Below are 49,974 nucleotides of genomic sequence, written 5' to 3' on the forward strand. Positions count from 1 at the left end.
ACGAACGCCATCACCGGCGTGACGCAGTGCAGCAGGAGGTTGCCCCAGTGCCGGGGGCCGCCGCCGAGGTCGGGCAGCGGCAGGGCGAAGAACGCCACGACCCCGGTGATCACGAGGTGGAGCGTCACCGCCCCCTTGACCGTGGCCGAGGTCTCCCGGCCGAGCAGGCGCCACAGGTAGTAGAGCGCGAGCACGATGTTGCTCTGCACGGTGAAGGTGACCCATGGATTCCTGAGCGCGATCACCGCGCAGACGATCCCACCGATCGCGGCCGACACCAGTAGAACCCGCCAGATCGCTCGCATGGCCGACATCCTAGAAGCTGGTCGATCAACGGCGGGCCGTGATCAGCTCCGCAGGGGGAAGTGGCAGGCCACCTGGTGCGCGCCGCCCGTCAGCAGCGGCTCGCTCTCGCAGATCTCCTCGGCCAGCGGGCACCGCGTCCTGAACCGGCAGCCCGTCGGCGGGTTGACCGCGCTGGGCAGCTCGCCGCGGATCGCGATGCTCTCGCGCGGCGCCAAGCCGGGGTCGGCGGAGGGGACGGCGTCGATGAGCGCCTGGGTATAGGGGTGCCGGGCGGCCCTGACCACGTCGTGTGCGGGACCGACCTCGACGAGCTTGCCCAGGTACATGACGCCGATCCGGTCCGACATGTAGTCTACGACCGACAGGTCGTGGCTGATGAACACGTACGACAGGCCCAGCTCGCGCTGCAGGTCGCGCATGAGGTTGAGCACCTGCGCCTGGATCGACACGTCGAGCGCGCTCACCGGCTCGTCACCGACGATCAGCCGCGGCCGCAGCGCCAGCGACCGGGCCAGTCCGATGCGCTGCAGCTGGCCGCCGGAGAACTCGTGCGGATAGCGCTCGAGGACCCGTCGCGACAGACCCACCTGGTCCAGCAGCGTCGCGACGCGCCTGCGGCGCGTGGCGGGATCGTCCACCCGCTGGATCTCCAGCGGCTCTGTGAGGATGGCGTCTATCCGCATCCGCGGGTTCATCGCCGCGTAGCTGTCCTGGAACATCAGCTGGACCTGCCGATGCATCCGGCGGCGCTCGCGCCGGTCGAGCGTGGCGATGTCGGCGCCGTCGACGACGATCCGCCCGCCGCTCGGCTCCTCCAGCCCGACGACCAGGCGGCCCACCGTGGACTTGCCGCACCCGGACTCGCCCACGAGCCCGAACGTCTCGCCGGGGTGGACGTCGAACGACACCCCGGCCACGGCGCTCACCCTGCCCGACGCCCTTCGCAGTCCACCGCCCGTGGCCTCGTAGTCCTTGACCAGCTCGCGGACCGACAGGATGGCCTCCGCCGCAGGCTCGGACGGCGGCTCCTCCGGCGGGACGATCGTCACCCTGGCCGAGGACGCCTGGACCGGCTCGACCGGATGCAGGCACGCGTGCCCGTGCTCGCCCGCCGACAGGGCCACGTCAGTGGTACGGCACGCCTCCATGGCGAACCGGCAGCGGGGCGCGAACCGGCACCCGGTCATGGGCCTGGACAGGTCGGGCGGCAGGCCGGGAATGCTGTAGAGCCGCCCGCGCGAGCCGTTCTCTCTCGACGCCGAACCCGGGAGCGCCTCCATGAGGGCCTCGGTGTAACGGTGCCGCGGCGAGCGGAACAGCTCCGCGGTCGTCGCGGACTCCACCACCCTGCCCGCGTACATGACCGCGACCCTGTCGGCCCGGCTGGCGATCACGCCCAGGTCGTGGGTGACGAGGACGACCGCCATGGCGAACTCTTCACGCAGGTCGTCGATCAGCTCGAGGATCTGGCGTTGCGTGGTCACGTCGAGCGCCGTCGTCGGCTCGTCGGCGATGAGCAGGCGGGGCGAGCAGACGAGTGCCATGGCGATGACGACCCGCTGGCGCATCCCGCCTGAGAGCTGGTGCGGGTAGGCGTCGACGATCTTGTCGGCGCGCGGCATCCCGACCCTGCGCAGGATCTCGACGGCCCGTTCCCGCGCCTCCGCCTTGCCGACCCCCTGGTGCACCCGCAGCGGCTCGGCGACCTGGGTACCGATGCGCATGGTCGGGTTGAGCGAGGTGAGCGGGTCCTGGAACACCATGCCCATCCGGACGCCGCGGATCCTGCGCACCTCCGCCGGCGGCAGGGACCGCAGGTCGCGGCCCTCGAAGAGGATCTCCCCTCCGACGACGTCGCCGCCGGGCGGCAGCAGGCCCATGACCGACAGCGCGGTCATGGTCTTGCCGCTGCCCGACTCGCCCACGACGCCGAGGGTCTCGCCTTGCCGTACCTCCAGGTTGACGTCGTCGAGGGCGTGGACGACGCCCCTGCGCAGCGCGATGTCGGTGCTGACGTGACGCAGCCGCAGCAGGGGTTCGGTCGGATCGGTCGGTGCGCTCATGTTCGTGCTCCTGCTAGCGCCGCCGGAGGCGGACCTCGAAGACGTCCCTCAGCCCGTCGCCCATGAAGTTGAAGGCGAGGACGATGAGGATGATGGCGATTCCCGGCGGGTAGAGCAGCCACCAGTGGCCGCTGTAGGTGTCGGCGAGGCCGTCGGAGAGCATCCCGCCCCAGTTGGCGGCGGGAGGCGGCACGCCGAGGCCGAGGAACGACAGGTAGGCGACGTAGAGGATGGCGTCGGCGACCTGGAAGGTGGCGTTGACGATCACCGTCCCGATGGCATTGGGGATGATGTGCCGCCGTACGGCCCGGCCGCCGGTTCCGCCCATCGACCGCATGGCCTGGACGTATTCGCGGGAGCGCAGGCTGAGGGCCTCGCCGCGCACGAGCCGGGCCGGGCCCAGCCACGCGAAGGCCCCGATGATGAGGATGAGCATCGGCACGCTGGGCGTGACGATGGTCGCCATGAGCATGAACAGGAACAGCGAGGGGATCGACATCATCGCGTCCACGACGCGCATCATGGCCGCGTCCACCCATCCGCCTGCGAACCCCGCGATGGCCCCCCAGACCGTGCCCATGAGGGTGGCGAGGACGCCCGCGGCGAGCCCGACGACGATGGAGGTCTGGCCGCCGAGCATGAGGCGGCCGAGCTGGTCGTAGCCGACGCCGTCGGTGCCCAGCGGGTGCCCGGCCGTACCGGGAGGCAGGTGTACCGCCGCGAGATCGGTGTGCACCTGGTCGGTGTGGTAGAAGAGCGGCCCGAGGAAGCAGACCGCGCCCAGCAGGACGAACAGCGCCAGGCCCACCAGGGCCAGGCGGTTCTCGCCGAACACCTCGACCCCCTGGCGCCACAGTCCGCGCACGGGCGCCTCGTCGTCGAGGGGTTCGCTCCGCTCGACGGTCGTCCCGGTCGAGGTGGTCATGCTCGGCCCGCCCTGAGCCGCACCCTGGGGTCGACGGCGGCGTACAGCAGGTCGGCCAGCAGCGCGCCGAGCACGGTCGCCACCGCGATGATCAGGGTGACGCCGAACAGGATGGGGAAGTCACGCTTCAGCGCCGCCTGCCAGAACAGCTGGCCCATGCCGGGGAAGTTGAACAGCGACTCCACGACGAGGGCGCCGCTGAAGAGCGCGGGCAGGTACATCCCGAGCAGCGTGATGACGGGGAACAGCCCGTTGCGCAGGGTGTGCCGGCCGACCACCCTGCCCTCCGGCAGCCCCTTGGCCCGGGCGGTGCGCACGTAGTTCTCGTTGAGGTTGTCGACCATCGAGGAGCGGACGTAGCGCGAGTACACCGCGATGGTCACGATGGCGAGCGTGACGGTGGGCAGGACGAGTCCCGCGGGGTCGGCGAGCACCTCGCCCAGGGTGAAGCCCTGGGGGGCCTCCGGTGGCAGGATCGGCCAGACCTGCGAGAAAACAATGATCATCATGAGACCCATGAAGAAGATGGGAGTGGCGTAGGCCAGCAGCGAGAGCGCGGTGATGGCGTAGTCGGGCCATCGGTTGCGGCGCACCGCCTGGACGACGCCGAGCGGGACGGCCACGACGACGGCCAGCAGGGTCGACAGCAGCGACAGCACCGTGGTCTTGGGCAGCCGCTGGCCGATGGCCTCGGTGACCGACTGGTTGAGCTGGAAGGAGTAGCCGAGGTCACCGCGCAGCAGGCGCTCGACGTACATGACGTACTGCTGGACCCAGGGCCGGTCGTAGCCCATGTCGCGGTTGAACGCCGCCAGTTGCTCCAGCGTCGCCTCCTTGCCCAGGGTGGCGCGTGCCACGCCTCCCGGCAGGAGGTGCAGGATGACGAATGTGATCATCGTGACGAGCACGACGATGACCAGGGCCTGGCCCAGGCGCGTGATCAGATACCGGGCCACGGAGGCCCCTCCTTGTTCCGGGGACTCCGGTGGCCCTGTCTCGGGCCACCGGAGTCGGGGACGGTCCTCGTCTCAGCTCGTCCAGGACCAGTCCTGGAAGAACATGCCGTTCATCGGGTCCTGGGGGTCGACACCCTGCAGATCGGACCTGAACGCCGAGATCTGGTAGACGGGGTTCGGCATCCACAGCACCGGCAGGTCCTTGGCCAGGTGGTCGTTGTAGGCCTTGAGCGTGGCCTCGTCGGCGGAGAACTGCGTCGCCTCGATGAGCCTGTCGGCCTCCGGGTCGCTGTAGCCGCCCAGGTTCACCGGCGCGCCGGTCGCGAAGAGCCGTTCGCCGCTGGCGAAGGCGGGGTAGTACCAGCTTCCCTGGGAGCCGAAGAAGGACATGTCCCAGGAGCAGCTCGCCTCGGACGGCTTGCAGGCCGGGGTGACCGCGACGGAGTCGGGCACCTCCTTGATGGTCAGCTCGACGCCCACCTTGGCCATCTGCGACTTGATCTCGGCGAACATCTTCGTCGTCGCGGCGAAGCCGGTCTGGCTGGTGACGGTGAAGGCCAGCGGCGTGCCGGAGGCGATGCCCTCGCCGCACTGGTCCGGTCCCGTGCCCGGCTTCTGGCAGGTCGTCTGCCCGTCCGGGGTCACCTGCCAGCCGTGGGCCTCGAGCAGCTGCCTGGCCTTGGCGGGGTCGAAGGAGTAGGCGCACCCGTCGCTCGAGCCGTTGGTGCCCGGCTTGAGCGGGACGGGGCCGCACGTCGGCGCGGCCATGCCGGACCAGATGACCTTGCTGATCGTGGGCTGGTCGATGAGCATCTGCATCGCCTGGCGCAGATACAGCTGCTTGAACAGGGGCCCCGACTTCGGGTTGTTGTAGTTCAGCTGCAGGTAGGTGATGGACCAGCCGTACCAGGGGGAGACCCTGTACCCCTTGGACTCGAGGTACTTCTGCTGGGAGAGGTTGGCGGGCGGGAGGTAGCCGTAGTCGATCTCCCCGGCGCGCAGCACGTTGAACTCCGCGTCGTCACCGGTGAACGGCCTCAGCACCACCTTCGACAGCTTCGGCTTGTCGGCGCCGGAGTAGTTCTCGCGCGCGGTGAGGACGACCTCGCCGTTCGGCACGTACTTCTCCAGCTTCCACGCGCCGCTGTTGACCTGCCACAGCTCGTTGGTCGCGTAGGTCTTGGGGTCCTTCGACGCGGCGAGGAGGAAGTCGAAGACCTTCTTGGCGCCGTCGGGAGTGGTGTCGAGGTCGCTCACCTTCGCCGTGGCCGCGTCCTTGTCCCAGGCGTGCTGGGGCAGGGGCACGATGCGGTTGAGCTGGTTCCCGACGAACCACGCGGTGTTGTAGACCTTCTTCGTCGTCAGGGAGAAGGTCTTCGCGTCCTTGACCGAGAAGTCGGCGATGTTGTCGGGGAAGCCCCCGGCCCGGTAGGACGCCCACTTGTCCTTGTTCGCCGAGACGAGGTTGTACCAGAACTGGACGTCGCGGGTGGTGACGGGCTTGCCGTCCGACCACGTGTTGTCCTTCAGCGTGATCGTCAGGGTCTTGCCGCCGTCGCTCACCTCCGGCGGCTCGGCCATCGAGCGCTCAGGGTCGATGTTGTACTTCGCCGAGCCGTCCAGACGGTATTCGTACAGGTGGCGGTACTGCGCGGCGCCGAAGATGGCGTTCTCGCCCTGAGTGAAGCCGGGCGCCGAGATGGGCAGGATCCAGTTCGGGGTCCTCAGGGCGACGGTCACGCTGTCCTTGCCCTGGCTCCCGCTCTGGGCGCCCTTCGGCGTACCGCCTCCGGAGCCGCTGCACGCGGCCAGGCCCAGCCCGATGGCCATCACGGACGCTAAGGCGGCGCTGCCGCGGAGTCCGCGCCTGTGGAATCTGCTCCCCATGGGATCTCCTCGATTGACGTGCACGTGCCCTGCGCTTTCGGGGCCTAGGTGCGCTCAATCCGGAGAATGTATAGACGGCAATGTATGAAGTCAACGGAACTAAATGACTTTGTTTCGCATACTTCTTTCGGGCTAGAGTCGAAGTGGCGCGTGGTCCATGATGGGGCTCTGTGCGACGGCGCCGGGCAACCGGCCACAGGGAGGAGCGGCATGTCGGACCCATCGAGTCCCGCCAACTTGCGCGAGCAGGCGCTGAGCCTGTTGGCGAGTGGCGAGGCCACGTCCCGTGCCGACCTCGTCGAGACGCTGCAGGTCGCGCCCTCGACCGTCTCCAGCGTGGTGCGCCGGCTGCTGGAGGAGGGCGCCATCCTGGAGGAGGGGGTGGGCAGGTCCACGGGCGGGCGACGGCCCCGCATCCTGCGCCTGCGCGACATGGGTGGCGTCTTCGCCGTGTCCGAACTGGGCGCCAGGCACGCCCGCATCGGCCTGTGCTCGCCCGACGGGCGGCTGCTCGCGGCCGAGGAAGAGGCCATCGACATCGCCTCAGGCCCCGCGGAGGTCTTCGACGCGGTCGCGCAGGCGTTCGGGCGGCTCAGGTCGGCGGCAGCACCGGGACAGGCGATGCTCGGGATCGGCATGGCGCTGCCCGGTCCCGTCGAGTTCCCGCTCGGACGGCTGATCGGCCCCGCCCGCATGCCCGGCTGGAGCGGCTTCGACGCTCACGCCCACCTCAGGGAACGCTTCGGCGTGCCCGTGGTCGTCGACAACGACGCCAAGGCGGCCGCGATGGGCGAGCACATCGTCCGCGGCAGGGACACCGGCGACATGATCTACGTCAAGGCCGGCACCGGCATCGGCGGCTGCCTCGTCAGCGGCGGCCAGATCTACCGCGGCGGCCGCGGGCTCAGCGGCGACGTCACCCACGTCCGCGTGGCCGACAGCGGCGAGCGCGAGTGCTCCTGCGGCAGCCGAGGGTGCCTGGAGACCGTGGCCAGCGGCGCCGCCCTGGCCCGCCAGCTCGAGGAGCGGGGCCTGCCGGTGACGACGACCAGGGACGTCATCGCCGCAAGCGTCAACGCCGAGCCGTCCGTGGTGACGATGGTGCGCCACGCCGGCGGCCTGCTCGGGGTCGCCCTGTCCGGCCTGGTCAACTTCCTCAATCCCGACGCCGTCGTCATCGGCGGAGCGCTGTCCAGCCTCGACGTCTACGTCGCCGCGGCCAGGAGCATGCTCTACGAGCGCTGCCTGCCCTCCATGACCCAGTCCCTGTCCATCGAGGCCAGCGTCGCGGGCCCGGATGCGGCCCTGGTCGGCCTCGGGCATCTGGTGCGCGCGTCGGCCGACGTCCGACCCTCCTGAGGAGCCCCGCCCGTGTCCCGTCCCCTCCGCGTCGCCATCGGCGGCGTGCACATCGAGTCCAGCACGTTCTCGCCGCACCTGAGCACCGCCGGTGACTTCGAGGTCACCCGCGGAGACGCGCTTCTGGCCAGGTACGGCTGGCTCTCGCCCGCCGAACCGTGGGCCGCCGACGTCGAATGGGTGCCTCTCGTGCACGCACGGGCCCTGCCCGGCGGCGCGGTCACCCCCGAGACGTACGACGCCTGGCACGCCGAGATCCTCGACGGACTGGCCGCCGCCGGCCCCTTGGACGGGATCCTGCTCGACATCCACGGCGCGATGAGCGTCGTCGGGCGCGACGACGCCGAGGGCGGGCTCGTCACCGCCATCCGGTCGCTCGTCGGTCCGGAGCCGTTCGTCTCCGCGGCCATGGACCTGCACGGCAACGTCTCTCACGCGCTGTTCGACGGGTGCGACCTGCTGACGTGCTACCGCACCGCGCCCCACGTCGACGTGTGGGAGACCCGCGAGCGCGCGGCGCGCAACCTGGTCGACGCGCTCCGCCGGGGGCGGCGCCCGCACAAGGCCCTCGTCCACGTGCCGATCCTGCTGCCCGGCGAGATGACCAGCACGCGGCTCGACCCGGCCAAGGCACTGTACGCCCGCGTCCCCGAGATCGAGGCCAGGGACGGAGTCATCGACGTCGCGATCTGGATCGGCTTCGCCTGGGCCGACGAGCCCCGCTGCAGCGGCGCGGTCGTCGCCACGGGCACCGACGCGGCCGCCACGGCCGCGGCGGCCCGCGAGCTGGGCCGGCACTTCTGGGAGGCGCGCGACGACTTCACGTTCGTCGCGCCCACCGGCACCATGGACGAGTGCCTCGACGAGGCCCTGGTGGCCGTCAAGGATCCCGCCCGGCGCCCGTTCTTCATCAGCGACTCAGGCGACAACCCGGGTGCCGGCGGCGCCGACGACGTGACCTTCGCCCTCGAGCGGATGCTGACCCGGCCCGAGATCGCCGACGGCTCGGTCAGGGCGGTGTACGCCTCGCTGGTCGACCCCGACGCCGTGGCGCGGGTCGCGGACCTGCCGCCGGGCTCACCGGTCAGCGTGCGCGTCGGCGGCCGCATCGACCCGCGCGAGCCCGGCCCCCTTCCGATCGAGGGCGTCCTGGAGGCCGTCGCCGACGACCCCGACGGCGGGCGGTGCGTGAGCCTGAGGGTCGGCGGGCTCAGCGTCTTCGTCACCTCGCGCCGGATGCAGTACCGCGAGCTGGCCTCCTACAGGCGTCTGGGCGTCGAGGCGGGCACGGTGGACCTCGTGGTCGTGAAGATCGGCTACCTCGAGCCCGAGCTGTTCGAGGCGGCGGGCGACTGGCTGCTGGCGCTGACGCCGGGCGGCGTCGACCAGGACCTGCGGCGGCTGCCGTACGAGCGGCTGCTGCGGCCGGTCTTCCCCCTCGACCGCGACTTCGCCGCGGACCTCACCGTGGTGGCGCGGTGACCGTGATCACCTGAAGGGGCCTCGGCGCAGGTTGCTCGGGGCGGTGCCGCGGACGCGCTTGAAGGCGGCGCTGAAGGTGAACGGGTCCCGGTAGCCGACCCGGCGGGCCACGGAGGCGATCGCGGTGTTCGGCTCCCGCAGCTGATCGGCGGCCGGCGTCATCCGCCAGTCGGTGAGGTATCCCAGCGGCGGCCTGCCGACGAGTTCGGTGAACCTGCGGGCGAAGGCGGCCCGGGACATGCCGGCCTCGCCGGCGATATGCGGCGCGTGGGCCTGACCGGGCGAGTCCGCCGCCCAGGCCTCACCGGTTCGTACGGCGTGCCGCGGGAGCCGCGGGTCCGTCGGCGCCGCCGATGACGGCCTCGCGGCGGTACCTGCCGGGCGCGATGCCGTACTCCCGCTTGAAGGCGTTGGCGAACGCGAACTCTGAGGTGTAGCCGACGCGCCCCGCCACCTCGCCGAGCGGGGCGTCGGAGGCTCGAAGAAGTCCTGCCGCGCTGGTCAGCCGCCACCACGTCAGATAGGTCAGCGGCGGCTGCCCCACCAGGGCGGTGAAGCGGCGCGAGAAGGCCGCCCTGGACAGCCCGGCCTCGGCGGCCAGCGTCTGGACGGTCCACGGGTGGGCCGGGTCGCGATGGACGGCGTGGAGGGCCGCGCTGACCGGAGGATCGGCGAGGGCCGCCGCCCAGCCCGTCGCCCTGGCCCGCTCGGGCGGCTCGTCGAACCATGCGCGCAGGATGTACAGCAGGAGCATGTCGAGCAGGGCGAGCACGATGATGTCCGCCCCGGGCCTGGGGTTGCCGATCTCGTTGCCGAGCAGGTCGACGGCGGCGCGGAGCTCGGGGTGGTGGCCGAACCTGGCGGGCAGGTGGATGGCCTCGGGCAGGTCGCGGAGCAGCGGGTGGGAGTGACGGGGGTCGAGCCGGTAGCCGCCGCACAGCGTCACCGTGACCGGGCCGTGGCCGCCCACGAAGTCGGAGACGAACAGCTCGGCGTCCTCCAGCGGGTCGCAGACGGGCTCGGCCGGAGTCGCGGAAGGGCTGTCGGCCAGGACGTACCCGTGGCCGTGGGGGAAGAACACCACGTCGCCGACGCCGAGCGCCACGGGATCGCCGGAGGGTGGGATGAGCCAGCACGAACCCCTCAGGATCACCTGGAAGCCCGCGGATCCCGGAACCGAGGGGAAGCGCTGCGCCCATGGGCCGTGCCAGGCGACCCGCGCCGAGCGGGGCCGCCCCGAACGCATGAGCGCGATCACATCACTGAGCACATCCACAGACTGACGCTAGCACGACACGATCGCGTATGAATCGCGCACTCTTGAGCATTGGTCGTCTCATTGCCGCCTCCTACGGTTGACCACCAGGAACAACCTTCACGGAGGGGATTCGGATGGGACGAAGCATTCTGGTCACCGGGGCGACGGGGACCGTCGGAGGCCGGGTGATGGCGCACCTGCTGAGAGCGGGCGCGGGCGTCCGCGCGCTCACCCGGACGCCGGCGGATCTCCCGCTCGGAGCCGAGCGCGCACTCGGTGATCTGTCGGAGCCCGGCTCGCTGCACGACGCCGTCGACGGGGTCGAGGCGGTGTTCCTGGTCTGGCCGTTCGCCTCGGCCGACGGGCTCGAGGCGGTGCTGAAGGTGATGGCCGCGCACGCCCGCAGGATCGTCTACCTGTCGTCGGCGGCGGTACGCGAGCACGAACGGCAGGCCGAGTCGCTGATCGAACGGTCGGGGATGGAGTGGACGATCCTGCGCCCGCACGCCTTCGCGGCCAACACGCTCCGCTGGGCCGGGCAGGTCCGCGCGGGCGACGTCGTGCGCGGGCCGTACGGCCAGGCCGCCATGTCGCTCGTCCACGAGGACGACATCGCCGCTGTCGCGGTGCGGGCCCTGACCGAGGACGGGCACGCGGGCGCCGTCCACGAGCTGACGGGCCCACGTTCGCTCACCCAGGCCGAGCAGGCGCGGATCATCGGGGAGGCCATCGGAAGGCCGGTGCGATGGGAGGAGACCGACCCGCGCGAGGCCAGGCGCGAGATGCTGGCCCGCGGCTGGCCGGCCGGGGTCGTGGACGGCATCCTGCGCGCCCAGGCCGAGATGACCGCCGATGCCGCGCCGGTCACCGCCGCCGTGGCGGAGGTCACCGCGGGCGCGCCGCGTACGTTCAGGTCCTGGGCCGACGAGCACGCGCACGCCTTCCGCGCCGGCGCGCGTGCCGCCCGCATCCACGAGTACGGCAGCGCCGAGGTCATCCGCCACGAGGAGGCGCCGCTTCCGGCGCCGGGCCCTGGCGAGGTGCTCGTCCGCGTGGCCGCGACGTCGTTCAACCCGTCGGAGACGGGCCTGCGGGCGGGCCTGCTTCAGGCCGTGCTGCCGGTGGCGCTGCCGTACACGCTGGGGTGGGACGTCTCGGGCACGGTCGTGGCCGTCGGCGCGGGAGTGACCAGGTGGAGCCGGGGAGATCGGGTCATCGGCCGGCTGGACGGGGGAGGGGCCGCGGCCGAGTACGTCGCCGCCCCCGCCGCGGCGCTGGCCGCCGCGCCACGCGCGATCCCGCCGGCCGACGCCGCCGCGATCCCGGTCGCCGCGCTCACCGCGTGGCAGGCCGTGTTCGAGCACGCGGAGGTGAGCGCGGGCACGCGCGTGCTCATCAACGGCGCGGGCGGCGGGGTCGGCGGCTTCGCCGTCCAGCTGGCCAAACGGGCGGGCGCGACGGTGATCGCCACGGCCGGCCCCCGCAGCGCCGGGGTGGTCCGCTCCCAGGGCGCCGACCGGATCGTCGACTACACGGCCGAGCCACTGCCCGGCGGGGTCGACGCGGTGATCAACCTGGTGGGCGTCGACGAGGGCAAGGCCGCCGAATTGGCCTCGCTCGTACGGCCGGGCGGGGTCGCGGTCTCCATCGCCACGCCCCTTCCCTCGCCCGCCGCCACGCATTTCGTGACCCGCAACGACCCCGCGCAGCTCGCGCAGATCGTGGCACTCGTCGACGCCGGAGACCTGACCGTCGACGTCGCCGAATCCCTTCCCCTGTCCGAGCTGGCCTCCGTCCATCGCAGAAGCGAGGCGGGGCTGACGCGGGGAAAGATCATCCTCATCCCCTGAAACGACGGCCCTGCCACCGACGCCGGCAGCACCGGTCAAGGACCCGACGGTGAGACACCGGCGGGTCCATGACCTGGTCAGGGGCGTTGCACGGCGGGTCGCGCCTAGGACCATGGGCGGAGACGAGTCCGGGACCATCGGCTGATCCGCCCGGCACCCGCGCGTGCCGATACTCGTCGTCATGCCGACCGCCCCCACCACCACGCGCGTCCCTGGCGCGCGGCCGTTCCTCGCCGGGATGTTCGTCGACGCGCTGGGCAACGGGCTCTACGTCCCGCTCACCCTGCTGTTCATCCGGGAGGTGACCGGCCTGCCCATGACCACCGTCGGCCTGGGGGTGACCATGGCGGCCCTGGTGGGACTGGCCGCCAACCCGGTGGCGGGCGCGCTGATCGACAGGTTCGACGCGCGCGGCGTGCTCATCGGCACCTACGTGCTCCGTGCTCTGGGCTTCGCCGCCTACCCGCTCGTGGACGGCTTCGCCGCGCTCGTCGCCGTCGCCGCCGTGGTCGCGGTCGGCGACCGCGCCTACTACCCCGCCTCCGGCAGCTACCTGTCGGTGCTGGCCCACGGCGCGGCTCGCGACCGGCTGTACGCGCTCATGGCCACCGCCAGGAACGTCGCCTTCGGGCTCGGCGGGCTGCTGTCGGCGGGGGCGATGTCGCTCGCGGGGGCGACAGGGTTCGTGCTCATCGCCCTGGTCAACGCGGCCAGCTTCGTGGTCGCCACCGGGTGCCTTGTCCTCTCGGGACGGCACGCGGGAGCCCCTCCCGCCGAGCCGCGGCGGGAGGGGTACCGGCGGGTCCTGGCCGACCGCCCGTTCGTCGGCCTGGTGGCGGCCGAGCAGGCGTTCACGCTCGCGCACATGATCCTTCCCGTCGCGTTGCCGGTGTACGCGGTCGCGGTCCTCGGCGCCCCCGCCTGGCTGCTGGGCGTGCTGTACACGCTCAACACCGTTCTGGTGGCGGCCGGTCAGCTCCCGGTGCGGCGGTGGCAGCGCGGTGCCCGCCGTACCCATGCCATGGCGCTGGGCGGGGCGGTGCTGATCGTCGCGTGCGGCCTGTACGGCGTGGCGGCGCTGCTGCCTCCGGGCCCGCCGCGCGTGTGGGGGCTGGTGGCCGCCACGCTCGTGTTCACCCTCGGCGAGCTCCTGCACACCACCCCCTCGTGGGCGATCGCCGCGGCGACGGCGCCCGCCGCGCTCAGAGGCCGCTACCTGGCGATCCATCAGCAGACCTGGGCGGTGGCGGCCGTCGTCGCGCCCGCGGGCTTCTCGGCACTGCTCGGCACGGCGCCGCCGCTGCTGTGGACGACGCTCGGAGTGTCGCTCGGATGCGCCTGCCTCGCCGTGCTGCGCCTGTCCCGCCGCCTCCCCGCCGAAGCCGTCGCCGCGCCAGGAGCCTGACGGCCCCCGAGATCGGGTGAAGTCGTTCGACCGGGTCCCGGTGAGGCCGTTCATCTGGTGAGACGGTCCGGTGGCTGACCACTTTCCGGCTGTCCCGAAGGTGAGCGACTCTTTACGTCCGGCCATCCGTCTGTAACACTGCCGATTCTGTAAGCGCTTACACCCGCAGGGGTGTAAGCGCTTACAGAAGGAGGAGCCGGGCAATGGAAGTGACCATCTACGAGGTCGCCCAGCGGGCGGGCGTGTCGATCGCCACCGTGTCGCGCACGCTGCGCGGGACGGGTCCCGTGGCGGACAAGACCCGCCAGAAGGTGCTGAAGGCGGTCGAGGAGCTGAGCTTCACCCCCAGCAGGCTGGGCGTGAGCCTGGCCGAGGGCAGGCACGCCGCCAACGGCATCGTCTTCCCCAACCTCGCGGGTCCGTACTACACCGAGGTGCTGCTGGGCTACGAGGAGGTCGCCTCCGAGCTGGGCCGGTCGGTCCTCATCCTGTCCACGAAAGGCCGCAGCCAGGTCCGTGACCTGGTGAAGGACCTGGCCGGCCGGGTGGACGGCATGGTCGTCTTCGGCCAGACCGTCCCCGAGGACCTGGTGGCCGAGCTGATCGCCGCCGAACTGCCGCTCGTCTTCCTGTCCCGCGACCCCGTCCCCGGCGCGGCCACGCTGCGCAGCGAGAACACGGCCGCCGCGACGCGCCTGGCCGAGCACCTGCGCGGCCACGGCTATGACTCCTACGCCTTCCTCGGCGCCCCCTACGCGGTCGGCGACGACGTCTCCGAGCGCTGGGCGGGCGTCTCTGCCGTGCTGGGCTCGGCGATCGAGCCGGTGCTGACGACCGAGTACACCGTCGAGAGCGGCTACGCGGCCGCGCTGGAGCTGCTGCGGTCCCGGCACAGGCCGCGCGCCCTCATCTGCTCGGACGACGAGGTGGCGCTCGGCGCGCTGCTGGCCGCCGAGGAACTGGGCCTGGCCGTACCCGATGACCTGGCGGTGACCGGCTGGGACGACATCATGGCCGCCCGCCACGCCCGCCCCGCGCTGACCACCATCCGCCAGCCCATGCGCGAGCTGGGCGCCAGGGCCGCCAGGACGCTGGACGAGCTGATCACCGGCGGCCGGGCCGCCGCCTCGACCCACCACGTTCTCTCCACCGAGCTGGTCGTGCGATCCAGCTGCGGCGTACACCCCCTGGAGGAATCCCCATGAACACCTACCCCCGGCGTTCCGCGGCCGGCCTGCTCGCCGTCGCGCTCGTGCTGGCCGGCTGCGGCCGCGAGGCGAGCAAGGCCCCCGAGCAGGCGAAGGACGTCACGACCGGCAAGATCGCCGGCGAGGTGACCGTCTGGGCGATCGGCGAGGAGGGCAAGGCCCTGGACGCCTTCGCCGACGACTTCGAGAAGGCCAACCCCGGGGTGAAGATCACTGTCACTCCCATGGGCTGGGACGTCGCGCACGACAAGATCACCTCCGCGATCGCCGGCGGCGCCACCCCGGACGTCACCATGATCGGCTCCACCTGGTCCGGCGAGCTGTCGAAGACCGGAGCCCTCGACCCCACCCCCGCCGACCTCTTCGACCAGGCGGCCTTCTTCCCCGGCGCGTGGGAGACCGTGAACGTCAACGGGACCGCGTACGGCGTGCCCTGGTACGTGGAGACCCGCGTCCTGTACTACCGCAAGGACGTGGCCGAGAAGGCGGCGGTGAAGGCCCCGGCCACCTGGGCCGACTTCACCGCCTTCGTCAAGGCCATGAAGGAGAAGGGCGGCGCGGACAAGGGCTTCAACCAGGGCTACCGCGCGGGCTCGTGGCAGGAACTGCTGCCGCTGATCTGGCAGGCGGGCGGCGACATCGTCAAGGACGGCGCCTACACCTTCGACACTCCCGAGGCGGTCACCGCGCTCAAGCACTACGCCTCGCTGTTCGAGCAGAAGCTCGCCCCCAACGACCTGCCCGTCGGCGCCTTCCCGCAGACCTTCATCAAGGGCGAGGTCGGCGCCTTCTACTCCGGGCCGTGGATGGCCGGCGTGCTCGCCAACGACGGCGGCGACGGATTCAAGGACAAGTTCGGCCTCGCCCTCTACCCCAAGGGCCCGGTCACGGGCACCAGCTTCGTCGGCGGCGCCGACATGGTGGTGTTCAAGAAGGCCAAGAACCGCGACGCGGCGTGGACGTTCCTGCGGTGGCTGACCGACCCCAAGGTCCAGGCGACCTGGTACACCAAGGTCAAGGCGCTGCCCAGCGTGCGGTCGGCCTGGCAGGAGCCTGCACTGACCGCCGACCCGCAACTGGCCGTCTTCGGCGAGCAGCTCAAGGACGCCAAGACCCCTCCGCCGTTCCCGACGTGGGAGCAGGTCGCCAGGGTGATCGAGACCGAGTTGGAGAAGCTGGCTCTCGGCAGGTCCACCGCCGAGGAGACCGCCAAGGCCATCCAGTCGCAGGCCGACACCATCGGCACCGGCCTGTAAGCCATGGCCATCCTCACCAGGGACCGGGAGGCGGCCGCGGCGCCCGCCCCCGTCAGGATCAGGAGCCCGCTCCGCCAGGCGGGCGTCGGCTGGATCTTCGCGGCGCCGTTCGTCGTGCTGTTCGCGGTCTTCTACCTGGGGCCGCTCCTGGTCGGCGTGGGCATGAGCTTCACCGACATGCGCAGCACGGACGTGACCGACCCGCTGGGCGTCGACGTCGTCGGCGTGGACAACTACCTGCGGCTGGCCGGCGACGAGGCGATGCGGAAGGCGGCGGTCAACACCGTGGTCTTCGTGGTCACCGCGCTGCCGCTGACCATCGGGCTCGGACTCGCGGCGGCGGTGGCGCTCAACTCCGGCATCGGGCGGCTGCCCGCGGTGTTCTTCAGGCTCGGTTACTACCTGCCCAACATCACCAGCATCATCGGGGTCGCCGTCGCGTGGAAGTTCCTCCTCGAACCCGACGCGGGGCTGGTCAACCGGCTGCTGGAGCTCGTCGGAGCGCACGGCCCCGCGTGGCTGGAGAACGAGTCCACGGCCCTGCCGTCGATCATCGTGATGACGGCGTGGCGCAGCTTCGGCTTCGACATGGTCGTCCTGCTGGCCGCGCTGCAGGCCATCCCCCGAGAGCTGTACGAGGCGGCGGAGACGGACGGCGCGGGCCGGTGGGCGAAGTTCCGCTCCGTGACGGTCCCGGCGCTGCGGCCCGTGCTGATCTTCTGCTCGGTCTACAGCTCCGTCGGCTTCATGCAGTTCATGGAAGAGCCGCTGATCATGACCCAGGGCGGGCCGCTCGACTCGACGCTGTCCGCGTCCCTCGCGATCTTCAAGCAGTTCGGCGTGGGCAACTACGGCTACGCGGGAGCGGCCTCGACCGCCCTGTTCACCGTCATCGTGGCGCTGGCCGTCCTGCAGTTGCGGTTGGGGAGGAGACGATGAAGCGCACCAGAGGCCGGCACGCGGTGATCCTGGCGGGGCTGGGCGCCGGCCTGCTCCTGGTGGCAGGGCCGTTCGTGTGGACCGCGCTCAGTTCGGTCAAGCCCGAGGCGGAGATCCGGCGCGACCCGCCGACGTTCTGGCCCGAGACGTTCACGCTCGGCAACTACGCCGAGCTGTTCGACCGGGTGGACATGGGCCGGGCCTTCTTCAACAGCATGCTGGTGGCCCTCGTACTGGTGGCGGCCAACCTGCTGTTCTGCTCGATGCTCGGCTACGCGCTGGCCAAGCTGCGCTTCCCCGGCAAGAACGTGGTGTTCGCGCTGGTGCTGGTGCAGCTCGCCATTCCAGGGATCGTGCTGATGATCCCGCAGTTCGTGCTCATCGCGAAGCTGGGCATGGTCAACACCTTCATCGGGATCATCCTGCCCACGATGGTCACCCCGCTGGGCGTGTTCATGATGCGACAGTTCATCGCCGACCTGCCCGACGAGCTGATCGACGCGGCCAGGGTGGACGGCGCGAAGGAGATCCGCATCTTCCTCAGGATGATCCTCCCGCTGTGCGGGCCGCCGCTGGCCACGCTCGGGCTGATCACCTTCCTCGGCGCGTGGAACAACTTCCTGTGGCCGGCCGTGGTGGCCCAGTCGCAGGAGATGTACACCCTGCCCGTGGCGCTGAACATCCTCAACGGCCACGAGGGAACCCACTACAACCTGCTGGTCGCCGGCTCGGTCGTGGTCATCGCGCCGATCCTGCTCCTGTTCGTCTTCCTGCAGCGCTTCTTCGTCCAAGGCATCGCCACCACCGGCATCAAGTAGCTACAAGGAGCCCCCATGCGCAAGGCGGTCCTCTCCTGCGTGCTCTCCACCGCTCTGGTCGCGACCCCGGCGGCCCACGCCCACGCCGACGCGCCGCAGCGGCACGACAGCCGGTTCTCGGCGGCCGACGTGGCCACCATGCGCCGGTACGCGGCCGACACATGGCGTTCGATGCGGGCGATGGTCGACCCCCGCACCGGCGTTCCCGCCGACAAGGTCACCGGCGACCTGCGGACCCGCGACCGCGTCACCTCGCCCACCAACATCGCCGCCTACGTCTGGAGCACGCTCGTCGCCCGCGACCTTCACCTCATCGGCGGGTCCGAGGCCGTCCTGCGGATCGGCAGGGTGCTCACGGCGCTGGAGAAGATGACGCGCGACACTCCCACAGGGCAGTACTACAACTGGTACGACCCTGCCACCCTGGAGCTGGTGCGCGTCTGGCCCGACAACGGCGACCAGGTCAAACCGTTCGCCTCCAGCGTCGACAACGCCTGGCTCGCCGCGGCGCTCATGATGCTCCGCGAGGCCACGCCCGCCCACGCGGCCAGGGCCGACCGGCTGGCGCGGAGCATGAACTTCGCCGCCTACTACGACGCCGCCGCCCGCCCCGACGCGGGGACCGGCCTGCTGCGCGGCGGCTTCTGGCCGGACAGGCCCGACGGCTGCTCGATCGAGACCGACTACGCGGGTACCGGCGTGAAGGTCTACTCCACCTGCCACACCTACGGCGCTCCCGCCGAGACCCGCATCGCCACCTACGTCGGCATCGCCCTGGGCCAGCTCCCGCGCGAGCACTACTTCGGGATCTACCGCACCTTCCCCGACAGCGGCTGCGACTGGGCATGGCAGGAGCAGAAGCCCGTCGGCTCGTGGAAGCGGTACCTGGGCGTCAACGTCTGGCAGGGAACCTACGGCTACCGCGGCATGCGCTATGTCCCGAACTGGGGCGGTTCGATGTTCGAGGAGCTGATGCCCGACCTGGTCGTGCCGGAGGCCGCATGGGCGCCGAAGAGCTGGGGCCGCAACCACCCGGTCTTCGTGCGCGCGCAGATCGAGCACGGCCTGGCCGAGGCGAAGTACGGGTACTGGGGCTTCTCGCCGTCCAACGACCCGCACGGCGGCTACCGGGAGTACGGCGTCGACCCGCTCGGCATGGACGCGGCGGGCTACACCTCCGACAAGGAACGGACCGGCACCGACCCAGGCTACGAGGGCTGCAGGCCCGCCCAGCCCGAGCCCGCCTCCTACGGCGACGGTGTGGTCACCCCGCACGCCGCCTTCCTGGCGCTGCCGTACGCGGGACGCAGGGCGCTGGACAACCTGGCCGCGCTGAAGAGGAACTTCGACTCCTACGGCAGGGGCGGCTTCTACGACGCCGTCGCCGTCCGCTCGGGAGTCGTGTCCACCTACCACCTCGCGTTGGACCAGGGCATGGTGATGGCCGCCCTGGGCAACGTCCTGGCCCGCGACAACCTGCGGCGCTACTTCGGCGGCGCCGAGGTCGAGGCCAGGCTCCGCCCCGTGATGGAGCTGGAGGAGTGGGACGTCGTCGACACCACCACAGATCGGGGATGACTGGATGAGCAAGGCTGAGGCCGCGCGCCGCGACTGGCGGGAGCGCGTCTACCAGGCCTCGGGCGAGGTCGCGCAGGGAGCGAGGATCGAGCTCGCGGTTCCCACGGCGCTGCGGGCGACCCCCGGCGCCGGGCACGTGACGCTGACCTGGGACCCGGTTCCCGGCGCGATCGGGTACCTGGTGCACAGGGACGGCGCTCCGGTGACGCAGCCCGACGTCGACGTCGCCGCGGTGCCCGCCTGCCGGTACGTGGACACCGGGCGGCCGGGCGCCGCGTACGCGGTGGCCGCCGTCTCCGCGATGGAGGCCACGGGGCCGCTGTCGGCCGCGGTCCACGCCAAGCCGCTGGAGACCGGCGAGGCCCGGGTGAGCGTGGACGTCGACACGGAGACGGTCACGCGGCCGCTGCCCAGGCCGTGGCGGCCGATGATCGGCTCCGAGCACCTGTCCCACCTGCTCAGCACCGAGCGCACGGGCGGCAGGCCCATCGGCGCCGAGCTCACGGAGGCACTGCGGATCTCCCGTGAGGAGCTCGGCGTGCGGGCGGTGCGCGCGCACGCGATCCTGTGCGACGACCTCGGCGTCTATCGTGAGGTCAACGGCGCGCCCGTGCACGACTTCACCAGGGTCGACGAGGTGTACGACACGATCACCGGCATGGGCCTGCGGCCGGTCGTCGAGCTGTCGTTCATGCCGCGCGAGCTGGCCGCCGACCCGTCGAAGACGGTCTTCGGCTACCAGGCGATCATCTCTCCGCCCAAGGACTACGAGCGGTGGGCCGACCTGGTCAGGGCGCTGACGGCGCACCTGGTCGAGCGGTACGGCGAGCGGGAGGTCGTCGACCACTGGGCGTTCGAGGTGTGGAACGAGGCCAACCTGGAGGTCTTCTGGTCCGGCACCCCCGAGGAGTTCTTCCGCCTGTACGACGTCACCGCCGCCGCCGTCAAGTCCGTCCACCCCGGACTGCGGGTCGGCGGCCCGGCCTCGGCGGCCAACGGCTGGGTGGAGGAACTGCTCGACCATGTCGACGTCTCGGGCGCCGCGCTCGACTTCGTCTCGACCCACACCTACGGCAACGCGCCCCTGGACTGGCGCCCCGCGCTTGCCGGGCACGGCCGCGAGGGCACCCCGATCTGGTGGACCGAATGGGGGCCGACCCCCACCCACTTCCACGGCATCGGCGACGGTCCTTTCGGGGCGACGTTCCTGCTGCACGGCATGAAGTCGGCGGCCGGCAGGGTCGACGCGCTCGCGCACTGGGTTGCCTCCGACCACTTCGAGGAACTCGGCCGCCCGCCGCGGCTGCTCCACGGCGGCTTCGGCCTGCTGACCGTCGGCAACCTGCGCAAGCCCAGGTTCTACGCCCTTGCGCTGGCCGAACGGCTCGGCCAGGAGGAGCTCGCGGCAGACGTCGGAGGGGACGCGGCGGGGGTCGAGGCGTGGGCGGCCAGGCACGAGGACGGCACCGTCGGCGTGCTGGTGTGGAACGGCACGCTCAACCACGGCCAGGCGGGCGGCGCCGCCGAACTGTCCAGAACGGTGGTGCTCACCCTCGCGGGGCTGGCCGAAGGGCCGTACGAGCTGCGGCACCTGCGCATCGACGAGGAGCACAGCAACATCGGCGCCGTCTGGCGGGCGATGGGCGGCGCCGACTGGCCAGGGCAGGACCAGTGGGCCGAGCTGCGCGAAGCGAACGTCCTGCAGGACTACGAGCCTGCCCGCGTCGTCGAGCCGCCGGTCCAGGTCGTCTTCGAGCTGCCGATGCCGGGAGTGTCGTTCCTGGAGCTGAGGAGAGTCCAGAGCTGACCTCAGGCGGTTCGGTAGCGCAGCAGGACGATGCCCGAGGCGAACGCCCGGCTCTCCACCAGCCGCAGCCCCGGCACCTCGGTCGCGCCGGCGAACAGCCGCCTGCCGCGACCGAGGACGACCGGAGCCCGCCACCGTCGCGGAGCGTCCGGTCTACGGCCGGTAGCGGTCGAGCGCGCGCTCCAGTTCCTCCGCCGTGGCGCCGAGGTGGCCGTGCCTGCCCGAGACGGCGAGGACGCGGACGCCGCGCAGTTCCCCGCGAGCCAGCGGCCACAGCGCCCGCGGCCTGCCCTTGACGCGAAGGAGCAGCGCCGGCTCCTCCTCGCCCGACACCTCGGCGGCGGCGATCGCGGTCCACGGCACGCTGACCAGCTCGAGGCCGAGGAACCGGCCCCTGACACCCCACCCGTCCACCCGCAGCTCGCCCGGATCGCCGGTGACGTAGCACGCCGCGGCCATCAGGACGAGCGCGCACAGCACGACGGCGAAGGGCACGCCCTCCAGAGGGAGCGCGCCGACGACGACCGCCGCGCCGGACAGGAGCACGACCCTCGGCCACGTGAGCCGGAACGGAATCCGGGTCTCCGCCATCGTCTCCCTGACGCGGTCCCACGGCTGGAAGCCCGCCCGCCAGCGGGCTCCGCCGAACGTGGCGAGGCTCTCCTCGAGGTCCTCCCCGCGCCCGGCCACGGCCCACGAAGGGCAGAGCACCAGGGTCCCGTCGCGGGTACGCCACGGCCCGGCCAGGCCGTAGCGGGGTAGGCGCGGCAGCCTCGCGTGCGGCTTGGGACGTACGGTCACCAGCCGCGCCCCCAGCCTGCCCGGCACATCCGTCAGCGCCACCCACTCCACCTGCGCCCAGCCGAGGGCGAGCGAGCGGCCGCCCAGGGAGACGGCCAGCCCCTGCGCGTCGAGGGTCAGGTGTCCCGGGCGGAGCAGCCAGCGGCGTACGTGCCACAGGACCAGCACGGCGGCGACGGCCAGGATCGCGTAGGCGGCCGCCGCGGACAGGCCTGCCGCGCCCGTCATGATCAGCCCGAGCGGCAGGCCGATCGCCAGGACGGCGAGCACGCCGAGGGCGATCCTGACGCGGTCAGTCGGCAGCACCGCCGCCTCGGCCGCGGTGTCGAAGCTCGCGGGGTCCCATGCCTGTCCGGCGTGAGCTTCGAACGACTCGGCGATCTCTCGCGGCCTGCGGTCGACCTCGTCGAGCGCCGCGAGGACCACGCTGTCGCCGTCGACCCGATGGAGCGACCAGCGGAACCCGCGTCGCGGCGGCCTCGCCTCGGGGACGAGACCGGCGCGCAACTCGCCGTCGGACAGTTCGACCCGCGCGATCTCGTCCCACCCCAGCTGGAACGGACGGCGCAGCCCGTACCGCATCGCCAGGCCCCACCGGTCGACCTGGATCGTGTAGGACCCCCACCGCGGCACGGTCATGAGGTAGATGACGTACAAGAGGGCGAGCAGCGCGCCGGTCACCGCCCAGCCGGCCACGATCTTCAGTTGCGTGTACGCGAACGTGCTCGCGCCCACATAGAGGAGCGAGAGGTTGGCGGGAAGCCGCATCCAGCCGGGCCATTCGAGGGCGTGACGTCCCTTGATGACCAGGGGCGCGGCCCGCACCTGAGGGCGGGCGGGGGCCAGGCCCGCCCGGTTCAGCGCGAGGGGGAGCCGCTCGGCGGTGTTGATCGCGTACGACTGCGGGTCGGGCAGCGCCCGGCCCGCGCACAGCTGTTTCGTCCTGCGGTAGACATCGCCCAGGGTCAGCACCTGCGGGCATCCGGGCACGCCGTGGCGCAGCACCTCGATCAGCACGCCCGTGAACGCGGTGTGCGATGCGCCCGCGGGGGCGTACGCCTGCCGGTTGGCGGGAGTCGCGGTGATGAGGCAGCTGCCGGAGATGTCCAGGTGCTCTACCGGCGACGCGCTCATCGTGTCCGCGAGCGCCCGGCCGCTGTAGCAGCAGTCCAGGACGACCACCCTGGTCCTGGCGGGACTCCTGCGGACGGCACGCAGCAGATGGTCGACGGGCAGCGCGGTGTAGGTCAGGTCGTCAGGGTCGGCGCCGGTGAGGGCGAGGTAGAGGGTGTCCATGGTGTCGGGATCCAGCAGGCCATGCCCGGAGAAGTACACCAGCAGCACGTCGTCGGCCAGTTCGGCGGCCTGTTTGACCGCCTGGTAGACCTCCTGCGGCGTGGCGGGGTCCTCCACGACCGCGCACTGCCCCTGCGGGACCGCGCCCACGTCGCCGTCGGTGAGCAGCGCCTCCAGGTCCGCCAGGTTGCCGTGGACGGCCGGCAGATCGTCCAGATGCGCGTACGTGGCGGTGCCGACCAGCACCACCCGCCACCCCGCGCGGTCAGGAAGGCTCATCGTCCGGTGGACCGGCCGGCCTGACCAACTGGATCAGCTCGGCCATGTCCTTCGCGCTGATCCGCTTGCCCTCGATCGTGCCGTCGGTCTTGACGGTGATGTCCGCCTTGCGCTGTACCAGCCAGGTCTGGACGGCCCTGGCCACGACCGTGAGCGTCCCCCCGCTGGTCAGCGCGATGACGACCGCGTCGGTCGCTCCGCCCATGCGTTCGGCGACCTGCTCCTGCCGGAGCCGCACCCGGCCGCGGAGCTCGTCCTCGCGGGACAGCCATGCCAGCAGCGACCGCAGGTCCGCCGCCGAATCCTCCGACTGGACTGCAATGACCACCTGATCCATCCGCTGATCATCTCAGGACGGTCCGGACTTTTCGATCATCCGTTTCGTCACGATCGGCGTGGGTCGGCGAACGGCGAGGTCATCGGCGTCCGGCGGCGAGCCGTTCGACGGGGGTGCGGGGGCCGGAGAGGCCGAGCGCGGCGGCCTCACGGTGTCGTCGGGGTTTCGGGACACCCCGCGCGTGCGCGCGGCCGAGATGACCTGCCCCGGAGGCGAATCTTCGGGGACCACCCCGGGGCAGGTACTCATGCACCTGCCCCGTCAGGAGGCACGAAAACCACGCCTCCGAGCCGACAGCGCCCTGGTTCTGTCAGAGACGGGGACCCAGGTGCACGCCGCCGCTGGCGTCCACCACCTGGCCGGTCACCCACCGGGCCTCGTCCGATGCGAGGAAACCCCACGTCGGCCACGTCCTCGGCTCGGCCCACCCGGTCCAGCGCCGTATGGCTGGCGAACAGGGCGCACGCTTCCGGCGTGAAGAGCGATGCGTTCGCGCAGGCTCAGGCGTTCCCGCGAGCCGGTGCGGAGGGCTGCGCAAAGCCATGCGTGGTCGGCTGATCACACCAGAGCCAAGGTCCTACGAGCTGACGGGCGTGCCCAGCACGACATCGGTTGGCGACATTCCACCCGTGATTCTGTCGGAGCGGCGCGCGGTCGACGCCAGAGTCGTCCTGACGGACACGTCTCGCGACGGGTCCGACGATCACATTCTCGATCGCGACCAGCTGCTGGAGGAAGCCGGCGTGCATGACGGTGCGGTCCTTCGCATCGAGACTGCACCAGGCTGATCACTCCGTCTATGACGTTCGGTCACCTTGATCGGTGGGGCACGGCCGGTGCTTCGATCAGGGGGACGGGGCCGCGCTCGGTCGGGGCGTGGCGCGACATGGACGCCACGACGGCGATCCCCGCCGCCGGAGCCGGACAGGGTGGCTCCGGCGGCGGGGTCATCGCCGATCGGTGAGGGCGATCTCCATGACTGACGGTGTCCAGGAGGTCAGGTGTCGGCCTGTTCCCTGGAGGCGAGCCGTTCGACGGGGGTGTAGGGGTCGGAGAGGCCGAACGCCGAAGGCCCGAAGCAGTCCAGTGCGGCGGGGGTACGCATGATCTCGGGCGTGGAGATGGCGTAGACCGTCAGCCGCTGGCCGTACGCGAGCGCCTCGGTCGTCACCGGCGCTCCGGTGTCGGCGTTGAGCGTGCAGATCAGGTCGGGCACGATCGCCACCACCTCGCCGTCGCGGCGGGCGACGAGATGCTCGTTCTGGAAGGTGATCGTCAGCCGGTCGGCGGGGTCGTCGAGCGCGGCCAGCGTCACCTGGCCGCGGGCGAACCCGGCGACCGTCTTGCGGTCGATGTCGATGACCTTGCCGCTGAACAGGACCAGGCCGTGGGTGTAGATGGTGCCGGACAGCGCCGCGGTGAGCGCGTCGAACGGGTCGTCGTGCTGCTCGCGCGCCCGCCGGAGCGCGGCGCCTATCCGCATGCCGAGGGTCAGCGTGCCCGGTACGGCGGTGCGGCGCACGGTCGCGGCGTCCATCGGATAGTCGCAGATGTAGGCGGCGCCGCCCATCTCGACGGTCATGACGCGGGCCAGCCGCTCCATGCGCACGTTGTCGCCGGCCTCGATGATGGCGACGTCGCCGTGGTCGGAGGCGATCGACATGGGCGAGCCTGGCACGCCGTACACGGCGAAGGTCTCCATCTGCAGCTCGGGAAAGGCCCTGCCCATGCCGTCGGCGTCGATGACCGGCAGATCGAGCTGGGCGCCGAGCAACAGCGGCATCATGCTGTTGAGACCGCCGCACTCGATGGGCATGGTGGCGGCGGCGGTGCGTCCCAGATGCTTCTCCAGGGCACGCAGCGCGGCGACGTTGCCCTGGCCGGAGGGCGGCCGTTCGACGAAGACCGTGGGGGCGCCCATCATCGCCGACGGCAGGACCAGCGCGTCGTCGGGCAGCTCGTCGACCGGGATGATCGTCACCCGGCGGCCCTCGCGCAGCTGCCGTTCGACCAGCAGCCTGCCGATGTAGGGGTCGCCGCCGCCTCCCGTTCCGAGGACGGCCGCGCCCTCGGCCAGGTCGCGCAGCGCTTCCACGCTCAGGTCCACGCCCGTCACGCCTGCTCCTCCTCGCTCGTCACGCCCGCTCCTCCTCGCCGGTCACGCCTGTTCCCTTTCGCCCGTCATGCCCGCTGCTCCTCCTCGCCGGTCACGCCTGCTCCTCGCTCGTCGCGATGCCGCCACCGAGCCGGAGGTCGCCGACGGCCTTGACCCGGACGCGGACGGCGTTGCCGGGCAGGTAGGCCACGTGCACTTCGTCGATGTCGACCACCTCGACGGTGCCGGGATCGGCTCCCGCTGAGATCGCCCGCTCGACGGCCTCGGCGCGAGCCTGGTCGAGGACGTCTTCGCGGGTGCGGGCGCCGGTGATGGCGAACAGCCGGTCGACGTCACCGCCGATCTGGCCGGTCGCGGCGCCGATGGCGTTGGCGACGGCGTGGTGGTCGGGCCGGAGGACGGCGGGGACGCCCGGCAGGCGATCGGGCAGCAGCACGCTGCCACCGCCCACCACCACGGCCGGCAACGGCAGGGCGGAGACGCGCATCCGGTCGACGAGCTCGCTGACCCTGGTGGCCATCCAGGCGACGCCGCTCCTGACGAGGTCCCTGCCGAGGTGCCGGACGAGGGACGGGTCGCCGATGTCGGCCATGCCGGCCGCGACGGCGAGGTCGGTCGCGGTGAGGACCTGGCCACCGAACACCAGCGCCCGGCTGGTCAGCTCGTATCCGACGCTGTCGGGCCCGACCTCCAGCGGCGGGCCGGTGGTGACGCGGCTGCCGCCGCCGAGGCCGATCGACAGCACGTCGGGCATGCGGAAGTTGGTGCGCACCCCTCCGATGTCGACCTCGCCGGTGGCCTGGCGGGGGTAGCCGCCGCTCAGCACGCCGACGTCGGTGGTGGTGCCGCCGATGTCGACCACCGCGCAGTCACCCACGTCGGCGAGGAACGCCGCGCCCCGCATGGAGTTGGTCGGCCCTGAGGCGAACGTGCGCACGGGGTAGCGGCGGGTGTGCTCGGCGTCCATCAACGTGCCGTCGTTCTGCGACAGGTAGAGCGGCGCGTGGATGCCGACCGCCACCAGTGCCGCGGTGAAGGCGTCCACGATCTCGTCGGCCAGGTCGCGCAGGCAGGCGTTGACGACGGTGGCGTTCTCCCGCTCCAGCAGCCCCACCCTGCCGATCTGGTGGGACAGGCTCACCCGCAGATGCGGCAGCTCGGCCAGCAGGATGCCGGCGGCCTGCTCCTCCACGTCGGCGTTGACGGGGGAGAAGACGCTGGTGACGGCCACGGTGTTGATGTCCCGGACGCTCAGCTCGGCCGCGACGCGTTTGAGCTGGTCGGGGTCCAGCGGGGAGATCGGGCGGCCGTCGAACTCGTGTCCTCCGTCGCACAGGTGGACGCTGGGGTCGATCGCCTTCACCAGCCGCTCCGGCCAGTCGACCAGGGGCGGCAGCGCCGCGGTCGCGGGGAGCGCCAGCCGTACGACGGCGGTGCGGGCCAGTCGGCGGCCGGTCACCAGCGCGTTGGTGAAGTGGGTCGTCCCGATCATGACCGCGGTGACGCGCGCCCTGTCGACGCCGGAGGAGGCGAGGAGCCGCTCCAGCGCGGTGACGACGCCGCTGGTCACGTCGAGGGTGGTGGCGGTTTTGATCTCGGCCAGGACGGTGGTGTCCGCCATCAGGACGGCGTCGGTGTGGGTGCCGCCCACGTCGATCCCGACACGCACGGATGCTGCTCCTGTCTGCGTCAAAGGGTGCTGGGAGGTGGAGGGGTGCTGGGAGGTTGACGGATGCGGGGAGGTCGAAGGGGGCGGGAAGGCAGAAGGGTGCGGGGAGGTCGAAGAGGGCGGGGGGAACGGCTCGGCGGGAGGGCGGTGCCAGGCGCTGCTCACGCCAGGCGGGCGCTCTCGTCGCGCGGGGCGCCGGTGAGGCCGAGCCTGCCCGCGACCGCGTAGACGGCGAAGGCGACCACGAGGGCGTTCAGCGCGGGGATGCCCCACGCGACGTACTTGCCGACCAGCGCGGAGCCGAGCCAGATGACCAGCGCGGCGGGCGCCCAGCCCGGCGCCGACTCCGGGAGCGTGCCGGAGGCGCGTGAGGCGTCGAGGGCGGGCCGCCATCGGCGGACGACGTAGTACTCGGCGACCATGATGCCGGCGACGGGCGGGATGGCGACGCCGAGCAGGACGAAGAAGTCGATGAGGTGGTCGAGGATGCCCGCGGCGGCCAGGCCGGTGCCGATGACGCCGAGCGCGACGGTGACGGCGGCCCTGTTGGCGTGTCGGCCGAAGGCGACGTGCAGGGTGTTGGTCATGCCGAGGGAGGCGGCGTACAGGTTCCAGTCGTTGATCTTGAGGGTGGCGGTGACCAGGATGACCGTGCCGACCACTCCGGAGGTGGTGGTGACGATGGCGATCACGTCGCCGGTGCGCAGCGCGTGCGCGAGCAGCACGCCGACCAGGGCCACCACGTACTCGCCGAGCGTGATGCCGAGCACGGTCTGCTTCACCACGTCGGCGGCGCTGCGGTTCCACCGGCACATGTCGGGGGAGATGACCGCGCCGACGATGAACCCGCCCGCCACGATGGTGGCGCCCTCGGCCAGGCTCAGGACGGGCCCGGGCGGCGCCGAGGCGGCCAGCGTGCCGAGCGACTGCTTCGACAGCTCGACCGCGATCGCCCACCCTGCCAGGGCGAGGAAGGCGGGGACGGTGATCCACGCGGTCCAGGCCATCCCCGCGAAGCCGTGCACGACGATCGCGGTGACCGCCAGCCCGGCCAGGATGGACCAGACCCACACGGGCGGGCCGCCCAGGATCGCGGCGAGGCCCTGCGCGAGAACGGCCGACTGGACGCCGAACCAGCCGAGCAGGCAGATCGCGATGACCATGCCGACCACGCCCGCGCCGTAGCGGCCGAACCCGGCCCACCTGGCGAGCACGGTCGTCGACAGGCCCTCCCGCATGCCCGCGACGCCGACGGCGATCGCGACGACCTCGAGGATGACGGCGCCGAGCGTGATCGCCAGGACCGCGTCCCAGAAGCCCATCCCCATGCCGAGCGTCGCGCCGAGCAGGAACTGCGAGAGCGCGCTCAGCATGCCGAACCGCTGGACCGCGACCGTCAGCCAGCCGTAACGGGCGGAGACGGGCACCCGCTGGAGCGCGTAGTCGTCGCGGGCCAGGCCCTCGTCGGATAACTCGGTGTTGATCGCCGCATCGGACATCCGATGCCCCTTTCTGCCGGTGGGAATCACGGGGCTCTTGTTGCGACGCTAGATTCACCGACGATCATTGGGAAGAGGCGATGTCGCGCCGCCCGGCCGCGCGGCCCGCCCCGGCCCTGGCGACCGGGAGCTCGAGGAGTGTCGAGGCCGGTGGTGTGGCGCAGGAGCCCGGGGGCTTGCTATACCGGGCAGGTCGCTGAAAGAGAAGGCATTGAGATCATGGAAATCTGGATCAACCCCGACTGCTCCAAGTGCCGGTCCGCGCTCTCCGTCCTGGACGCCGCGGCGGTCGGCTACACCGTGCGCCGCTACCTGGAGGATCCGCCGAAGGAGCACGAGATCCGCGACGTGCTGGTCAAGCTCGGCCTCGAACCGTGGGACATCACCAGGACGGGCGAGGCGCGAGCCGCCGACCTCGGCCTGCACGACTGGCCGCGCGACTCCCGCAGCCGTGACCGGTGGATCAGGGCACTGGCCGAGAACCCGACGCTGATCCAGCGGCCGATCATCACGGCCGACGACGGGTCGGCCGTGGTCGGGCGGACCGAGCAGGCCGTGCGATCGATACTCGGTTAGCGGCATGGTCCGCGGAGCGCGGGTGGGTTATAGTGCGCTGTCGTGGCGGTTCTCTCCCGCCCAACCTCCTGAGCGGATCCCCACGCGACCCGCCGGCCGCGGAGGCAAAGGGGACGCAGGAGCCTCGGGAGCGGCAGTCTGACCGGCTTCGCGACACTTCGCGGCCGCCAAGGGCTGCGGGCGTGGGCCGGGCCCTGGCGATGGCCGCGCGGAGAGTCGTCATGACCAGCAAGAAGCAGCTCAAGGCTCGCATCCGTGAGCGGATGGCCAAGACCGGCGAGAGTTACACCACGGCCCGCACGCACCTGCTCGGCAAGGCCGAGACGCACGCCGACGGCGGCTGGCGGTTCGTCGGCGGGCACCACCCCTCCAGCGCGGCGATCACCGCGATCCTCGCCAACCAGGGCGTCGCCATCAGCGAGCCGCTGGTGTTCCTCGCGGGTGGCGGCATCGGCGCCGGTTACATCCTGTGGGAGTTCCAGCACGACCAGACCCGGCACGTGACCCTGGGCTTTCGCAATCAGTGGCAGTACTACAACCGCTGGATGGACAAGACGCTCACCCGTCTCGGCGTGCCGTACGAGGAGCACACCACCGGCGGCGCCCGCGGGGCCAGTGACAGGCTCGCCGAGGAACTGGACGCCGGGCGGCCGTGCGTGATCCTTCCCGACCGCTATCACATCGGGTACTGGCGGCTGCCCGCCGCGCTGGACGGGCACGGCGGGCATCCCGTGGTCGCCTACCGGCGGGACGAGAACGGGGTGTACATCGACGACAGGGGCCAGGCGACGCTGCTCGTGCCGCGGGACCGCGTCGACGCCGCGCGTGCCAGGGTCGGTTCGTACAAGAACGTGACGCACGTCCTCGGCGACACCGTCTTGGACGAGGCGGCGCTGGCGAGCGCCGCACGAGAAGGGCTGCGAGACTGCGCCGGCCACCTGTCCGCGGCCTCCGACTCGTTCTCGCTGCCCGCGTGGCGCAAGTGGGCGCGGTTGCTGACCGACACCAGGAACGCCAAGGCGTGGCCGAAGGTCTTCGCCGACGGTCGCGGCCTGGCGGGGGCGCTGCTGTCGGTGTGGGAAGGCGTCGAGCCGGTCGGCATGGACGGCGGGAACCTGCGCGACCTGTTCGCCGGCTCGCTGGACGAGGCCGCGGATCTGGTGGGCGAGCCGCGCCTTTCCGGGCTGGCGGGACGGTTCAGGGAGATCCACGCGATGTGGCACGACCTCGCGGAGGCCGCGCTTCCCGCGTCGGTGCCCGAGTTCGCCAGGGCGCGCGAGCTGACCGCGGCGATCAGGGAGAGCGTCCTGGCCGAGGGAAGCGCCGGTGGCGCCCAGGCGGCAGCGGCGGGCGAGGAGCTGTGGAGGCTCAGGGCGCAGGCCGATCGGTCCGCCCCCGCCGGTGATCTGGCCGGTCTCTTCGCCGAACTCGGCACGCGGGTGGGCGCGATCTACCAGGCGGAGTCGGCGGCCATCGCGGAGCTGGCGGCACTCGTGCGCTGACCGGGGCCTCTTCGTCCGCTGAGCCTGTCCGCGGGTGACGTCAGTACCTGACGCGAGTGGCGATGATCTGCATGGCGAACTCCTGCTCCTCCTGCGAGGGCTGCCTCGTCCAGGTCGTGCCCGGGGCCTGCTCGGCCAGCATCCGGCTCAGGGCGGCGCCGAGCACGTCCGAGGGCTTGGCGCCCTGCATCTGCGTCCGGGTGGCGGCGTAGCGGTCGAGCACCCTGGCGTAGTCGACGAGCAGCGTGTTCGTGTAGCGGCTCTTCTCGCCGTCGGCCCGGTTGAGCGCCTCGACGTACTCGGGCTCGGGCTCCTCGAGGACCGCCTTCACGACGTCGAGGCGATCGCGGATCGGCTCGCTCGTGGAAAGGTCGCTCGCCTGGTCGTACATGGCCTGGACGGACTCCGGCGTGTCGCCCGCGAGCACCACGACCATGCCGTAGCCGCTGTCCTCCTCGCCGTACCCGCCTTCGACGCCGTCCACGCCGGGCGCCGACAGGGCGTCGCTCATGGCGTCGCGGAAGCCGTACTTGTCCATGCCGTCGATCTCGCAGGGCAGCCAGTTCTCCCGCAGGTGGAGCACCCCGACGCTCTCGCGGGCGGCGGCCTGGCCGAACAGGTGGCGTACGGCGCCCGCAGGATCGCTCATCGCGGCGGGTCCCATCGCCTTGAAGCGGTCGGCCATGAGGTGCATGGAGATCAGCATCGGCGGGTGATAAAGGCTCAGCACCCCGTGCTCGCCGTGGATGAAGAACGAGCCCACCTCGTTGTCGTAGGCCCCGAGCCCCGCCATGAACGCGATCTCTTCCTCCTCGCTGAGCCGCAGTTCCCACCCCCAAAGGCGGTTGACCTCGAACTGGTCGAAGCTCTCCCCTCTGAGCGGGTCGCGGAAGCGCCACCACAGCGCGACTCCGACGACCACCGCGGCTACCACCCCGAGCGCGATCCACATGGTTCGAGCGCCTTCCTGTTCGGATGCACAGGCGCAGGACCATAACACGATCTTCACTGAGCTATGGGACGGTTTGTCAGAGTCCCGGTCGAGCCGGTGATCGCAGGTGTGCGAGCATGGTCGGCGTAGGCGACGGCGGATCGAGGAAGCCGGTGAGAGTCCGGCGCGGTCCCGCCACTGTGATCGGTGAGCGGATCCCAGCAGGCCACTGCCCGAGTCGGGTGGGAAGGCGGGGACGAGCGTCGAGCCGGGAGCCAGGAGACTCGCGCGGTCGCCTCCTCAGCGGATCGGGGCGGATCTCCCCGGGAGAGGGAGGTGGTCGGCGTGCCGTACCGGCTGCCTGTGCTGCCGGCGGTGATCGCCGGAGCGGTCGCCGACGTGTCCACGATCGGCGGCTTCTTCGAGATGGGAGTCGGGCCGATCGGGCCGGGGTGGCGGCCGCTCGCCGATCTGCCCGTGAGACACCGGATCGACGACGCCGCCGTACGCCTGGGAACCGGCGAGACCAGGGTGGCGGCCTCCCTGCTGTTCCAGGGACTGGCCGCCCGCCTGTGGTCGCCCGTTGTCGGCGTGGCGGTGGCGCACGGCCTGCTCGTCGACGTCGATCCGTCCCAGGTGCACTGGTACCCGACCCCCTCCGGTCCGCTGCCGCTGCGAGCTCAGCGCCTGACCGGACGGCGGGTCGTGGGCACCTCCCTCGCCGAGCCCCTGTACCGCGCCGTGGTGCCCGGGCTGCTGGAGCCGCTCGCCCAGGCCGTCCAGGAGATCGTGAAGATCGCGCCGGGGCTGCTGTGGGGCAACGCGGCCTCCGCCCTCGCAGGCGCCGTCCAGACCCTCACCCGCGGGCGCCCCGAGCTCGCGGGACGCGCCATCGCGCTCGGTCGCGAGTTGCTCGCGCTCGGCGTGCTGCGCGGGAGCGGGGAGCTGGTCGAGCCCGCTCCCGACCGGCCGTTCTTCGTCCGGCGCAGCTGCTGCCTCTACTACCGGGTGCCCGGCGGCGGCATGTGCGGGGACTGCGTCCTGCTCGATCAGATCACGCGCCGCGAGCAGTGGGCGCTGACCATGCGCAGGGGCGGAGGATCCTGATGAGCCACGCCGCCCCGCCGATCGTCACGACGGGAGGACGCGCCGCAGCAGATAGGTGTCCATGATCCAGCCCTTGCGCTCGCGGGCCTGCGCCCGCAGCTCCCGGATGCGGTCGGCGACCTCGGGCACCGGCCCCGACACGAGGATCTCGTCCGGCGTGCCGAGGTAGGCACCCCAGTAGATGTGGTACTCCGCACCCAGGTCGGCGAAGGCGCAGCGCGCGTCGAGCATGACGACGACGTCGTCGGCCGCGACGGGGCCCTCCTGGGCCAGGCGGCGGCCCGTCGTGATGTGCACGGGCCTGGCCACCCTCGTCAGGCTGGTGCGATGCCGGGCCGTCAGCGCGGACACACTGGTGATGCCCGCGACGACCTCGTACTCGAACGCGACCCCTCCCCGCTCGACGACCTCCTCGATCCCGGCCAGCGTGCTGTCGTAGAGCCCAGGGTCGCCCCAGACGAGGATCGCGCCGGTCTCGTCGTCGCCGAGCTCGTCCCGGATGAACGCCTCGTACAGGTCGGCCCGACGCGAGCGCCACTCCTCGACGGCGGCGGCGTAGGCGAGAGTGGTCCTGTCCCGCTCGGGGTCCCGGGCCTCCACCAGCCGGTACGGCTCGCGGGCGTGCTCCTTGATCATGTCCTGGCGGAGCCCGACCAGGTCGTGCTTGGCCTCGCCCTTGTCGAGGATGAAGAAGGCGTCGGTCCTGCCGATGGCCTTGACGGCCTGGAGGGTGAGATGGTCGGGGTCGCCGGCGCCGATGCCGATGATGAGGATTCGCTTCACCCGGGAAAGTCTGCCGCCTCGGCGAATGGCCGGGCTCGCCGGGCCTGACCGAGGACGGCTCGTAGCGCAAAGTCACCGTTCAGCGCCATTGAGTGACGAGATTGTGGTGGGATGGGCTCCGTGCGACCCCCGACGAGAGGCCACCCGCATGCCCCCGATCCGACGCGCAGTCGCGCCGCTCATCGCCGTCCTGCTCCTGAGCGGCTGTGGAGCCGCCACCGGCGCGGCGCGACCCGCCGGTGAGCCGGCCGCGGCGACGCCCACGCCGGCGCCGTTCCTGACCCCGACGCCCGGGACGGGAAGGCCGCTCGGCAAGCGGCCGGCCAGGGACGGGAGCACCGTCTCGCCCAGGCCGGCCAAGAAGGCCCGCATCCCGTCGCCGCGCCCGAAGGCCACGAGGACCGCGCGACCGGCGCACCCCGCGCTCCGGATCGGTGTTCGTCCCGGCTCCTTCTGCTCGCCGCAGGGAGCGTTCGGCAGGAGCGAGGCCGGGACCCTGATGCGCTGCACCGCCCGCGGAGGCGACCCTGCCAGATGGCGGAGGGGCTGAGCCCGCCGTTCGGAAGGTCAGGCGGGCGACGGCGCGAGCAGGCGGCGCGCGACCTCGGCCGGGTGGGTGAGCTGCGGATAGTGGCCCGCTCCCGCGATCTCCGTCACGGGACGGCCGACGGCGGACACCAGCGGATCGTCGGATCCCACGACGATCTCCACGGGGACCGTGACCCTGGCGAGCAGGCGGCGCGACTCCTCGCGTTCGGCGACGGCCGTACGAAGAGCGGCGATGACCCGGCCCGCCACGCCGGGCCTGCGCAGGTCGGCCGCGGCGCTCGCCACGGCGGGCCCCTCGGGCAGGCCCAGCGTCCCGGCCAACCGGGCGGCGGACATCCGGCGCAGCATCGGGACGGCCGCCGCCGACCGGGTGAGCCGCGGGCCCGGTGCCTGCGCGAACGCAGGGGAGACCAGCACGAGCCCGCTGATCCGTTCCGGATGCCGGACGGCGAAGCGGAGCGCGGGACCGCAAGCCAGCGAGTGCGCGACCAGCACCGGCCGGGTGCGGACGGGGCCCATCAGGTCGTCCAGCCATGTGACCGGCGTCTCGTTCGCGGGGATGGGGGAGGAACGGCCCAGGCCGGGCAGGTCGGGGGCCAGGACCTTCCCGGGAAGCCGCGCGGCGAGGGGAGCCCAGAGGTCGGCGTTCATGGGCAGCCCGTGCAGGAGGACGTGGGCCGGGTCGTGGCGTTCGCCGTTCACCCAGGTGCGGCTCCCCGCCACCGGGTGGAAGCCGTACGGTTGGAGCCACGGCTCCCAGGCGCCGAAACGGGCGGCCACCAGGTCGTCGGCCCACCGGCGCAGGGCGTCGGCGACCGGCGGCATCTCCAGCCCCGCGGAGGCGGCGAAGGCGTGGGCGGAGTCCGTCGGGTAGCGGTCGGCCGACAGGAAGGACAGTGTCTCGGGGTCGGCGCCGGTCAGCGCGCGTGGCAGCCGCCGCACCAGACCCACGGGGACGGTACGGCGCGGCGCCCTGACGCCCGTGTGCTCGGCGATCGTGCTGATCAGCTCGGGCAGGAGGGGGGTGGCGTCGTCGAGCACCCAGTACTGGCCCGCCTCCGCCGTCGGCAGCCTCGCCAGGAAACGGGCGAAATAGTCGATCGTGACGACCGGCAGGAAGACGTCGGGCCCGCCGGGAAGCGCGGGCAGCCGTCCCTTCCACAGGTCCTCGACGAACGTGGCCAGGCCGATGTACTGCCCGGGGCCGATCACGGTGCTGGGGTTGGCGATGGACAGCGGGAGACCCAGCTCGCCGGCCCTGGCGCGGACGGCGAGGTCGCCCTCGAGCTTCGACGCCTCGTAGGCGCCCAGCCTGCGGTAGTCGGGGCGCCCGTCGGACGCGCTCACCCGGTAGCCGCTGACGTGCACGAGCCGCCGCAGGCCGGGCAGCGTGGCGGCCCATTCGAGCACGTTGAGCGCCCCTGTGACGTTGGTCGCCCGCGCCTCGTCCACGCCGAGTCCGAACCCGAAGCGGGCGGCGGCGTTGTAGACGTCGCGCGCGTCGGGCAGCCCGGCGAGGGGGCGGGTGATGTCGGCGTGGACGACGGTCAGGCGGCCGGTGTCGATCCCTCGCCTGGTCAGCCACGGGGTGAGGGTGTCGTCGCGGACGGCCGCCGCGACGTGCTGGTTGTCGTTGAGCAGTTCGGCGACGAGTGAGCGGCCGATGAAGCCGGTCGCCCCGAAGACGATGGCGTCCATAGAACTCCCTAATAGATCGGTCTACATATTTTCTGGCCCTGAAAGAGGCCCGCCTCCTTCTCGAGGCGGGCCTGTGCGCGACAGCCCGTTCAGCGCAGCAGCACGGCGATCCGGCGTCGGACGCGGCGCAGCGGCTCCCTGTCGCGATGCGCCCTAGCCAGCAACAGGGCTCCCTCGACCAGGGCCAGGATCGTGACCGCGAGGTCGTCGGCGTCAGGGCGGTCGCCGAGCAGTTCGCGCAGCGCCGCCTCCCAGCCGGTGTAGACCTCCGAGCACACCTCCTGCAGAGGGTCGCTGGTGGCGGCCATCTCCAGTGCCACCGTGGCCACCGGACACCCCTTGCGCCAGCCCGACTCCTCCAGCCGCTCGCCCAGCCAGTCCAGGACCCCCGCGACGAACTCCTCGGCGGATGAGCCGGCGCCGGCCAGCTCTGCCATGGCAGAGCCGATCTCCTGCCCCGCCCGGCGTACCGACTCGCCGACCAGTTGCTCCTTGCCGCCGGGGAAGTGGAAGTAAAGAGAGCCCCTGGGGGCCCCGCTGGCCGCGATCACCTGGTTGAGCCCGGCGCCGAAGTACCCGCCGCCCTCGATCAGCTCCTGGGTCGCGTCCAGCAGCCGTGTCCGCGTCTCGGCGCCCTTCTGTCCCATGAGCACAAAATAGACCGGTCTTCATATTCTGCGCAACCCGCCCACCTCGCCGGGTCCCGGGACGGTCGTCGCCGGGCCTGTCTGGTTGATCCGCACTGGGGGCCAAAAGGGGTGAAAAGGAATTACTGCCGCTATCGATATGGCGGTACGTCCAAGGTCTTTCACACATGTGATCTTTTTGCTTGGCGATAGTGTGATCGACAGACTCCCAGGGGTATCCCGGTGCGTGCCGTCGCTGTCGCAGCGCGGTCGAAACGAGGGTTGTGAGAACCCCCAAGTCACTGGGAAGTCAGATGCCCTTTAGTGGTATGAGGCGGGCCGAAGGCCCGCGTTTTGGCGGTCGGGCATTGGCGTGGGCCGCCACGGCGACGATCGTTCTCACCATGTCGATCCAGGTGGGAAATGCGCATGGCGACACAGTGCGATTCGATCGGGCAGGCATGACGTCCGGCCCCGGAGAATACGCCGGGCGATCGGCCCTGTCGCTCAGGGAGCCGTGCACGGCCGGGCGGTGCGCCCCCTGCGACTGTGGCCGCGGCAGGTGCACATGCCCGCCAGGGCCGAAGGGCCCGCGAGGTCCTGCCGGTCCGAGAGGTCCGAAGGGAGCCACGGGTTCGACCGGTCCGACAGGCCCCAGCGGCGGACCGGTGGGCGCCACCGGGCCCACGGGACCGAGAGGGGCGACAGGCGCCACCGGGCCCGCGGGACCGAGAGGCGCGACGGGCGTCTCCGGTCCCACCGGTCCCACCGGACCACAGGGGGCGACGGGTGCCTCCGGCGAGAGCGGCCCCACAGGTCCGACAGGTCCGACGGGCGCGACGGGGGCATCCGGCGCGTCGGGGGCCTCGGGTGCGACCGGCCCCACAGGTCCCACGGGCCCCAGAGGCGCGACAGGGATGTCGGGCCCGGCGGGGCCGAGCGTGAGCATCGACAGCGCCCAGCGGAGTGACAAGTACTTCACCCTGCTCGTGCCCGCCACCGGAGGACTGTTCGTCCGCGACTCGAGCAAGTCGCCCACGTGGCAGAACCTCACGCCGATCGTTCCCGCCGGCGAGACGGTGATCGCCGCGACCATCGTCGACCAGGGCGAGCCGCCCAGCAACGATGTCCACATCTCCATCCTCACCTCGGACGGACAGGTGTTCCAGTCGGCCTGTGTCGTCACGGGAATGTACACGTGGCCGGGTAACTGCGGGCCCTTCGTGAACAACACGCCGCCGAACAACTGACGGTGAATCAGGATACGACCGCGTCATGACGGGCGCCGCGCCGGAATTCCGGGCGCGGCGCCCGCGCATTCATTACCACGTGGATGCGCGACGCATAGGCGTCGGTGGCGTTCTTCGTTCCTGACGGACAAACGCTCCCCGATATGGTGTGGCCCTATCAGCGTTATTCGTGTCGTTTCAGGGGCGATCGTGGGACCAATATCCGCCACCGTTCGGCCGGCCCATGTCATTCCGCGCACGAAAAGGCCGGCCACGCGTCACCGGTCCTGGGTGTGGGCGATCGTGGCAGGCTGGGCGGCCCAGGCCGTTCTCCGCGTCGTACTCGGTTTCCAGCACGCCAGGCCGCTGCTCATCCCCGACGAGTCCGGCTACCTCCTGGCCGCGCGGCTCCTGTCGGGCGGGGCTGCGAGTGACCTGTCCTGGCGGACGTTCTACCAGGGCGGCTACGCGCTGCTCCTCGCTCCCGCGTACTGGATCAGCGACGACCCGGAGACGGTCTACCGCCTCGTGGTGGTCGTCAACGCCGCGATCGGCGCCGGCCTCGTGCCCCTGGCCTACCTCGCGTTCCGCCGCCTGCGCGTGCCGAGGGGCAGGGCGTACGTCCTCGCCCACGCGACCGCGCTCATCCCCTCAGCGGTCTATTACTCGCAGTTCGCGCTCACCGACGCCGTCCTGCCGGTGATCGTCCTTGGCTGGCTGCTCCTGCTGCACACCTGGCTCACCGGCGGCGGCCGATGGTACGGCGTGGCCGCGGGAGCCGCCGTCGCCTTCGCCTCCAGCACGCACGCCCGCGGCCTCGTCCTCCTCGCCGTGCACGGGTGCCTGCTCGCCTTCGTCGCCGTACGGCACCGCCGTACGACAGGGCGGGGCGTCTGGCTGCCGGGCGCCGTCACGGCAGGCGCGGCGGGCGCCGGGTGGGCGATGAACGCCTGGGTGCGGGAACAGATCTACCCCGGCGGTGTCGCGCCGCTCGGCGAGTGGTTCACCACCCGGCTGAGCAGCCTGGACGGCATGACGTGGACGCTGGCCGTGTCGACGGGCCAGATCTGGCACGCGGTCGTCGCCACCTTCGGACTGGCGGGTCTCGGACTGGTCGCGCTGGTGGCGATCATGCTGCGCAGGGTCACCCCGACGCCCGACCGACTCGTGGCGGGTGCGGCGCTGGCGGCCGTCGCCGGAATCGCCCTGGCCACGTCGGCCGCGCTGCCGAGCGAGGGCACCGTCGCCAACCTCGCCTACGGCAGATATCTCGCCTGCCTGACCCCGGTGCTCCTCATGGCGGGCCTGGTGGTGCTGACCCGCGTCCGCCGCGCGCGGGCGACCAGGGCCGTCCTCGCGACCGTGGGACTGACCCTGCTCGCGACGGCGATCGTACGGTTGCACGCCGGGGAGCGCCTGACCCGTGACTTCTTCGGCATGTTCGACTTTCCGGAGATCTGCTTCATCACCTGGAACTGGGACTCCCTGAGCCTGGTATCGGCCACGTTGGCGGCCGTGTCCGCGCTGGCCGCCGCGACGCTGGTGACGACCGTCATGAGCCGCAGGGGCGGGTTCGCCGTTCTCGTCTCGGCCTGCGTCGTCGCTGAGCTGGTGATCGCCGGGGTGACCGTGTCCAAGGTCACGGCGCCGTGGGGACGTATCCTGACGTTCGCCACCGATCTGGCGCCCGCCGGGCTGCGCGCCGACGACCGGGTGGGCGTCCATTACGCGGGTCTGCACTGGCGGATCTGGGTCTCGCAGGCGTACCAGGTGCGGACCAAGCTCGTCCCGATCGACCCGGACCATCCCGCATGGCTTCCGCCGGACGTGAGCCTCGTCGTGCTTCCCTGGCCGAAGGGCATGGACATCCGGCGCACCTGGCCGGCGGCGCCCTCCGGATGGTGGCCGATCACCGGCAACCGCAACCACACCGGCGACTGGGTGGCCTGGCGCCGCCCGGGCACGCGGGACACGTGAACGAGCGGCACCGGCCACGCGGGCAGATGACTATCCCGGGATGCGGGCGCGCAGGGCCCGGATGAACCAGTCGAGCACCGGCGCCAGGCTCTCAGGGGCGGACCACCCGTTGATCACTGCGAGCAGGTGCAGGTACCGCTCCCTGCGAGGGTCGTCGGCGCTCTCCAGCCGGGTCAGCAGCCTTCGCCGCAGGTCGAGGTCGTCAGGGCAGTCGTAGACGCGCGCGTACTGCGCCGTGACCGCTGTGACGACCGGGTCGGCCTGGGGCGAGACGGGGTCGATACCGGCGGCCAGGGCAGGGCCGGCCTGCTCGCGGACCATCGCGGCGGAGTCGCGGCGCAGGACCGCGGTGTCGCCCTGGGCGAGCTCGGCCGCGAGCTGCTCGGCCATGCGCCGGACGCCGGCGCGAAAATCCGGGTCCTGGGACAGTTCGGCCAGTTCCACCCACGCCTCGACCTGCTCGGCCCTCGGGTTGTCGGGCAGTTCGGGAGTCAGCGAGCGCCTGATCCCCGCGAAGGGGGCTTGCGCGTCCAGGCCGCCGAAGGCGGAGTCGAGGAAATCGCCGATCAGACGTCGGCGCTCGTCCTCGGATAGCTTGGCCAGCTTGTGCATGAGATCCATCTCCTCAGGGGTGGACCCGCGCTTGGCCACCGCGGTCAGCACCGCGCGCCGCAGGCGCAGCGTGCGGATCTGCACCGCCAGGGCGTCGGCGTGCGCTGCGGCGACCTCGGTGAGCGGGACCTCCCGGTCCACGACCTTCCTGATCGTGGGAAGGTCCAGCCCGAGGTCGCGCAGCGTCCGTACGAGGTCCAGGCGTGCGACGGCGTCGATGCCGTACAGGCGGTAGCCGGCGGGGCTGCGGTCGGTCGGCGGCACGATCCCGGTGTCGGAGTAGAACCGAATGGCCTTGACCGTCAGCCCGGTACGCCGGGCCAGGTCGCCGATCGAATAGAGCGTGTCGCCGTCCATGCCCTCACCCTCGCGTCTCCTCCTACAGGAGACTCAAGCCCGTTCGCCCGCAGGCAGCTAACCACAGCTGACGCGCGGCCCGAACCGTCGGCGAGCGTGCTCTCGCGCACGGCTGCCACGCCTTCCCCGGTTCGGGGAAGCGGCGGACCTCGTTGACCGAGATGAACGTGGAAGACCGGTGTCGTCCACGTTCACCCGGCGCGCACAGGGTGCGCTGTCAGCTCGTTCTCGCCGGCCCGCTGCTACCTTTCCCCGCGGACGCCCTGGGCGAGTTCGGCGGTGAGGGCACGGATGGCCGCCAGTCCGGCAGCCTGGTCGGGGGCCTCGAGGAGTGCCGTGACGAAGGCGGAGCCGGCGATCACCCCGTCGGCGAAACCGGCGATCTCGGCAGCGTGCTCGGAGGCGGACACACCGATGCCGACGCAGACCGGGAGGTCGGTCGTGGCTCTGGTGCGCCGTACGAGGTCGTCGGCGGCGGTGCCGACGGTGTCGCGGGCGCCGGTGACGCCCATGCGGGAGGCGGCGTACACGAATCCGGATCCGGCTGCGGTGATCTGCTTCAGTCGTTCGTCCTTGGTGCTGGGCGCGACGACGAAGATGGTGGCCAGGCCCTGCTCGTCGGCGTGTTCGCGCCATGCCGCGGATTCCTGGACGGGGAGGTCGAGCAGGATGCAGCCGGCGCCGCCGGCGTCGGCGAGTTCGGTGGTGAAGCGTTCGATGCCGTAGCGGGCGATCGGATTCCAGTACGACATGACCAGGACGGGCTTGCCCGTGGCGGCGTGCGCCTGCTGGACGGTGCGGATGACGTCGGCGATTTTCAGGCCGCCGCGCAGAGCGATGTCGTCGGCGGTCTGGATGACCGGGCCGTCCAGGACCGGATCGCTGTGCGGCAGTCCGACCTCGACGATGTCGGCGCCGGACTCAAGGACCGTCTTGACCGCTGCGATGCCGCCGTCGACAGTCGGGAAACCGGCCGGGAGGTAGGCGATGAGCGCGGCTCGGCCCTCGGCCCTGGTCCGGGCGAAGGTGTCGGTCAACAGCTGGATGTTGCCACTCACTTCGACTCCCCGTCGGTCTCGTACAGCCCGAAGTGGCGGGCGGCGGTGTCCATGTCCTTGTCGCCGCGGCCGGACAGGTTGACCAGGATCAGTCCGTCCTCGCCGAGCTCCCTGCCGACGTCGAGGGCTCCGGCGAGGGCGTGGGCGCTCTCGATCGCCGGGATGATCCCCTCGGTGCGCGACAGGAGCAGGAACGCCTGCATCGCCTGGTCATCGGTGACCGGGACGTATTCGGCACGGCCGAGGTCGTTGAGGTAGGCGTGCTCGGGGCCGATGCCCGGGTAGTCCAGCCCGGCGGAGATCGAGTGCGGCTCGGTGATCTGGCCCTCCTCGTCCTGCAGCACGTAGGAGCGGGAGCCGTGCAGGATGCCGGGCTCGCCCGCCGACAGCGTCGCCGCGTGCTTCCCGGTCTCGACGCCATGCCCGGCGGCCTCGCAGCCGACCAGGCGCACACTGCTGTCGGAGAGGAATCCGTGGAACAGGCCGAGGGCGTTGGACCCGCCGCCGACGCACGCGATCGCCGCGTCAGGCAGGCGGCCGGTGCGGTCCAGGATCTGGCGGCGGGCCTCGACGCCGATGACGCGCTGGAAGTCGCGGACCATGGCCGGGAACGGGTGCGGGCCGGCCGCGGTGCCGAACAGGTAGTGGGTGGACCCGACGTTGGCGACCCAGTCCCGGAACGCCTCGTTGATGGCGTCCTTGAGTGTGCGAGACCCCGACGTGACCGGGACGACGGTCGCGCCGAGCATGCGCATCCGGGCGACGTTCAGCGCCTGGCGCCGCATGTCGATCTCGCCCATGTAGATGACGCATTCGAGGCCGAACAGCGCGCAGGCGGTGGCCGTCGCGACACCGTGCGACCCGGCACCGGTCTCCGCGATCACCCGCGGCTTACCCATCCGCCTGGCGAGCAGGGCCTGCCCGAGCACGTTGTTGACCTTGTGAGAGCCCGTGTGGTTCAGATCCTCCCGCTTGAGGAACACCCGGGCGCCGCCGGCGTGCTCGGCGAACCGCGGCACCTCGGTCAGAGCACTCGGCCGCCCGGTGTAGTCGACGAGCAGAGCCCCGAACTCGGCGACGAATTCCGGATCCGTCTTCGCCTTCTCATACTCGACGGCGACCTCATCCACCGCGGCGACGAGCGCCTCCGGGATGAACGTGCCGCCGAACGCGCCGAAATAGCCCTCAGCGTCAGGGGCGCGGCCCTCAGGGGCCGGGATGAACGATTCGCTGGACATGCGACAGCTCCTACGCCGGGGCGGACGCCCCGGATATCTGGCTAACGGTGATCACGGATCGCGTCTCCGCGCAGATGGGCGAGCGCCGCCCAGCCCCTTCCGCCAGACCTGCGGCCGGCCGGCACCAGCGAGCCAGGGCGACTCCCGACGCGCTCGACGAACGGCACGAGACCGGGTGCAGCACCCGGAGGCCGAGCAGGAGATGACCCAGGAAACGGCAGGTGAGAGAACAAGCCGGTCAGGGGAAGAGGCGGGGCGGAGGAGAAGTGATCTCCCTCAGCGGCCCTGCGCCATGCGCGGCGCGCGAAGCCATCGCATCCCGTTGACCTGACCAGGATCGGAGCCGATCACAAACCGGACCCGTCGGCCACGCACCCGCCGCGCAGGCGCCCGGCAGCCACGAGGGCGGCAACCAGGGCCGAGACGGGCGGCAACAGACATGCCCGCAGCATACCCCTTCTGCCCCAGGACAACACCGGCCCCTCCTGCCTCAGGCTCTCGCCGCAGCAGAGTCCGGAATCACGCGGGAGACCGCTCCTGGCCGAGATCCTGACCTGGATCACCGCACGCGGCGATGGGTGCCGGTTCTCACCACGCGGTGCGGCCGCCTGCCCGTGGGGAGAGAACCCGCGCCTACGGCGTCTCGACGGTGCCGGTGGGCGCGGTGTCGCGTGTCCGGCGTTGGGCGTCGACCGGCTCGCCCTGATCACCCCGAGCATCAAGGCCGTCGGCATCGCGATCACCTCAGAGGACCACCGCGAGATCGCACGGCTCCGCAGGTCCGAGCCGTGGTTCACGGCAGGGCTCGCGGCCTTCGAGGCGATCGTCGCCGGCGCGGACACCCAGGACGACTGGCAGGCCGTCGCCCCCTTCTTCTACGGCCGGTGGGATGCGACCGCCAGGGCGCACCAGGCGGCTGAAGGTGGCCAGCGGAACGAGGTCGCGGCCGCGGCGTTCGCCGCCGAGGGCGCGTTCGATCCCGACGCCACCCGTGCGGCGCTCGCCATGTTCGCCGCGCCGGTGCTGCTGCTGTCCGGTGCACTCGACTGGGCCCTCGGCCCGCGTCCCGCGGCCGCGTACGCCGGGCTCTTCCCCGACGCCGAGCTCGTCGTCCAGGCGGGCGGCGGGCACTACCCCTGGCTCGACGACGCCGACCGGTTCGCGGCGACCGTCGCGGCGTTCCTGCGCTGACGACCTCGGCCGTCCTGCCCTCCCGTGAAGGAGGGCGCCGGCTTGCCCGCCGGCCCGCCGCGAAGAGCCCTTTGACCTGGGGCAGAAGGCAGGAAAGGTCCCGCGGTCACGGAACGCCGAGGTCGTGGCGGAGTGCCACGACCGCCGCTCCCCGAGCCCACTCGGTGAACGCGAACGGTTGCACGCGCACCTCGACCGGTTCGCTCGTCCAGTGGGTGTGCTCGCCCAGCGCCGCCTCGAACGCCGGCGCGCACACCTCGTGCATGTGCACCGTCTCGCCGGACAGCACCACCACCTCGGGCCCGATCAGGTTGGCGATCGTCGCCACGATCCGCCCGAGCGCCAGCCCGGCCTCGTCGAAGATCCGCCGCGCCACCAGGTCGCCCGACCGGGCCAGGCCGAGAGCCTGGTCGAAGGTCAGCAGCGGACGGTCGAGCGCCGCCCTCGCCGACCGCCTGATGGACGGGGCGGCGACGTACGCGCGGGCGCACCCGCGGTGCCCTCGCTCGCAGATGGGTCCGCTGCCGTCGATGCTCAGGTGGCCGATCTGCCCGCTGACCCCCGCCGTCCCCGCCACCAGCCGGTCGTCGACGACGATCCCGCAGCCGAGCCCTTCGCCCACGGTGACCAGCGCGAACGTCCGGTGGCCCGCGGCCGCGCCGAACCAGTGGACGGCGGCCGTCAGCGCCCGCACGTCGTTCTCCAGTACGGCCGGCAGCCCCGTCGCCTCGCTGACGAGGGAGGCCAGCGGGACGCCGTGCCAGCCCAGGAAGGGGGAGCGGTGGACGACCGCGTCCGTCCGCGACGCCGTACCGGCCAGGCTGACGCCCACGGCGGCGGGCGGATCGCCGGCGGACACGGCGGCGACGGCGGCGGCGATCCGGTCGACCACGTACGCCACGTCGTGCCCGTCGAGCGGCAGGCGCACCTCGGCGGTGACCGCGGCGCCGAGGTCGGTGCGCACCGCGAACAGCTCGGTGCCGGTGAGCTTGATCCCGGCGTAGGCGCGGCGCCCGTGATCGACCCGCAGCGGCACGGAAGGCCGGCCGGGGACGCCCGAGGGGCCCGGCTCCTCCACCAGGTACCCCGATTGAAGCAGCGGCCTGGTGAGCTTGGTCAGCACCGAGGGGGACAGCTCGAGCCGTCTGGCCACCTCCGCCCTGGACAGCGGTCCGTGCAGGAGCAGTTCGACGAAGACCGCCCGCGCCGCGGGAGAGAGATTCATGGAGTGAACAAACTTCCCCTCTGGCGATGAAGGATACGATCTGCTGTCATTGGGTTTGTGTCTAGTGTGAATATACTCTCGGTGGGCGACAGGGCCTGGGCGGCCGTCACGAAGACCTCGGCTTTCGTCTTCGGCGTCGAGGCTGCGGGCGAGGACACCCGCGTCGTGCAGTGGTACTGGGGGCCGAGGCTGCCGGAGGCGGCGCTCGCCGAGGTCGTCGGGCAGGTGCCGCGGCGGACCGGCTCAGGCTTCCACGACCCCCGCGACGTGGACGAGCTGCTGCCCGTCGAGGGCGGCCGGCGTTGGGGGGTTCCGTCGCTGCAGGCCGCCTACGCCGGTGGGGTCCGCTCGGTGGAGCTGTCGTTCGTCGAGGCCGTACTGTCGGACACGGAGATCGAACTGGTGCTGCGCGACCCGCTGGGGCTGCGGGTCGGCGTGCACGTGAAGGTGGTGTCCGAGGTCGTCGAGCGGTGGGTCAGCGTCGCCAACGAGGGCCCGCACGCCGTACGGCTCGGCAGGCTCGACTCGGGCAGCTGGGCGATCCCCGAGCAGGCGGGTTACCGCTACACCGGCGTGGCCGGCGCCTGGGCACAGGAGACGCAGCTGCACAGGGCCGAGCTGGCCGTCGGCGAGACCACGTTCACCAGCAGGACGGGCACGACCTCGCACCGCGCCAACCCGTGGATCATGATCGACGCCGGCGACGCGACCGAGGAGCGGGGCGAGGTGTGGACGGTGGCGCTGGCGTGGAGCGGCTCGTGGCGGCTGACCGCGCAGCGCCGTCCCGAGGGCGACGTCGCCGTCACCGCCGGATTCGGCCACGACGGCCCCTCGTGGCCCCTGGACCCAGGAGAGACGCTGGTCACGCCGTCGGCGCTGGGCCTGTACAGCGACGGCGGGTTCGGCGCTGCCAGCAGGGCGTGGCACGACTACGCGCGCCACCACGTCCTGCCGACGCCGTTCGAGGAGCGGCCGGTCCTCTACAACTCCTGGGAGGCCACCTGGTTCGACGTGAACGAGGAGGGGCAGATCGACCTCGCCCGCAGGGCCGCGGAGCTGGGTGTGGAGCTGTTCGTGGTCGACGACGGCTGGTTCGGCTCCCGCACCGACGACAGGCGCGGCCTCGGCGACTGGTGGCCCAACCCCGACCGCTTCCCGCAGGGCCTGTCCAAGCTCTTCGACACCGTTCGCGAGCTCGGCATGCGGGCCGGCCTGTGGGTCGAGCCCGAGATGGTCAACCCCGACAGTGACCTCTACCGCGAGCATCCGGACTGGGTGCTGCACTATCCAGGCCGCCGCCGCGACACCCTCCGCAACCAGCTCGTGCTCAACTACGGCAGGGCCGATGTGCGCGAGTGGGCGATCGGCTGGCTGTCGGGGCTGGTGTCGGACTACGGGCTCGACTACTTCAAGTGGGACATGAACCGCAGCTTCACCCAGGCAGGCTGGGCCGAGGCGGGGGAGCGGGCCGACCTGCTGTGGATCGAGCACACCCGCGGCGTCTACGCGGTCATGGACACCCTGCGCGAGCGCCACCCGCGGCTGCGCATCGAGTCGTGCTCGGGCGGCGGCGGCCGGATCGACTTCGGCATCCTGCGCCGCACGGACGAGGTGTGGACCTCCGACAACACCGACGCCCGCGACCGCCAGGCCATCCAGGACGGCTACTCCTACCTCTACCCGGCGAGCGCGATGTCAGCGTGGGTCACCGACAGCCCCAACCCGCACACCAGGCGCGAGGTGCCGCTGGCCTACCGTTTCCACGTGGCCATGGCGGGGGCGCTCGGCGTCGGCGGCGATCTCGCCAGGTGGTCGCCCGCCGAGCTCGAGCAGGCGCGCGAGCTGATCGACGCCTACAAGGCGGTGCGGCCCGCCATCCAGCACGGCCGCCAGCACCGCCTGGCGGGGACGCCGGGCGTGACGGCCTCGGCCGTGCAGTACGTCCATGAGGACACCGTGGTCGTGCTCGCCTACAACCCGTTCGCGCTGTCCAAGCACCCTCCTCGCAGGGTACGGCTCGCGGGGCTCGACCCCGAGGCCGTCTACGAGGACGCCGCGGGCGAGCGCCGGCACGGGCAGACGCTCATGTCGCACGGCCTGGCCCTGCCCACCTGGTCTACGGAGGGAAGTGACTACCGCAGCGAAATGGTGGTGCTGCGCCGTCTCGGGATATAGATGATCCCATGGACATCATGAGCCTGATGGAGAAGACCAAGGACGGCGCCAGCGTCCAACGCGTCTTCGGCGAACCGGTGACGCGCGGCGACGTGACCGTCATTCCGGTGGCGAGGATCGCCCAGGGCGGCGGAGGCGGCGGGGGCAAGCAGGAGGGCGAGCGCCCGAGCCAGGGCTCGGGCGGCGGTTACGGCCTGGGCGCCACGCCCGCAGGCGTGTACGTCATCAAGAACGGCGAGGTCACCTGGCGGCCCGCGGTCGACGTGAACCGCATCGTGATCGGCGGCCAGATCGTGGCCGTCGTGCTGCTGCTCACGATCAGGTCCATCGTCAGGCACCGGCGGAAGGCGCGGCGTTGACCTCCCTCACGCAGGTCGTGGCCTTCGGCGGCGTCGTCATGCTGGGCGCGATGTCGCCGGGCCCGGACTTCGCGGTCGTGGTGCGCAGGTCGGCGGTCTCGGGCCGCGGGTACGGCATGGCGTCCGCGGCGGGCATCGCGGTGGGCGTCTTCGCCTGGGTGGTGGCCGCCGCCACCGGTGTCGCGGCGCTGCTGGCGGCGTCGGCGATGGCGTTCACGGTGGTGAAGGTCGTCGGCGCCGCCTACCTGTTCTACCTCGGGGCGAAGGCGCTGCGCTCGGCGGTCAAGGGCGGCTCGCTCCGGCTCGATGTGCCCGACCCCGGCAGGCGGAGCGCGTGGGCGGCCTTCAGCGAAGGGCTGCTGACCAACGCGCTCAACCCCAAGGCCGCGCTGTTCTTCGTGGCGCTGGTGCCCCAGTTCGTCTCCGCAGGAGCCGCGCCCTCCGAAACGATGCTGCTGTCGGCGATCGCGTTGGTGGGTACCGCCGTGTGGTTCGTGGCGGTGGCCAACCTGGTGGGCGCGCTGCGCAGGCTCTTCGCCAGGTCGGCGGTGCGCAGGACGATCGACGGGCTCACCGGCGCGGCGCTGATCGTCCTCGGTGTGCGGCTGGCCGCCTCGAGCAGGCCGTAGGCTCCCGTGCTCACGCGCGTCGCGGGATGGCTCCTGCCGGGGGACACCAACAAGCACAGGCACCTGCCGGCGCTGCTCATCCCGCTGACGTTGGTCACCGGCCTCGTCGACGCCGTCAGCTTCCTGGGGTTGAACAGGGTCTTCGTCGCCAACATGACGGGCAACGTGGTCTTCGTCGGCTTCGCGCTGGCGGGAGATCGGGAACTGTCGCTGTGGTCGTCGCTGCTGGCCATCACCACGTTCATGGTCGGCGCGTGGACGGCGGCGCGGCTGATCGCGCGCTCGGACGTGGAAAGGGCCTTCACCCCCGTCACGGCCGTCCACGCGACGCTCGTCGCGACGGCGCTGGTGGTCGCGTCGATCTTCGGCCATCGGAACATCGGCGCGCAGATCGCGCTCATCTCGCTGCTCGCCTGCGGCATGGGGATGCAGAACGCGGTGGTCCGCAAGCTGGCCGTCCCCGACATGACGACCACGGTCCTCACGATCGCCATAACGGGGCTGGCCGGCGACCCCCCTGGAGCCGCCGGCAGACGCCGGCTCGTGTCAGTGTTCGGGATGTGCGCGGGCGCGCTGTGCGGCGGCCTGCTCCACTTTCACCTGGGCCCGCCCGCCGCGCTGGCGCTCGCGCTGGTGCTGCTGCTGGCCGTCGTGGTGTTCGCCCGGGGATGAGCTCGGGGGATCATCGCGTCGCATTCGGCGATCGCGCCGACCAGGAGCTCGCGAAGGATCGCGTCGGGATCGGCCACACAGGCCTGCGCGATGCCCACGACGGACAGCTGCACCGCGTTCGGCGCCGCGTACCTGCGGAATCCCTTGTCGGTGATCTTCGCGGCCCGGCTGAAGCGCCTGGCCGAGTCGGCGGCGTGCGGCGCCTGGGCGAACGCCCATCTGCTGCGCGCCTCCAGCTCCGCCGGACGGCCGTCCAGCCTGGCGAGCATCTCCTCGGCGGCCAGAACGGAGACGGCCAGCGCGAGCTGCCGCTCGGCGGCGGCGATCGGCAGCGCGGTGGTCGCGGCGCGCAGGGCCAGCCTGGCGTCGATCCGAAGGTCGTCACC

At 71.8% G+C, this 49,974-nt stretch carries 45 protein-coding genes and 1 riboswitch (1 of these 46 cut by a window edge); of the genes, 23 read left to right on the plus strand and 22 right to left on the minus strand.

Translation table 11 applies throughout. The features are described from left to right. The 5 genes from AC3EO4_RS44500 to AC3EO4_RS44520 form a co-directional block, all read right to left on the minus strand. Window positions 1–305 carry the 5' portion of a Pr6Pr family membrane protein gene (locus tag AC3EO4_RS44500; RefSeq protein WP_379582558.1) on the minus strand. The gene continues 265 nt to the left of window position 1, outside the view, so 305 of the gene's 570 nt are visible here — the first part of the coding sequence; it begins with the start codon at window positions 303–305; its stop codon lies beyond the left edge, outside the window. A gap of 42 nt (window positions 306–347) precedes the next feature. Next, window positions 348–2,369 carry a dipeptide ABC transporter ATP-binding protein gene (locus AC3EO4_RS44505; protein WP_431901815.1) on the minus strand — a complete coding sequence of 674 codons (2,022 nt, stop codon included), beginning with the start codon at window positions 2,367–2,369 and terminating at the stop codon, window positions 348–350. A 13-nt stretch (window positions 2,370–2,382) separates the two neighbouring features. Continuing rightward, window positions 2,383–3,294: an ABC transporter permease gene (locus tag AC3EO4_RS44510; protein WP_379582562.1), complete on the minus strand. Its 912-nt coding sequence runs from the start codon at window positions 3,292–3,294 to the stop codon at window positions 2,383–2,385. Continuing rightward, the gene (locus AC3EO4_RS44515; protein WP_431901817.1) at window positions 3,291–4,250 is read right to left on the minus strand and encodes an ABC transporter permease; all 960 of its coding nucleotides are present in this window, start codon (window positions 4,248–4,250) and stop codon (window positions 3,291–3,293) included. The genes AC3EO4_RS44510 and AC3EO4_RS44515 overlap by 4 nt, the downstream gene beginning before the upstream one ends. Before the next feature lie 72 nt (window positions 4,251–4,322). After that, window positions 4,323–6,137 carry a peptide ABC transporter substrate-binding protein gene (locus tag AC3EO4_RS44520; RefSeq protein WP_431901820.1) on the minus strand — a complete coding sequence of 605 codons (1,815 nt, stop codon included), beginning with the start codon at window positions 6,135–6,137 and terminating at the stop codon, window positions 4,323–4,325. Between the two features lie 210 nt (window positions 6,138–6,347). Here AC3EO4_RS44520 and AC3EO4_RS44525 point away from each other — a divergent pair, with 210 nt between their 5' ends. Then, window positions 6,348–7,496 carry an ROK family protein gene (locus AC3EO4_RS44525; RefSeq protein WP_431901822.1) on the plus strand — a complete coding sequence of 383 codons (1,149 nt, stop codon included), beginning with the start codon at window positions 6,348–6,350 and terminating at the stop codon, window positions 7,494–7,496. A 12-nt stretch (window positions 7,497–7,508) separates the two neighbouring features. Continuing rightward, window positions 7,509–8,978: a M81 family metallopeptidase gene (locus tag AC3EO4_RS44530; RefSeq protein WP_379582568.1), complete on the plus strand. Its 1,470-nt coding sequence runs from the start codon at window positions 7,509–7,511 to the stop codon at window positions 8,976–8,978. A gap of 6 nt (window positions 8,979–8,984) precedes the next feature. Here the strand turns inward: AC3EO4_RS44530 and AC3EO4_RS44535 are convergent, their stop codons facing one another. Both AC3EO4_RS44535 and AC3EO4_RS44540 read right to left on the minus strand, forming a co-directional pair. Beyond that, the gene (locus AC3EO4_RS44535) at window positions 8,985–9,236 is read right to left on the minus strand and encodes a helix-turn-helix transcriptional regulator (RefSeq protein WP_431901871.1); all 252 of its coding nucleotides are present in this window, start codon (window positions 9,234–9,236) and stop codon (window positions 8,985–8,987) included. A 43-nt stretch (window positions 9,237–9,279) separates the two neighbouring features. After that, window positions 9,280–10,254 (minus strand): AraC family transcriptional regulator, encoded by a 975-nt coding sequence (locus tag AC3EO4_RS44540; RefSeq protein WP_379582571.1) that lies wholly within the window; start codon window positions 10,252–10,254, stop codon window positions 9,280–9,282. A 116-nt stretch (window positions 10,255–10,370) separates the two neighbouring features. Between AC3EO4_RS44540 and AC3EO4_RS44545 the strand changes: the two genes are divergently transcribed. The 8 genes from AC3EO4_RS44545 to AC3EO4_RS44580 all read left to right on the plus strand — a co-directional run bounded on the left by AC3EO4_RS44545 (window position 10,371) and on the right by AC3EO4_RS44580 (window position 21,097). Continuing rightward, entirely contained in the window at window positions 10,371–12,086 is a 1,716-nt protein-coding gene (locus AC3EO4_RS44545; protein WP_431901824.1) for a zinc-binding dehydrogenase, read from the plus strand. A 181-nt stretch (window positions 12,087–12,267) separates the two neighbouring features. Continuing rightward, entirely contained in the window at window positions 12,268–13,491 is a 1,224-nt protein-coding gene (locus AC3EO4_RS44550) for an MFS transporter (protein WP_379582575.1), read from the plus strand. A gap of 203 nt (window positions 13,492–13,694) precedes the next feature. After that, complete coding sequence (locus tag AC3EO4_RS44555) at window positions 13,695–14,696, plus strand: LacI family DNA-binding transcriptional regulator (RefSeq protein WP_379582577.1); 1,002 nt, start codon at window positions 13,695–13,697, stop codon at window positions 14,694–14,696. Next, window positions 14,693–15,955 carry an extracellular solute-binding protein gene (locus AC3EO4_RS44560; protein ID WP_431901826.1) on the plus strand — a complete coding sequence of 421 codons (1,263 nt, stop codon included), beginning with the start codon at window positions 14,693–14,695 and terminating at the stop codon, window positions 15,953–15,955. Before AC3EO4_RS44555 ends, AC3EO4_RS44560 begins: the two co-directional genes overlap by 4 nt. A 3-nt stretch (window positions 15,956–15,958) precedes the next feature. Continuing rightward, window positions 15,959–16,894 carry a carbohydrate ABC transporter permease gene (locus tag AC3EO4_RS44565; RefSeq protein WP_379582581.1) on the plus strand — a complete coding sequence of 312 codons (936 nt, stop codon included), beginning with the start codon at window positions 15,959–15,961 and terminating at the stop codon, window positions 16,892–16,894. Further along, complete coding sequence (locus AC3EO4_RS44570) at window positions 16,891–17,712, plus strand: carbohydrate ABC transporter permease (protein ID WP_431901829.1); 822 nt, start codon at window positions 16,891–16,893, stop codon at window positions 17,710–17,712. Before AC3EO4_RS44565 ends, AC3EO4_RS44570 begins: the two co-directional genes overlap by 4 nt. A 15-nt stretch (window positions 17,713–17,727) precedes the next feature. After that, window positions 17,728–19,290 carry a glucoamylase family protein gene (locus tag AC3EO4_RS44575; protein ID WP_431901832.1) on the plus strand — a complete coding sequence of 521 codons (1,563 nt, stop codon included), beginning with the start codon at window positions 17,728–17,730 and terminating at the stop codon, window positions 19,288–19,290. 4 nt (window positions 19,291–19,294) lie between these two features. Beyond that, on the plus strand, window positions 19,295–21,097 hold the full coding sequence (locus AC3EO4_RS44580; RefSeq protein WP_431901833.1) for a GH39 family glycosyl hydrolase: 1,803 nt from the start codon (window positions 19,295–19,297) through the stop codon (window positions 21,095–21,097). Between the two features lie 153 nt (window positions 21,098–21,250). Here AC3EO4_RS44580 and AC3EO4_RS44585 read toward each other — a convergent pair whose 3' ends face one another. After that, the gene (locus AC3EO4_RS44585) at window positions 21,251–23,473 is read right to left on the minus strand and encodes a caspase, EACC1-associated type (RefSeq protein WP_431901836.1); all 2,223 of its coding nucleotides are present in this window, start codon (window positions 23,471–23,473) and stop codon (window positions 21,251–21,253) included. Then, window positions 23,460–23,810 carry an effector-associated constant component EACC1 gene (locus AC3EO4_RS44590; RefSeq protein ID WP_379582591.1) on the minus strand — a complete coding sequence of 117 codons (351 nt, stop codon included), beginning with the start codon at window positions 23,808–23,810 and terminating at the stop codon, window positions 23,460–23,462. The genes AC3EO4_RS44585 and AC3EO4_RS44590 overlap by 14 nt, the downstream gene beginning before the upstream one ends. Before the next feature lie 629 nt (window positions 23,811–24,439). Here AC3EO4_RS44590 and AC3EO4_RS44595 point away from each other — a divergent pair. Both AC3EO4_RS44595 and AC3EO4_RS44600 read left to right on the plus strand, forming a co-directional pair. After that, window positions 24,440–24,598, plus strand: coding sequence for a hypothetical protein (locus AC3EO4_RS44595; protein WP_379582593.1), 159 nt, complete (start codon window positions 24,440–24,442; stop codon window positions 24,596–24,598). A gap of 11 nt (window positions 24,599–24,609) precedes the next feature. Beyond that, on the plus strand, window positions 24,610–24,774 hold the full coding sequence (locus tag AC3EO4_RS44600; RefSeq protein WP_379582595.1) for a hypothetical protein: 165 nt from the start codon (window positions 24,610–24,612) through the stop codon (window positions 24,772–24,774). Window positions 24,775–24,807: 33 nt separating this feature from the next. On the opposite strand, the gene AC3EO4_RS44605 is transcribed toward AC3EO4_RS44600, so the two are convergent. The 3 genes from AC3EO4_RS44605 to AC3EO4_RS44615 all read right to left on the minus strand — a co-directional run bounded on the left by AC3EO4_RS44605 (window position 24,808) and on the right by AC3EO4_RS44615 (window position 29,094). Next, window positions 24,808–25,926 (minus strand): S-methyl thiohydantoin desulfurase family protein, encoded by a 1,119-nt coding sequence (locus tag AC3EO4_RS44605; protein ID WP_379582597.1) that lies wholly within the window; start codon window positions 25,924–25,926, stop codon window positions 24,808–24,810. 91 nt (window positions 25,927–26,017) lie between these two features. Then, a complete protein-coding gene (locus AC3EO4_RS44610; RefSeq protein ID WP_379582599.1) occupies window positions 26,018–27,595 on the minus strand; it encodes a hydantoinase/oxoprolinase N-terminal domain-containing protein in 1,578 nt (525 codons plus the stop codon). 161 nt (window positions 27,596–27,756) lie between these two features. Further along, a complete protein-coding gene (locus AC3EO4_RS44615) occupies window positions 27,757–29,094 on the minus strand; it encodes a purine-cytosine permease family protein (RefSeq protein WP_379582601.1) in 1,338 nt (445 codons plus the stop codon). Between the two features lie 219 nt (window positions 29,095–29,313). Here AC3EO4_RS44615 and AC3EO4_RS44620 point away from each other — a divergent pair, with 219 nt between their 5' ends. Together AC3EO4_RS44620 and AC3EO4_RS44625 are read left to right on the plus strand one after the other, a co-directional pair. After that, complete coding sequence (locus AC3EO4_RS44620) at window positions 29,314–29,670, plus strand: arsenate reductase family protein (RefSeq protein WP_379582603.1); 357 nt, start codon at window positions 29,314–29,316, stop codon at window positions 29,668–29,670. 221 nt (window positions 29,671–29,891) lie between these two features. Beyond that, complete coding sequence (locus tag AC3EO4_RS44625) at window positions 29,892–31,172, plus strand: BtrH N-terminal domain-containing protein (RefSeq protein ID WP_379582605.1); 1,281 nt, start codon at window positions 29,892–29,894, stop codon at window positions 31,170–31,172. 40 nt (window positions 31,173–31,212) lie between these two features. Here the strand turns inward: AC3EO4_RS44625 and AC3EO4_RS44630 are convergent, their stop codons facing one another. Beyond that, entirely contained in the window at window positions 31,213–32,124 is a 912-nt protein-coding gene (locus AC3EO4_RS44630; RefSeq protein ID WP_431901841.1) for a hypothetical protein, read from the minus strand. Window positions 32,125–32,221: 97 nt separating this feature from the next. Next, window positions 32,222–32,407: riboswitch (cobalamin riboswitch) on the plus strand. Window positions 32,408–32,448: 41 nt separating this feature from the next. Here AC3EO4_RS44630 and AC3EO4_RS44635 point away from each other — a divergent pair. Further along, entirely contained in the window at window positions 32,449–33,210 is a 762-nt protein-coding gene (locus AC3EO4_RS44635) for a (2Fe-2S)-binding protein (RefSeq protein WP_431901844.1), read from the plus strand. 24 nt (window positions 33,211–33,234) lie between these two features. Here AC3EO4_RS44635 and cobF read toward each other — a convergent pair whose 3' ends face one another. Then, window positions 33,235–33,993: a precorrin-6A synthase (deacetylating) gene (gene cobF / locus AC3EO4_RS44640; RefSeq protein WP_431901846.1), complete on the minus strand. Its 759-nt coding sequence runs from the start codon at window positions 33,991–33,993 to the stop codon at window positions 33,235–33,237. 148 nt (window positions 33,994–34,141) lie between these two features. Between cobF and AC3EO4_RS44645 the strand changes: the two genes are divergently transcribed. Beyond that, a complete protein-coding gene (locus AC3EO4_RS44645) occupies window positions 34,142–34,543 on the plus strand; it encodes a hypothetical protein (RefSeq protein ID WP_379582613.1) in 402 nt (133 codons plus the stop codon). Between the two features lie 17 nt (window positions 34,544–34,560). Here AC3EO4_RS44645 and AC3EO4_RS44650 read toward each other — a convergent pair whose 3' ends face one another. Both AC3EO4_RS44650 and AC3EO4_RS44655 read right to left on the minus strand, forming a co-directional pair. Then, window positions 34,561–36,240, minus strand: a complete 1,680-nt coding sequence (locus AC3EO4_RS44650; protein WP_431901849.1) for an alpha/beta fold hydrolase — start codon at window positions 36,238–36,240, stop codon at window positions 34,561–34,563. Between the two features lie 89 nt (window positions 36,241–36,329). Beyond that, window positions 36,330–36,887: a TetR/AcrR family transcriptional regulator gene (locus AC3EO4_RS44655; protein ID WP_431901852.1), complete on the minus strand. Its 558-nt coding sequence runs from the start codon at window positions 36,885–36,887 to the stop codon at window positions 36,330–36,332. Between the two features lie 920 nt (window positions 36,888–37,807). Here AC3EO4_RS44655 and AC3EO4_RS44660 point away from each other — a divergent pair. Both AC3EO4_RS44660 and AC3EO4_RS44665 read left to right on the plus strand, forming a co-directional pair. Then, entirely contained in the window at window positions 37,808–38,116 is a 309-nt protein-coding gene (locus AC3EO4_RS44660) for a hypothetical protein (protein WP_379582619.1), read from the plus strand. Between the two features lie 282 nt (window positions 38,117–38,398). Further along, entirely contained in the window at window positions 38,399–40,072 is a 1,674-nt protein-coding gene (locus tag AC3EO4_RS44665; protein WP_431901854.1) for a hypothetical protein, read from the plus strand. Between the two features lie 30 nt (window positions 40,073–40,102). Here the strand turns inward: AC3EO4_RS44665 and AC3EO4_RS44670 are convergent, their stop codons facing one another. The 4 genes from AC3EO4_RS44670 to trpM all read right to left on the minus strand — a co-directional run bounded on the left by AC3EO4_RS44670 (window position 40,103) and on the right by trpM (window position 43,778). Further along, window positions 40,103–41,041, minus strand: coding sequence for a MerR family transcriptional regulator (locus AC3EO4_RS44670; RefSeq protein WP_379582623.1), 939 nt, complete (start codon window positions 41,039–41,041; stop codon window positions 40,103–40,105). Between the two features lie 242 nt (window positions 41,042–41,283). After that, window positions 41,284–42,099 carry a tryptophan synthase subunit alpha gene (gene trpA / locus AC3EO4_RS44675; protein WP_379582625.1) on the minus strand — a complete coding sequence of 272 codons (816 nt, stop codon included), beginning with the start codon at window positions 42,097–42,099 and terminating at the stop codon, window positions 41,284–41,286. Beyond that, on the minus strand, window positions 42,096–43,337 hold the full coding sequence (gene trpB / locus AC3EO4_RS44680) for a tryptophan synthase subunit beta (RefSeq protein WP_379582627.1): 1,242 nt from the start codon (window positions 43,335–43,337) through the stop codon (window positions 42,096–42,098). Before trpB ends, trpA begins: the two co-directional genes overlap by 4 nt. A 276-nt stretch (window positions 43,338–43,613) precedes the next feature. Continuing rightward, window positions 43,614–43,778, minus strand: coding sequence for a tryptophan biosynthesis modulator TrpM (gene trpM, locus AC3EO4_RS44685; protein WP_379582629.1), 165 nt, complete (start codon window positions 43,776–43,778; stop codon window positions 43,614–43,616). A 240-nt stretch (window positions 43,779–44,018) separates the two neighbouring features. On the opposite strand from trpM, the gene AC3EO4_RS44690 reads away from it, so the two are divergent. After that, window positions 44,019–44,528 (plus strand): alpha/beta fold hydrolase, encoded by a 510-nt coding sequence (locus AC3EO4_RS44690; protein ID WP_431901856.1) that lies wholly within the window; start codon window positions 44,019–44,021, stop codon window positions 44,526–44,528. 106 nt (window positions 44,529–44,634) lie between these two features. Here AC3EO4_RS44690 and AC3EO4_RS44695 read toward each other — a convergent pair whose 3' ends face one another. Continuing rightward, the gene (locus tag AC3EO4_RS44695) at window positions 44,635–45,753 is read right to left on the minus strand and encodes an ROK family transcriptional regulator (protein WP_379582633.1); all 1,119 of its coding nucleotides are present in this window, start codon (window positions 45,751–45,753) and stop codon (window positions 44,635–44,637) included. A 57-nt stretch (window positions 45,754–45,810) separates the two neighbouring features. Between AC3EO4_RS44695 and AC3EO4_RS44700 the strand changes: the two genes are divergently transcribed. The 4 genes from AC3EO4_RS44700 to AC3EO4_RS44715 are packed head-to-tail and all read left to right on the plus strand — an operon-like array spanning window position 45,811 to window position 49,588. Then, window positions 45,811–47,928: an alpha-galactosidase gene (locus AC3EO4_RS44700; RefSeq protein WP_431901859.1), complete on the plus strand. Its 2,118-nt coding sequence runs from the start codon at window positions 45,811–45,813 to the stop codon at window positions 47,926–47,928. A gap of 8 nt (window positions 47,929–47,936) precedes the next feature. Further along, complete coding sequence (locus AC3EO4_RS44705; protein ID WP_379582637.1) at window positions 47,937–48,287, plus strand: spore germination protein GerW family protein; 351 nt, start codon at window positions 47,937–47,939, stop codon at window positions 48,285–48,287. After that, entirely contained in the window at window positions 48,284–48,916 is a 633-nt protein-coding gene (locus AC3EO4_RS44710) for a LysE family translocator (protein WP_431901861.1), read from the plus strand. Before AC3EO4_RS44705 ends, AC3EO4_RS44710 begins: the two co-directional genes overlap by 4 nt. Window positions 48,917–48,922: 6 nt before the next feature. Continuing rightward, window positions 48,923–49,588 (plus strand): YoaK family protein, encoded by a 666-nt coding sequence (locus AC3EO4_RS44715; RefSeq protein ID WP_431901864.1) that lies wholly within the window; start codon window positions 48,923–48,925, stop codon window positions 49,586–49,588. Here AC3EO4_RS44715 and AC3EO4_RS44720 read toward each other — a convergent pair. Next, the coding region (locus AC3EO4_RS44720) for a hypothetical protein (protein ID WP_431901866.1) at window positions 49,513–49,974 on the minus strand (462 nt) is incomplete at its 5' end. The genes AC3EO4_RS44715 and AC3EO4_RS44720 overlap by 76 nt on opposite strands.

It is taken from the genome of Nonomuraea sp. bgisy101 (genome assembly GCF_057708945.1).

Coding starts and splice junctions, on each gene's coding strand:
- AC3EO4_RS44505 (WP_431901815.1), bottom strand. CDS start 2,369: ATGAGCGCACCGACCGATCCGACCGAACCCCTGCTGCGGCTGCGTCAC.
- AC3EO4_RS44510 (WP_379582562.1), bottom strand. CDS start 3,294: ATGACCACCTCGACCGGGACGACCGTCGAGCGGAGCGAACCCCTCGAC.
- AC3EO4_RS44520 (WP_431901820.1), bottom strand. CDS start 6,137: ATGGGGAGCAGATTCCACAGGCGCGGACTCCGCGGCAGCGCCGCCTTA.
- AC3EO4_RS44525 (WP_431901822.1), top strand. CDS start 6,348: ATGTCGGACCCATCGAGTCCCGCCAACTTGCGCGAGCAGGCGCTGAGC.
- AC3EO4_RS44545 (WP_431901824.1), top strand. CDS start 10,371: ATGGGACGAAGCATTCTGGTCACCGGGGCGACGGGGACCGTCGGAGGC.
- AC3EO4_RS44550 (WP_379582575.1), top strand. CDS start 12,268: ATGCCGACCGCCCCCACCACCACGCGCGTCCCTGGCGCGCGGCCGTTC.
- AC3EO4_RS44555 (WP_379582577.1), top strand. CDS start 13,695: ATGGAAGTGACCATCTACGAGGTCGCCCAGCGGGCGGGCGTGTCGATC.
- AC3EO4_RS44560 (WP_431901826.1), top strand. CDS start 14,693: ATGAACACCTACCCCCGGCGTTCCGCGGCCGGCCTGCTCGCCGTCGCG.
- AC3EO4_RS44565 (WP_379582581.1), top strand. CDS start 15,959: ATGGCCATCCTCACCAGGGACCGGGAGGCGGCCGCGGCGCCCGCCCCC.
- AC3EO4_RS44570 (WP_431901829.1), top strand. CDS start 16,891: ATGAAGCGCACCAGAGGCCGGCACGCGGTGATCCTGGCGGGGCTGGGC.
- AC3EO4_RS44575 (WP_431901832.1), top strand. CDS start 17,728: ATGCGCAAGGCGGTCCTCTCCTGCGTGCTCTCCACCGCTCTGGTCGCG.
- AC3EO4_RS44580 (WP_431901833.1), top strand. CDS start 19,295: ATGAGCAAGGCTGAGGCCGCGCGCCGCGACTGGCGGGAGCGCGTCTAC.
- AC3EO4_RS44585 (WP_431901836.1), bottom strand. CDS start 23,473: ATGAGCCTTCCTGACCGCGCGGGGTGGCGGGTGGTGCTGGTCGGCACC.
- AC3EO4_RS44590 (WP_379582591.1), bottom strand. CDS start 23,810: ATGGATCAGGTGGTCATTGCAGTCCAGTCGGAGGATTCGGCGGCGGAC.
- AC3EO4_RS44600 (WP_379582595.1), top strand. CDS start 24,610: ATGACGTTCGGTCACCTTGATCGGTGGGGCACGGCCGGTGCTTCGATC.
- AC3EO4_RS44615 (WP_379582601.1), bottom strand. CDS start 29,094: ATGTCCGATGCGGCGATCAACACCGAGTTATCCGACGAGGGCCTGGCC.
- AC3EO4_RS44620 (WP_379582603.1), top strand. CDS start 29,314: ATGGAAATCTGGATCAACCCCGACTGCTCCAAGTGCCGGTCCGCGCTC.
- AC3EO4_RS44625 (WP_379582605.1), top strand. CDS start 29,892: ATGACCAGCAAGAAGCAGCTCAAGGCTCGCATCCGTGAGCGGATGGCC.
- AC3EO4_RS44630 (WP_431901841.1), bottom strand. CDS start 32,124: ATGTGGATCGCGCTCGGGGTGGTAGCCGCGGTGGTCGTCGGAGTCGCG.
- AC3EO4_RS44645 (WP_379582613.1), top strand. CDS start 34,142: ATGCCCCCGATCCGACGCGCAGTCGCGCCGCTCATCGCCGTCCTGCTC.
- AC3EO4_RS44650 (WP_431901849.1), bottom strand. CDS start 36,240: ATGGACGCCATCGTCTTCGGGGCGACCGGCTTCATCGGCCGCTCACTC.
- AC3EO4_RS44655 (WP_431901852.1), bottom strand. CDS start 36,887: ATGGGACAGAAGGGCGCCGAGACGCGGACACGGCTGCTGGACGCGACC.
- AC3EO4_RS44670 (WP_379582623.1), bottom strand. CDS start 41,041: ATGGACGGCGACACGCTCTATTCGATCGGCGACCTGGCCCGGCGTACC.
- trpB (WP_379582627.1), bottom strand. CDS start 43,337: ATGTCCAGCGAATCGTTCATCCCGGCCCCTGAGGGCCGCGCCCCTGAC.
- trpM (WP_379582629.1), bottom strand. CDS start 43,778: ATGTCTGTTGCCGCCCGTCTCGGCCCTGGTTGCCGCCCTCGTGGCTGC.
- AC3EO4_RS44695 (WP_379582633.1), bottom strand. CDS start 45,753: ATGAATCTCTCTCCCGCGGCGCGGGCGGTCTTCGTCGAACTGCTCCTG.
- AC3EO4_RS44705 (WP_379582637.1), top strand. CDS start 47,937: ATGGACATCATGAGCCTGATGGAGAAGACCAAGGACGGCGCCAGCGTC.